The sequence below is a fragment of the Anaerostipes sp. CAG:276 genome (assembly GCF_000432215.1).
GTDB lineage: Bacteria > Bacillota > Clostridia > Lachnospirales > Lachnospiraceae > Anaerostipes > Anaerostipes caccae.
Genome location: NZ_FR889180.1, coordinates 1 through 52,098, shown reverse-complemented (window position 1 = coordinate 52,098; position 52,098 = coordinate 1). Strand labels below are relative to the sequence as shown.

Sequence of the window (52,098 nt, the reverse complement as noted above, 5' to 3'; positions counted from 1 at the left end):
GCGTGAGGGTGCAACGACTTCTGTTCTGGGGATCACCTCTCTTCAGATGGGAGTTTTCGGAGGAATTATTGTGGGTCTTGGCGTAGCGGCGCTGCATAACAAATTTTATAAGATCAGGCTTCCGGAAGCCTTGTCTTTTTTTGGCGGAACAAGATTTGTGCCGGTAATCAGTACGGTTGTATTCGTATTTGTCGGGATCATTATGTATTTTATCTGGCCGCCGATCCAGGATGTCATGTATGCGGCAGGGGGACTTGTGAGTGCATCGGGTTATTTCGGCACCTTTATCTATGGCGTTATGGAGCGTGCGCTCATTCCGTTTGGACTGCACCATGTATTTTATCTGCCCTTCTGGCAGACTTCTCTTGGAGGAACGATGGAAATCGGAGGAAGGATGATCGACGGTGCTCAAAATATCTTCTTCGCACAGCTGGCCGATCCGGGGACAACCCATTTTGCGGTTTCCGCCACAAGATTTATGACAGGTAAGTTTCCTCTGATGATCTTTGGCCTGCCTGGAGCTGCATTTGCTATGTACAGGTGTGCGGAACCGGAAAAGAGGAAAGCCGTGGGCGGCCTTCTGATATCCGCAGCCCTCACATCTATGCTGACAGGGATTACGGAGCCTTTGGAATTTACTTTTTTATTTGTGGCACCTGGACTGTATGTGATTCACTGCGTGTTTGCAGGAGCGGCTTATATGCTGATGCATATCCTGAATGTCTGTGTCGGCCTGACATTTTCGGGCGGCATTATTGATATGTTCTTGTTTGGAGTTCTGCAGGGACAGGCAAAAACAAACTGGCTGATGTTTATTCCGGTAGGCCTCATATATTTCACTGTATACTACTTTATGTTCAGTTTTTTGATCAGGAAGCTGGATTTAAAAACCCCTGGACGTGAAAAGGAAGACAAGGAAATAAAACTATACACTAGAGCCGACATGGCTGCAGAACATCAGAAAGAAGGAGAAGAAACCGACGGTTCTGATCTATCAGCGCTCATTGCCGCGGGGCTGGGAGGGAAGGAAAACATCAAAGACGTGGACTGCTGTGTGACACGGCTAAGATGTACCATTGCCGACCCTTCAAAAGTGAATGACAGGATGCTGCAAAAAAGCGGATCACGGGGCATTGTAAAAAAAGGAGACGGGGTTCAGATTATCTATGGGCCGATGGTCACTGTTATAAAATCAAATCTGGAAGATTATCTGGCCAGCAGCTTGTCGGACAGGGCAGCAGAAGCACCGAGAGCCCCTGTGGCAGAAGAGATGCCGGAGGTGGCAGCGGAAACTGTCTGTATGCCGGTCAATGGAGAAGCAGTAGAACTGGATGAAGTGGAAGATGAGGTCTTTGCAGAAGGGATGCTCGGACAGGGGTTTGCCGTAAGACCTTCTGACGGAAATGTGATTTCACCTGTGGACGGTACAGTCACTACGGTATTTAACACGAAGCACGCTATATGCATCACGTCTGGGGGCGGGGCTGAGGTCCTGGTTCATATGGGAATTGATACAGTCAAACTTGCCGGGAAATATTATCATGTGAAGGTGGAGTCAGGCATGAAAGTGAGAAAAGGGGACCGGATCGCTGAGTTTGATCTTGAAAAGATCAAGCAGGAGGGCTTTTTTGTCACAACACCTGTGGTGGTGAGCAATAGTGAAGAGTATACAAGCATTACCATAGAGAACACCGGGGAATTGGACGCCGGAACAAAAGTGCTTACATTAAAAAAATAGGAATAAGTGAAAAAGATCTTCCAACGGATGGCCGCAAGAAGATCTTTTGTCTGGATCGTTCTTTATCACAAAGTCATCAAGTGCCATAAATATATAATATATTGAGGGAGATATGGATCATGGATCCTGCAAAAGCTGGATCATTATATTCGTTGCTGTATTTACGGTATTGATCTCAGACTCTACTGAACGGGATGCGATGTGGGCAGTTTGGATAAAGTGATCCATCTTGATCAGCTCATCGACCCACGGTTCCCTATGGGGAGGTTCTGTGGTGAAGACGTCGGATGCACAGGCGTAGATCTCCTTGTTTTTTAAAGCTTTGTAAAGAGCGTATTCGTTTACAATTCCGCCCCGGGCTGCATTTATTAAGACAGCCGTGTCCTTCATCATTTTAAACTCTTTGGTTGAGATCATGTCTTTTGTATTTTCAGTAAGCGGCACGTGGATGGATATAAAATCACATTCTTTCAGGATATGATTCACAGATGTTTGCTTTGCGTTGTATTCAGCCAGTACATCTTGGGCAGCATCAAACATATCATAGATCAGAACTTCCATTCCGATCCCGTTTGCTATTCTCGCGACATGTTTTCCGATATTACCAAACCCGATAATACCAATTTTCTTATGAAAGAGTTCCAGTCCTGTTGGTTTGTCCCAGCCGTGACTTTTGACATTCATAGCATTGCTCACAATATGCCTTGCCGCTGCAAACATCATTCCGATGGTGAGTTCGGCGACTGCATTGGAATTCGTTCCAATGCAGCGGCCGACTTTAATCCCTAGTTCTTCACAGACAGAAAGATCAATATTATCGGTCCCAACCCCGAATTTCACAATGGCTTTTAGGTGCCTGCATTTCCGGAGGAGCTCTTCATTCAGTTCGTCAACGCCCGCGATGATCCCGGACGCCCGCTTTGCTTTTTCTGCAAACACGTCTTTTGGAAGTGGTCTGCCTGTATGATTGACGTCCATTTCATAGCCAAGTACTTCTAAACGTTTTCCTGCTTTACTGCCGTATTTTGCGTATCCTCTCGGTGTTACTAGAATCGTTTTCATATGCTCATCCTTTTCTTACGTCTGTTACAATATCACGCAGCTTTTTTGCGTTTGCCGCAATTTCCTCTGTGGAACCTTTGGTAAGTAATCCGCCCAGGCCAACGCAGTCAGCTCCGCTGTCAAACCACTCTGCAAGGTTGTCGAAGTCAACTCCGCCTGATGCCATGACCGGCACCTGGGGGCATGGGACTTTTACCACTTTAGCTAAGCTGGGGCCGTAGTAATTGGAGATTGGAAATGCCTTTATAAAGGATGCGCCTGCCTTTAATGCCGTCAACATTTCCGTATAAGAAGTACATCCCGGTGCATATGGAATCTGGTATAAGTTGCAAATTTGCGCGACACCGTCGTCATAACAAGGGGCAATGATAAATTGTGCCCCGCTCATAATTGCAAGGCGGGCCGTTGTTCCGTCCAGGACGGTGCCTGCGCCGACCAGAAGATCCTCCTTATATTTCTTTTTTAAAGCAGAGATCACTTCTCCGGCGTTGTTGTTGGTATAGCTGATTTCAAGAACATTGACTCCGCCATCCAGGCATCCCTGAGCGATCTCATAACCACGTTCCACAGTATCCACCCGGACGATTGCCATTAAGCCGGTTTTTTTGATTCCTAAAATAATTTCTTCCTTTTTCATTTTTATCTCTTCTTTCTTTTATAAGTTATAAGTCTCTGGATGTAATAAATTTCATTTTGTCTAATTTAGCCTTTTTGAAACTATCTTCAAGATGCGTACCGCCTGTGTAGTTATCAATAAAATAACCCTCGACCAAGACAGGATGAACGTATACCTCTGCCTTCTTTTCTTTCATAAGCTGGGGATTCCTGCTCTTGCGGTTTTTATCAAAGGTGGCCACACTGCTGGAATAGTCTGTATGACGAAGGTGCAGCTGATTCATTTTTTTCTTCCACTGGGTGCCGTAGAAATGCCGCCATTTACTCCCGTTAAAAAAACTGTTTCCAATGTAACGGACAGATTCAAATTTGTATTTTTTTAACAAGGGTATCAATCCGTAAAGAACCGGAATATCATAAAATGCACAGTGGTGGGAGTCTATATTCATTAGAGAAAAACCTCCGCTTAAATACTTTTGGATCTGTGCTTCTATTTCCTCTGCGATGACATCTGCGTACATTGGTGTAACCCGGTGCAGAAAATCGGGGTGATAATCAAACAGATCTGATCTGGCATATTGTTTCAGCTTTTTAATCCCGGAGGTTAACGGTGTCCCGTCGAACAGATTGATATGTAAGCCGACCTTGTGCTTAAAGTTATTTTTTTCTGCCAGGGACACTGCCTCATCAAAATAATTCGTGTTGGTCACGACAGAAGCCTGGGAGCAAAAACCTTCATTGAAGGCTTTTGCGATTCCCAGATTCGCTTCATGGGTCAATCCAAAATCGTCAGCATTTAGTATAATTTTCATGGTTTATCCTCTAAAAGAATCCGATCAGTGTTCCCACTGTGCCAATTAGGATCAGCACCAGCAATATGATGTTTACATTGACTTTTTTTCTCAACATAAATACAGTTAATAGAGTGATTCCCAACGGCAGTATACCTTTTAAGATACTGTCAAATACCGCAGTCTGCACGTCCAGTGTACCTGTGCTTAAATTTAACTTTAATCCGCAGGACACAGTTACATAAGATGCCACCAGTCCTCCCAGTACAGTTGCCCCGACGATGGTTGCTTTTTCGGTTACTTTGTTTAATAAACCGCTTCCGATGATCTTTCCGATTCCTTCGCGTCCCATATAGTAACCTTTGGTATAGGATAAGTAACCAAGACCGAATAACACAACACCAATGATCAATAAGTAGATGATCGGTCCTAAGAAGTTGCCGGCCTTTGCCATACCAAGGATAATACCCAATGCTATGGGGGATAACGTTCCCTGCCAGATTGTGTCGCCGATACCTGCCAGAGGTCCCATCAAACCTGTTTTGATGCTTGAGATCATTTCTTCGTCTACATCTTCACCGTTTGCTTTTTGCTCTTCTAAGGCAAGAGTAATCCCTAAGATACAGCCTCCTACATTCGGTTCTGTATTAAAGAACTCCATGTGTCGTTTGCATGCGTCTTTTAATTCCTGTGTCTCTTTTCCGTATAATTTTTCCAGACTCGGCGCCAGAGTATGCAGCACCCCGGAAGCCTGCATTCGTTCATAGTTGTAGGTTGAATGGCTGAAGAATGTCCAGATCAGATAGGACTTAATGATATCTTTTTTACTTAATCTCTTTTTTTCTATGGTTTCCATGTTGATTCCTCCCTAACTTAAAGCTGAACTTTCGCTGTTCTGTAAAAGTGCTATAATCACTGCTAAAATACCGATGACCACCAGTGGCAGGTTGATATAAATAGATAAAATAAAACCTAACAGCAGATATAAGTATGCTTTTGCCCCAGCGTTAGATAAGATGGCTTTAAAATTCATTGCAATACCAAGGGCAGGAAGAATTGTCCCGATCGTAGTCAATACATCAATCACTGGTGTCCCTTTTAATGCCTGCAGCATACTTGTAATAACACCTGACCCGCTATATACGGCAATTGCTACCGGAATGGTATAAATGATACACTTAAAAATCTGGGAAGGAACGATGTTATAGAAAATAATTTTCTTTATATCTCCTGTCTCCGCAATTTTATCGGTTCTATGGACAATGAAAATATCCCCTGTCATATAAATCATCCATAATAAGTTGCCCAGTAAGGAAATCGGTACTGCAAGTGTCACTGCGACTCCTGTGGATGCATTTGAAATAATCGCCAGTGCTGTTCCGACAGTTCCCGCCAGGCCCTCATCCATGGTCTGGGCGCCGCCTGCCGTAATCTGTGCAAGATAGGTTACATTGATCGCTGCACCGACCATACAACCTTTGACAGGATCACCTAAAATTAGACCAACCAGGATCCCTGATATCAAAGGCCTTCTCAGCGCCCAGCTCATGTTAACAGTAAGCCATGGTGTCCCATTTGCTCCTAAATAGTAGACCAGGCCAATCAAAACTGCCTGTAAAATTGAAATATGCATGTTTCTCCCTCCGCTTAAAGTATTTTATTTATCTCTACAGTTTCCATGTTTGGCACGACCTGAATAAATACATGTACATGCTGTGCTGACAATTGCTTCAACATATCCCGTTCTTTATCACTTGCTGAAATATTTTTATATAACTTTTTTCGTTCTTGTGTAGAACCCATTCCGCCTAAATTAATTTCTTTTATTTGGACACCTTTCTCAATCAAATCCAGAAAAACCTTGGGTCCCTTTGCTAAAATAATGATGTTTTTATCCTCATCTTTTATCTTCTCTAAATACTCTGCGGCGCCGTCAATGGTCATTGCCTGAGCGCTTAGGTGCTTTGGCACTGCGCCTGTAATGACTGCGCTTAAAAATGGATCCTTTGCGACTTTGTCGTCTACGATCACAATTTCATTCCCTCCCACATGCTGGACCCATGCTGTCATGACCTGGCCGTGAATCAAACGGTCGTCGATCCGTGATAATACTATTTTGCTCATAATGTCCCTCCTCTCTCCATATTTAATGATAATTTAGCAATTCCCTGTTTTCCGGTCTCAACAAGATAATCTGCCAGCTCATCCAATTTCATATCGTTTCTTTTCAAGGCTGCTTCCACCAGCATAGATAAATTAATTCCCGATACACAGACAACATGTTTGTCCCTGTTATGATCAATCGCCTGGGCTGCGGCATTGTATGGGCTGGCTCCTAATAAGTCTGTCATGAATAAGATATCGTGATCTGTGTCCGCAGCGAAAGAATCGACCCTTTTGATAAAAGTATCAATGCTGTCCTCATGCCGCAATCCAAGAAACCATATGTTTTCCTGCTTCCCTATTATAAGCTCCAATGCATCGACCATGCCTTCTGCAAGTCCACCGTGTGTTGCCACTATAATGTCTGTCATCTACATCCTCCTTCACTCGTTAAATGGTAATTCGTTCTGTATGCGCTTACATCACTTAGGCATATCCTAACCCACAATTCTTATATACGCAAATTTTTTATATACACACTTAATTTACACTCTGTTTGAGTTTTTTACGGTGTATTTTGCATGAATTTTAAGTTTAGTGTATGATGAGTGTATATTAATTACGTCTGATTCAATTTGTGTGTGTTATAGAAACACCATAATCAGCACCAAATATACGCAGGAGATATGGCCATGTCTACGAACAAAGAGAAAATTTTATCCTATTTAAAAGAAGAAACCTTGCAAAGCATCAATCATCATAATTTTACCTTTGAAAAATGCAATGCGCTTATTCTGTCGATGGAGTTATATATTGACAGGACAAATGTGTCACGTATCCTAAATGATCTGCACAAAGAAGGAAAATTAATCAAGAAGGCAGGACGCCCCACCACTTTTATTTCAAGAGAGATCATCCGGAACTCTTTTCCTTTTGTATCCATCCCTGATACACTGAATAAAAATGAAACTATTTCAGACTTCATCCGATATGACGTACCGGCAAAAGAACAGATCATCGTCCAGTCGTTTTCTATTATCGGAAGTCAGCAAAATGGGTCCTTATATGAAGCTGTAACCAGGATCCTGCCTGTATTTTATCTCCCTAAATATTTCTTTAAGATCTTTTTTATGCAGGGGGAAGCTGGGACGGGGAAGAAGTTTTTCTTAGAAGAAATGTTAAACCGTGCAAAAACGTTGGGATTGGCTTCCCGGGAATCATCGGTTTATTATATTGAATTCAGCGATATTTACGTCAATCTAAGGCAGACCATAGAGATGATAGAAAAGGATCATAATATTTTTATCCTGGCAATTGAGTTTGTTCAAAAAAACGTAGACTCTGAAATCTTAAGCGGTTTTGTACATTCTCTTCAAATCCAATATAAAAATAAAAAAGACGCACCGATGATCGCCTTTATTGCGGCATCAGAATTACAGTCAGACCTGCTTCATTCCATCAGCCCTGTCATCCTGAACTTTCCTTCCGCAAAAGACCGGCCGCAATCAGAGTTGATTTCGATTCTATTGAATATGATCCAAAAAGAGAGCAACCGTTTAGATAAAACAATGTTTGTATCTTCCCAATTCATTCAGCTGATTTTACATAAGTGCAGCAACCTGCATCAATTAGAAAATGAGATTTTATATACAATTTCAAGGATTCTCTATACATCAAGTACTGCAGGCAAAAACAATGAACTTATGTTAGATGCATCGGTCTTGTTTGATAATGAAAGGGAGAATTTTATAAAATCCATTCCTGAACTAAAGGCAGAGATCCCTGACAAGATACAGATCAGACCAAACGGAGAAATTGAGTTTGATCAATTGTTTCTAAACTCCAATGAGCCTTTGGCTGAAACAAAAAATATAGTTTCAGATTTCTTTTCAAAGCAGCTGCTGATCTGTTCCAGGGTGACTGCCGCTGTATCTGAGAACAGTTATTCCGGCGATAGGCTTATTTCAGGGATCACAAAAGCATTCAATAAAAGTGTATTCTGCCAGGACCCATTTTTAAAAGAAAAAGTGGAACATATGATTCTGTCTGTATTCCGGAAAGATAAAAGTCTGGATATTGTGAAGGAAACCCCTTCTATGGACATTCAAACACCACAGATGAAAGCACTGTTAAACAATCTGATTCAATTAGCACAGACAAACCACTGCAAACTGTCAAAAACCCAAGAAAAAATGATCCAATCTATACTGACATATGCCCACTTAATCATGAGTGATATCCATATTCCTGTGATCATTACCTCAAAATATCATTTGTTGGCAAGTAATTACGCAAATATATTCAATTTATTCTTTGACCGGAGAATCATACATACTTTTCCTGCTGTTTTATCCGAAAAAAGAAATGAGAAACGAACGAATCTTGAGAACTTATATGAATTTGCGGTCAGCATCAATCGGGGACAGGGGGTCCTGATCTTATCAGACGCGGATATGAAACAAACCATTACCAATTACTTTTTTCCTAAGACGAAGGTATTGTCTTATAATGTCCAGTTTCATTCCTTTATTCTGGTGAAAGAGATTTTAAAGCTGTCTGTGAAGAAAAATGCCAGTATTATTTCCATCATCCCAAACCTGTTAATAAGCCAGAATGATGAGATGAAGATATTAAAAGACAACCAGTTAAAGAGTTATACTTTAAGATCCGCAGATAAACATCTCTTGTTTGCGTCCAAGCTTACCCCCGGAATCAATACGTTTACAACGAATGAACTATTTTTTCGTGCTCTGAGAGCAATTGCAAAGAAGCTTGATATCAAGTTAAATAACAGCCTGATCTTTGAATTCCTTTTTCATGCAAACTGTATCTTATTTCAGAAGAAACATAATTTTGATTTTTCTAAAAATGTCATGGATCACATGGATATTGATTATGCTGTCTTAGAGGTCATCCAGGAGAAAATACAGGAGCTGTCCTCGCCTGATTTTCATGTATCTGCATTTACCATGAAGGATTATCAGATTCTGTATGAGGCTGTTTTCCACAGTGCGCTGCAGAGCTTATGGGAGAGATAAAGAATCGGTTTTCCGTCTTGACATTCCGCTTTTGTGTGATAAAATAAGGAATGATAAAGACAGAGAAGGTGCACAGTAAGGAAGTCTTTCCCGAATTTCACACCGGAGTCGTATCCCTGAAAGAACAGTAGGGGATAACGTTATCTGCACGTTACGCAGGAGACTAAGAGCCAGGTCGTTTTTTCCTGGAATTAGGGTGGTACCGCGAGATGATTCCCGTCCCTTATATATTTTATATAAGGGATGGGATTTTTTTCATTCTATTAGATCAGATTATAAAACAAGGAGAAGTGATTATGAAGGAGAAACTTGAGGCGATTAAAAAAGAAGCCTTGGAGAAGATCAACACAGCAGATGCCATGGACACTCTGAATGATATCAGGATAGCGGTTCTGGGCAAAAAGGGAGAACTTACCCAGGTATTAAAAGGCATGAAGAATGTTGCCAAAGAAGAACGTCCGATGGTCGGACAGATGGTCAATGACACGAGGGCAGCCGTAGAACAGGCATTGGAAAAGGAGATGGCTCTTCTTAAGAAAAAGATTATGGAAGAAAAGCTCAAAACAGAAGTTATTGATGTGACGCTTCCGGGGAAAGTCCATGAGAAAGGACACCGCCATCCGAACCAGATTGCTCTTGAAGACTTGGAACGGGTATTCATCGGAATGGGTTATGAAGTCGTGGAAGGCCCGGAGGTAGAATACGATAAGTATAATTTCGAGATGCTCAATATCCCGGAAAACCATCCGGCAAAAGATGAGCAGGATACCTTCTTTATTTCAAAGGATATTCTTCTGCGCACCCAGACTTCACCGGTACAGGCACGGGTCATGGAGACCGGACAGATGCCGATCCGTATGATTGCTCCGGGACGGGTGTTCCGCTCTGACGAGGTGGATGCCACCCATTCACCGTCATTCCATCAGGTCGAAGGTCTGGTCGTGGACAAGGGAATCACCTTTGCGGACTTAAAGGGAACCCTTCAGCAGTTTGCCACAGAGTTTTTCGGACCGGAGACAAAGGTGAAATTCCGTCCGCATCACTTCCCATTCACAGAGCCGAGTGCGGAAGTGGACATCACTTGCTTTAAGTGCGGAGGGAAAGGATGCCGTATGTGCAAGGGCAGCGGATGGATCGAGATTCTCGGATGCGGTATGGTGCACCCGAATGTTCTGCGGGCTTGCGGGATCGACCCGGAAGTTTATTCAGGATTTGCATTCGGAATCGGTCTGGAACGTGTGGCGCTCCTGAAGTATGAGATTGACGATATGCGCCTGCTGTATGAAAACGATAAGAGATTTTTGAGCCAGTTTTAATTTTCGGGCGGCAAAGGCAAGTGAATATATTTAGATTTTGAAGGAGAATAGAGAATGAATACACCAATTTCTTGGATCAGGGCATATGTGCCGGATCTTGACTGTACGATACAGGAATATGTAGATAAGATGACACTTTCCGGGTCCAATGTGGAATGCTATGAAGAATTAGATAAAAATCTGGAAAAGATCGTAGTGGGAAAAATTCTTTCCATAGAGAAGCATCCGGATGCCGACAAACTGATCGTTTGTCAGGTGGATGTGGGGACGGAAAATGTCCAGATCGTCACCGGAGCAAAGAATGTTTCTGAGGGTGATTTGGTACCGGTCGTTTTAGCAGGGGGGAAAGTGGCCGGCGGCCATGACGGAAGCCCAAACCCGGAAGAGGGAATTAAAATCAAAAAAGGAAAGCTTCGGGGAGTGCCGTCCTTTGGCATGATGTGTTCCGTGGAAGAACTGGGAACAAGCAGAGATATGTATCCCGAAGCACCGGAAGAGGGAATTTATATCTTCCAGAAAGATGTAAAACCGGGAGACGATGCGGTGGAAGCCATGGGACTCCGCGACCAGGTGGTGGAATTTGAGATTACCTCAAACCGTGTGGACTGTTTCAGTATGATCGGTATGGCCAGAGAAGCTGCGGCGACCTTTCGGAAGGAATTTCATCCGCCGGTCGTTACAAAGACAGGCAATGGCGAAGACGTCAATGATTTTATCAAAGTAACCGTAGAGGACACCGATCTTTGTCCGCGTTATACGGCAAGGGTTGTGAAAAATATCAAACTGGCACCGTCGCCGGAATGGATGCAGAGAAGACTTGCAGCTATGGGAATCCGTCCGATTAACAATCTGGTGGATATCACCAACTATGTGATGGAAGAATACGGACAGCCAATGCACGCCTATGATTTGGATACCATAGCTGGAAATGAGATCATCGTGCGGAGGGCAAAGGACGGAGACAAATTTACAACTCTTGACGGTGAAGAACGGAATTTAGACAGAGATGTCCTCATGATCTGTGATGGTGAAAAAGAGGTTGGACTCGCCGGTATCATGGGCGGAGAAAATTCCATGGTCACAGATGATATTAAAACACTTTTATTTGAAGCTGCATGTTTTAACGGAACAAACATCCGTCTGTCCTCAAAGAGGATCGGACTTCGGACTGACGCTTCCAGCAAGTTTGAAAAAGGGCTGGACCCGGAAAATGCCATGGCGGCTATGGACCGTGCATGCCAGCTGATCGAGGAACTGGGAGCAGGAGAAGTGATCGGAGGGGCAGTGGATGTCTATCCGGAACCAAAACAGCCGGTTTGTCTTCCTTTGGAAGTGGATAAGATCAATGCTTTGCTCGGAACGAATATTTCTATGGAAGAGATGATCGAATATTTCAGGCGTATTGATGTGGAATATGATATGAATTCCAACCAATTACGGATTCCTTCTTTCCGGCAGGATTTGAACTGTATGGCGGATCTGGCAGAGGAAGTGGCAAGATTCTACGGATACGACAACATTCCGGTCACTCTGCCGAGAGGAGAAGCGACTGCGGGGAAAAAGCCGTTTAAGATCCGTGTGGAGGATATTGCGAGAGAGTCTGCTGAGCAGAATGGATTCAGCGGAGGAATGTGCTACTCTTTTGAGAGCCCGAAAGTGTTTGATATGCTGCTGATTCCGGAAGGCGCAAAAGAGCGGGAAGCAATTAAAATTTCCAATCCGCTGGGTGAAGATTTCAGTATCATGAGAACTATTTCACTGAACGGCATGATGACGTCTCTGGCCAATAATTACAGCCACAGAAATCAGAATGTTCGTCTTTACGAGTTCGGAAATATTTATATTCCAAAGGCTCTTCCCCTCACGGAACTTCCGGAGGAGCGGATGCAGCTGACTCTGGGAATGTACGGAGACGGCGATTTCTTTACGCTTAAGGGAGTGCTGGAAGATATTTTGAAAGATCTCGGACTCGGCGGAGCGTCCGAATATATTCCGACCAGGGAGCATCCTTTCATGCATCCGGGCCGTCAGGCAGATGTGCTGATCAGAGGACAAAAGGCCGCATATATCGGACAGATGCATCCACAGGCCGCAGAAAACTACGGAATGAAAGGGGAAGTCTATGTGGCCGTCATAGATATGCCGGTTCTTACGGAACAGGCGACCTTTGACCGCAAATATACCGGGGTGGCAAAATTCCCTGCGATGAAGAGGGATCTCAGTATGGTGGTGAAAAAGGAGATCTTCGTTGGACAGATCGAAAAAATCTTCAGAGACAAGGGAGGAAAACTGCTGGAAGGCTTTGAACTGTTTGATGTGTATGAGGGCGACCAGATCGAAAAAGGATATAAGTCTGTGGCATATTCCCTGACCTTCCGTGCTCAGGACAGGACACTGGAGGAAGCAGAGGTTAATAAGATCGTTGATAAGATTTTAGAAGAATTAAAGACATTAGGCATTGAACTGAGGGCATAAGCGGGAAATAAGAGGAAATAATAAGAAGGGTAGAGAGAGTGCGGATTCTGCATATATTTCTACTCTTCTTTTCTTTTGTGTTAAATTTATTACAAAATAGTTACATATATTATGGAAATGTGTTATAATACCGTTGAAAATGTCACAGGAGGATATGAGAAATGAGCTATTTGAAAGGAATGATCGAAGAAATGCAGGAGACCGAGGGCAAGAAACACAGGAAGAAAAAAGTCATCGTTTGCATTCTGGCGGTTCTGGTTCTTTTGACAGCTGGTTTCTTGGGATACCGTGTTTATGCGAATTACAAAGAAGAACAGTTCTTTAAAAGCGTAAAACTAAGAGAGATCAAAGTAAAGCCTATGACACTTGAACACAAGGAAAAAGATGTGTTCACAGAAGCTTATCAGAAAGAATCCCAAAATCAGATTGACAAGCAAAAGAAAAAAGACTATACCATCCAGAAACCTATGGTGATCCAAAATGCATATGGGACAAATACGACGGCTTTGTACTATTACGGAAAAACAGACCGGGCTTCTTATGCAGTATGTACGGTAGAAGCACCTGATGCGGGGGCAGCAGTATACAAACATACGCTGAAGGGGAAAAAGAAGTACAGCACGACCCATGAATATCAGATCATTGGGCTGTCAGCCGGTACGAGAAATAAGGTGACCATGGAATTTTTTAACGAAGATGGAAGAGCTGTTGAAAAGCAGTACTTCTATGTGGATATACCGGAAGACGATGTTATTCCAAGGGTGCTGAAAAAGACAAAGGGAAGTTCCTCACAGAAGATGGAGGACGGGCTGTTTGCACTGTTGGGGCATGACAAGGCACAGAATGCAAATATTTATCTCTATGACAATAATGGAGTGAACCGGGGAAGGATGCCTTTAAATGACTATCGCACAGACCGTCTGCTCTTTGTCGGCGATGATATGGCTTACTCTTACGATTTTAACAAGATCGCCATGGTCAACAGGCTGGGGAAAGTCACAAAGACTTATGATCTTGGAGAAAATTATGAATTTCATCATGACTTTCTTTATGCAGAAAAACAAAATAAAATTATCTGCCTCGTCAATGACAAAAAACAGGATACCATTGAGGACATTGTAATTTCTGTTGATGTAAAGACGGGAGAAGTAAAGGAACTGATTGATTTTGAAGACTATTTTAAGACCATGCGGCTTCTGGCATACCGTCCGAAGAAAAACACTTATGGAGGAACGGGACTTGACTGGCTTCATTTAAACTCCATGAATATGATCGATGATGACAGTATGATTTTCAGCAGCAGGGAGCAGAGCACGCTTATTAAGATGAAAAATGTGTTTGAAAAACCGGAAGTGGATTATCTGATCCATGGAGGCACGATCTATAATGGAACGGATTATAAGAAATATCTGCTGAAAAAAGAAGGAAATTTTGTTGGCCAGGCGGGACAGCATACAATTTCGGTGGAACATGATAAGTCACTTCCGAAAGGCCAGTATTATCTCTACATGTTCAATAATAATTACGGATATTCTGCCACGATCAAGAATTTTGACTGGAGTATGTTCCCGGGAACCGGAACAATGAAAGAAGGGGAGAAGTCTATGTATTATAAGTATCTCGTGGATGAAAACAAGAGGACTTATAAACTGGTGCAGTCCTTTTCGATCCCTTACTCTCCGATCGTCAGCAGTGTTGAACACCTGAAGAATAATATTTCTTTTGGAAGCGGTACCAGCAAAACATTCGGAGAATATGACAAGGACGGAAAACTCATTTATTCCTTTTACTACGATGCGGACAAGTACTCTTACCGTGTTATGAAGTATGATTTTGAAGGATATTTATTCAGAGAATAGTTTTTGAATGACACAAAAACCCGGATATGCAGAGGTTATGCTGCATATCCGGGTTTTATTGGAGTTATGTATTTTTGGTTGTTCTCCTAGAGCTGGTCTTTCTTTTCCAGGATAGCGGCTGCAGCTGCGCAGGCAGGGCAGTCGCAGTATTCGGCGCCTTCCGCCTTGATCTCTCTGGCATGTGCCGCAACATCTTTTGCTTTGTCTGCCCCGAAAACCTGAGCTCCGGCTTCGGACTCTGCAAAACCGATCAAAGTGTCAATGGGCATAATATCTTCTTCCAATTCGGCAATGTATTTTTTTGTTTCCTCTGTCTCCGCTTCGGTGCCCACAGAATCCAGCCAGGTGTTAGCCGCATCTCTGGTTTCACTGCTGCATGTAGGAGAATCGATTAGTTCGCGGGTTTTTTCTACAACAAAATCTAATACATCTTTTTTCATAATGGGAACCTCCTCTGTCGTCCGGTTTTGATTTTATTTTACTCTTATTTAAGAAGAATTGCAATAATACCAGGTCAATAGGAAATCAAAGAAAACAGGGCTCTGCATTGCGGCGCTTTGTTTTTAATGCTATACTATCCTATTGAAAAGAAATTAGAGAAAACAGGAGCAATTATGAAAACATCAGATTTTACATTTGACCTGCCGGAAGAGCTGATCGCACAGGATCCGCTGACCGACCGTTCAAGTTCAAGATTATTAGTGTTAGACAAAGAAACAGGGGAGATAAGACACGAGGGTTTCCGGAATATTGCCGGTTATCTGAAAAGAGGAGACTGCCTTGTGTTAAACGATACGAAGGTTATCCCTGCCCGGCTGATTGGTGAAAAAGAGGGAACAGGTGCGAAAATCGAGGTCCTGCTCTTAAAAAGAAAACAGGACAATACGTGGGAAACACTTGTAAAACCGGGAAGGAAGGCGAAGCCGGGGACGAGAATTTCGTTTGGACAGGGGAAACTTGTCGGTGAGGTTACGGACATTGTGGACGAAGGAAACCGTCTCGTGAAGTTCGAGTTTGACGGGATTTTTGAGGAAGTGCTGGACGAGCTGGGACAGATGCCTCTGCCTCCGTACATCACTCATCAGCTGAAGGATAAGAACCGGTATCAGACCGTATACGCCAAACACGAAGGGTCTGCGGCGGCGCCGACAGCAGGGCTGCATTTTACAAAGGAACTGCTGAAAGAGATCGAAGAAAAAGGGATACGGCTTGCCTATGTCACTCTGCATGTGGGGCTTGGAACGTTCCGTCCTGTGAAGGTGGAAGATGTCACAGAACATCATATGCACTCTGAATTTTATGTTGTAGATGAAGAGGCAGCAGAAAAAATCAATAAAACCAGAAAAGAAGGCGGAAGGATCATTTCCGTTGGTACGACCAGCACAAGAACTTTGGAATCCGCGGCAGATGAAAACGGATTTATTGAACCTAAGAGCGGATGGACGGAGATCTTTATTTATCCGGGTTATAAGTTTAAGGTCATTGACGGTCTTATCACTAATTTTCATCTGCCGGAATCTACACTTTTGATGCTGGTGTCTGCACTGGCGGGAAAAGAGCATATTTTAAAGGCGTATGACGAGGCTGTGAAGGAGCGGTACCGTTTCTTCAGCTTTGGTGATGCGATGTTTATAATGTGAGTAAAAAATTCTGAAGCGAAACAGGCAGAATGACAAAGACATTGTATTCCGTATCGTAAGAATCAATGCCCAGATTTGGCAGACACATCCCTTTCGGGAGGGCAACACCCGCAGCGTTATTGTCTTTGCGGTATTGCTTGCCTGGGAAATATGAGAAAATTGGCGATTATATGGTGCGGGACTATAAAGAGCGGCCGCATGAATATCAGGAACATGAGAAATTCAAAAAATAGGAGCGGAAAATGATGAACGGACAAAACAGGTCTGATGTGAAGATTGGAGCGGCGGTCAAGATTGTCCTGAAAGCGGACCAACGGACCGGAAAGCTGACAGAAGGAATTGTAGCTCGGCTATTGACAAAGAGCAGCTACCATCCCCATGGCATAAAAGTGATGCTTGAGGATGGGCAGGTAGGCCGGGTACAGGATATTGTCAGATAGATATGGATATGAAAGAAACCATGGTATTTGTGGAGACTTAATCTATGAGTAAAAAAATATTTTAGACACTGCAGTAAATTTTATAGAATCAAACCTCCATAATGATATAGGACTGCGTGATGTTGCAAATCACGCAGGTTATTCATATTTTCATATGACACGTGTGTTTACTGCGGTTTTAGGTGAATCTGTGGGCAGCTACATAAATAAACGCAGGTTGTATGAAGCTTCAAGAAGTCTGATTTATTCGAAACAAAAAATTATAGATATTGCAATAGACAGCGGATTTGAATCATCAGAAGCATTTAGCCGCGCTTTTAAAAATATATTTCATGTGTCACCTACCGTTTATAGAAAAAATGGTCTTAATTTAGTTGTAAAAACAAAACGAAAACTAGAACAAGAACATATTTCTCACATTACTTAAAATATTTCTGTAACCCCTCAAATAATTGAAACTGAAGACATAGTGATAGCAGGTATAAGAGGAACTACTACTTTTTATAATAATTCATTACCTAAACTATGGTCTCAATATATGAAAATGTGTAGAATTCATAATATGAATACAATTGGTTATAGTATATATGAAAGTCATAATGCTTCATATTTAGAAAATGATGATCTTCGTTTTTCAGTGATGATAGGCTCACCAATTGAAGCATTTTTAACTGTACCAAAATCTTTTGAAAAAAAGACGTTGTCCAAAGGAAAATATGCGGTGTTTACACATACCGGTTCTCTCCAGAACCTGGTATTATCCTATGACTATATTTATGGAGTTTGGGCAATGTCTTCAAAATTTCAACTAGATAATCGTGAATCATATGAAATATACGATGGGCAAGTACGTGAGTATACAGACGCAGATAATTATGTCCTTATCTACATTCCTATAAAATAAGCTTTTTATATTTTGACGAATGCACCATCCTCAAATTGTGAATTGGAAGTTTTGATGTCAACTGTGAAATTTTCTGCTTTTATATCATTTACTAAAGAATATGTCTGCCAACCATTTTTTTCTAATCCACCCCAACAAATTTCCACAGTACCCAATGTCACATCAAAAACCATACTTTTAATTGTGCCAAAGAAATTATCATACCAGTTACAGCATAATCCCTCAGGATATTTAGATAAAAGTAATGTCTTTAAATCCCTGGTATTTATCCCATGGGATTGATTCACGAAATTTTCAATATAATTATATCGACAAACTGAATGTTTCATTGCCATCGGCTCAAGATTAATTATTTCCTGCAAATGTGCGTGATTGGTTGAATGTAAATACTGCTGTTCAGTAGTATCATCAATTTTTCTAAAAGCTTTAACCCCATCTAATGTTTCAAATAAAGCAGCGTTCCCCTCTTTATCAGCAAGAATCAGATTGATATTGTAGGCAATCGGCATATCTTCTAGAGTCTGCAGAGCTTCTTCTACATTCTTGCAGTTTTCTAATAAAGATCGTATGACCGCCCAAAATTGTAAACCTGTAACAGCGGGTCTGCGCATGACTTCCATATTGCCAACCGGCATACCGCAAGATGTTTGAGCAGCCATCAGGCCACATTCATTTATTCCCTCGCCACGCCCAAACTGCATCATGCTTCCACCCATGTGAGCATACTTACCTGTAACTTTGGTCTTGCAGAAGGAAAAGTCCTCCATCTTGTGAGAAAACTCATAATTACGAGCTGCCATTACATGTCCGTTTGCTGTTAATTTAGGCAGTACAGCAAGCAAAGAACAACCGGGCGTTAAATAAGTCATTGCATAGTAAAGCATTTGCAATCTTGTTGTTTTAATAGCTTCTGCAAAACCTTGCAATTCTTCGTTCAGTCCGGGGCAATAACAATCAAACATTTCGGTCATTTGTGCCGCTTGTTTTTCCGTATAAGCACCGGGTGGGCATTTTTGCATTTCTGCAAATTGAGGGCAGTTCATTGCGATTTTCCCAAGCTGATACCCAATTTCATAATTCGAGCCGCATAATTCAAAAATACTTACATTTGCTTTTTCCATAAAGCACCTCTTTTCTTAATATAATTCATATTATAAATTAGCAGGCAACTTAATTCATGATATATTTTGCGCATTTAATTCGTCTTGTTTTTTCTCTTACAACGTGAAGTGTCTGCCGACAGTAAAAATGCCCGCAAAGCCTGCAGAATAAGGCTTTGCGGACATATAAGAATTTGTGAAAAGATAATCAGAAATTTATTTTAAGTTTAAATATAAGATTAAAAACACAAAATTTCTTGTCTTTTATATTAACTTTACAGTTGAAATAGGCTATTATAAATATACAGAAAAGCGATGTAGGAAAAGTGTCCCTGCACCGCTCGTTTTCTGCGGACGCGATGCTGATTATATAATCTCCGGGGACCGGCTGTTTCTGAAAGGAATGACGATTTCGGGAATACCGGATGCATAGGGGGCAATGTCATATTGCTGGTAATAAATCACTAAGCCGGCTGGGGTTATATAAAAATTTTCAGCATGAAAGTTATTACGGAGAAGCTGGCTGTAATCCTCAAAAAAAGTGGCTGGGGATTCTTTTAAACGATCCTCTATCTGTTTTTCTATGCGTCGGAAAAGGCATTCGGGAAATCCCTGTACTCCGGGAAAAAATTCCGTCAGGTTTATCTGCCTTCCCATACAGAAATCCCAGGTGTCAGAGCTGCGCACAGTTGCTCCGTGAGCCCCGCCTGAATAAGAATACTGATCTGTATAAAGACTTACGATACAGCCCTTATTGTAAACTATATGGTAATCAGAAAGAAATTCATAGCTGTTGAATGGCGGTATATTCTCTGGAATATACTGAGCCGCCTGCACTGCCTGCGAATAGAGATCTGTGCGGCAGTTCTTCTCTGTTTTTTCAGCCTTTAATGCATAATAACCGTTTATATGGCAGGCTGCCGGCGGACTGCATGTAGTTTCAAAAAAAGGATAGTTTATCTTATAGGTGAGTACTGGGATATCATGATAGAACATAGTATCTTTCAGAACTTTATTATGGATTTTCTGCATGAGGGCCTCAGAAGTTTTTATTATTGACAGTATACTTGTGGAAATTTTTAAATATGAATATAAATGTTTTTTCTTCTGACAGAATTACCAAAAGATATGGGGGTACAGATGCAAGTCGACCTGACCGACGGCCGGATTGGCCGTTCTATTATATTATTCAGCCTGCCAATGATTGTGGGCAACCTTTTACAACAGTTATATAATATCGCTGATACCCTGATTGTAGGCAGAACGATCGGTGCTGCCGCACTGTCTGCAGTCGGTTCGGCCTATGCTCTGATGGTTCTTCTGACTTCTGTTTTACTGGGACTTTGTATGGGAAGCGGCGTTGTCTTTGCCCAACTCTATGGGCGTAAAGAGCATGACCGAATGAAGACATCTATTGTCAATGCGTTCGTCTTTATTATGTTGGTTTCCGCCGTGATTACGGCAGCAGCATTTCTTCTGCTGGATCATTTGATTGTGTGGCTTCACATTCCAAAAGAAGCGGCCCCGTTTACAAAAGAATACTTATTTATTATTTTTTTTGGAATCTTTTTTGTCTGCATCTATAATTTTTTCAGCTCTGTACTCCGCAGCATCGGCAATACGGTGACACCGTTGGTGTTTTTGGCTGTCTCTGCGGTGCTGAACATCATACTGGACGTGGTTTTTATTTTAAAATTTGGGATGGGGATTGCCGGGGCGGCGTGGGCCACAGTAACCGCCCAGGGGGTATCTGCCGTACTGATTACAGTATACTTTTTTTCTAAAGCAGGAGACTTGTGTCCAAAACGCTGTCATATGTATTACAGCCGGGAACTTCTTGGTATGATCATTAATAATTCTACTCTGACAGCTATACAGCAGTCGATCATGAATCTTGGAATTTTGATGGTGCAGGGATTAGTCAACAGTTTTGGATTTCTTACTTCCGCAGCTTTTGCCGCAGTGGTAAAGATTGATGCCTTCGCCTATATGCCGGCACAGGATTTTGGAAATGCTTTTACCACTTATATCGCACAAAATTATGGAGCGGGAAAACCAGACAGGATAAAAAAAGGTCTTCGGTCAGCGGTATTCATTTCTATTGGGTTTTGCGCGGCTGCGTCTGTGACAGTGGTCGTCTTTGCAAGACAGTTTATGATGATTTTTATCAAACCTCAGGAAACGGAGATTATTGCAATCGGAGTAAAGTATCTGCATATTGTGGGCTGTTTTTATGCAGGGATCGGTATATTGTTCTTGCTTTATGGACTCTATCGGGGACTGGGCCGTTCTGCAGTCTCTATTTGGCTGACTGTCATTTCCCTGGGAAGCAGGGTACTACTGGCCTATATGCTGTCATCTGTGCCGGTCATCGGACTCGCCGGAGTCTGGTGGGCAGTCCCGATCGGATGGGCTTTGGCGGATGCAGCCGGATTGTTATATTTCGTATTCCGGAAAAAGAATCTGTTGCTGGAAAAATAAAGAATCAATGTGATTGACAAAGGAGTTTTATGAGTGATGTAATCGTAGTCGGAGGAGGTGCGGCGGGAATGATCGCTGCCATCTGTTCTGCAGGAGAGGGGAATCGAGTCACCCTATTAGAAAAAAACGAAAAATTGGGGAAAAAGCTTTTTATTACAGGGAAAGGCAGGTGTAATCTGACCAATGCCGGTGACATCGAAGATCTGATGGGCCATGTAGTTACCAACAGGGAATTTTTATACAGTGCATTTTATTCTTTCACCAATGAACAGATGATGGAATGGATGGAGCAATGGGGATGTCCGGTGAAAGTAGAGCGGGGGAACCGTGTGTTTCCTGTGTCTGACAAATCGTCAGACGTGATCAGAGCCATGGAGAGAGAACTTGGCAAAAGAAAGGTGTCTGTTAAGCTGAATACGGAGGTGAGACAGATTCTGACGGAGAATGGCAGCATCAGGGGTGTTGAAGTAAATGGCGGGCGAAAGATGAAGGCGGACAAGGTAGTCATTGCAACGGGAGGCGTTTCTTATCCTTCCACAGGTTCCACCGGAGACGGGCACTCATTTGCAAAAAAAACGGGACATAAGGTGACTCATTTGGACCCGGCGCTTGTTCCTTTTAATATCGACGGGACAGTCTGTTCAAGGCTTCAGGGGCTTTCCCTTAAAAATGTGGAAGCATCCCTTTATGCAGACGGAAAACGTATTTATAAAGAATTCGGGGAGATGCTGTTTACTCATTTTGGCATCAGCGGACCGATTATCATAAGCGCCAGCAGCTATGCGGTGAGGCACAAAGGAAAACAGTTAAAATTTTGCATCGATCTGAAGCCGGCATTGTCGGAAGAACAGCTGGATCAGAGAATTCTGAAAGATTTTCAGAAAAATATCAATAAAGAATTCAAAAATTCTCTTGGAAAGCTGTTGCCAAAAAAAATGATCCCGGTTATCCTAGAACTATCCGGAATTCCGGAGGACAAAAAGGTTCATGAGATCACGAAGGATGAGCGGAGGAGTCTCACAGCACTATTAAAAGCTATGCCTCTTATGGTCACGAGTACGAGAGGGTTTAAAGAGGCTATCATCACTCACGGCGGAGTGGATGTAAAAGAGATCAACCCGAGTACCATGGAATCCAAGAAGGTGCAGGGATTATATTTTGCAGGGGAAGTGTTGGATCTGGATGCGCTGACCGGGGGTTATAATCTTCAGATCGCATGGTCCACAGGATACTTGGCAGGAATGAATTAGGAGGAATCATATATGTACAGTATTGCCATTGACGGCCCGGCGGGAGCCGGAAAGAGCACGATCGCAAAAACAATCGCAAAAAAATTGGAATTTATCTATGTGGATACGGGAGCCATGTACCGGGCCATGGCTTTGTATTTTATCCGCAGCCAGATCGATTATACAGATGAAGCGGCCATTGACGCTGCCTGTAAGGATATAAGAGTCAGCATAACTTATGAGAACGGGATGCAGCAGGTGATTTTAAACGGAGAAAATGTGACCGGACAGATCCGGACGGAGAAAGTGGGGAATATGGCATCCAAGACATCCGCATATCCTTCTGTGAGGGCTGCTCTTTTAGATCTGCAGAGAGATCTCGCAAAAACTGCGGACATTTTAATGGACGGAAGGGATATCGGGACCAATGTGCTTCCCGATGCGGATTTAAAAATATATTTGACGGCTTCCGTGGAGGTCAGGGCAAAGCGCCGCTATGATGAACTCATTGAGAAAGGGCAGGAGGCAGATCTTGCTGTCATTGAAGAAGATATAAAGAAAAGGGACCACCAGGATATGACCAGAGACATCGCGCCGCTTAGACAGGCGGAGGATGCGGTTCTCGTGGATTCTTCCGGGATGACGATCGAAGAAGTAGCCGATACGGTGATCCGCGAATTTGAAAAGGTGAAATAAGAGATGGAAGTAAACTTAGCGAAAACAGCAGGATTTTGTTTCGGTGTCAGACGCGCGGTGGATAAGGTATATGAGGAGGCAGGAAAAGAACAGGTCTATACATACGGACCAATCATCCATAACTCGGAGGTGGTCTCCGATCTGGAACAAAGAGGCGTAAAAGTCCTCCGTTCCAGAGAAGAATTGGAGCAGATTTCAGAGGGAACCGTGATCATCCGGTCCCACGGCGTGGCAAAGGATATTTATGAGCTGATCCGGCAGAAGGGGCTGCATCTGGTAGATGCCACCTGTCCTTTTGTCTTAAAGATCCACAGGATCGTGGAGAAGGCCAGTGCCGAAGGAAAACAGATCCTGATCATCGGCAGCTCGGAGCATCCCGAGGTAGAAGGAATCAGGGGCTGGTGCAGCGGAGAAGTCCATGTGATCTCCGATGCAGAGGGGCTTTCGGGAGTCGAACTCGGAGACAAACCGGCCTGCGTTGTTTCACAGACGACATTTAATTACAATAAATTTCAAGATATAGTTGAAATTATCAAGGAAAAGAGTTATCATATAGAAGTATGTAATACAATTTGTAATGCCACAGAAGAGCGTCAACTGGAAGCAAAATCTATAGCACACGATGTAGATGCAATGATTGTCATTGGCGACAGACAAAGTTCTAACAGCCAGAAATTATATGAGATCAGCAAAAAAGAGTGTGGGAACACCTTTTTTGTGCAGACACTTAAAGACCTGGATTTGAAACTTTTTGAATCGACTGGTAAGGTAGGTATTACAGCGGGGGCATCCACCCCAGAGAAAATTATCAAGGAGGTTCATGCTAGCATGACGGAAAAGAGTTTTGAACAATTATTAGAGGAAAGTTTAGTTACGATTCGTAACGGAGAGGTAGTGGAAGGAACAGTCATTGACGTAAAACCAGATGAGATCATCTTAAACATCGGTTACAAAGCTGACGGTATCCTGACACGCAGTGAGTACTCTAATGATGCGGCTAACTTAGATTTAACAACGATCGCCAAAGTAGGGGATACGATGGAGACAAAAGTCCTTAAAGTGAACGACGGAGAAGGACAAGTGTTGTTGACATATAAGAGACTGGCAGCAGAAAAAGGCAACAAGCGCCTGGAAGAAGCTTACGAAAACAAGGAAGTGCTCAAAGCGCCTGTGGCTCAGGTTTTAGATGGTGGTTTAAGTGTGATTATTGATGAGGCGAGAGTCTTCATCCCGGCAAGCCTTGTATCTGATTCTTACGAGAGAGACTTAAAGAAATACGACGGACAGGAAATCGAGTTTGTCATCAGTGAGTTTAACCCGAGAAAGAGAAGAGTCATCGGAGACCGCAAGCAGTTGTTAGTGGCTGCAAAGAAAGAAAAACAGAAAGAATTATTCGCAAAGATCGAGCCTGGAATGAAGATCGACGGAGTTGTCAAGAACGTGACAGACTTCGGTGCATTCATCGACTTAGGCGGCGCAGACGGACTGCTTCATATTTCAGAGATGTCCTGGGGACGTGTGGAAAATCCGAAAAAGGTATTTTCTATCGGTGATAAGGTAACTGTACTGATCAAGGATATCCAGGGTGAAAAGATCGCGCTGAGCCTGAAATTCCCAGAGGAAAATCCATGGTTAAAGGCAGAAGAGAAATACAAAGTTGGCAATGTTGTGGACGGAAAAGTCGCACGTATGACAGATTTCGGAGCATTTGTTGAGCTGGAATCAGGCATTGACGCACTGCTTCACGTTTCTCAGATTGCCAAGGAACATATTGACAAGCCATCTGATGTTTTATCCGTTGGACAGGAAATCACAGCCAAAGTCGTTGACTTCAAAAAGGATGAAAAGAAGATCAGCTTGAGCATGAAAGCATTGCTCAATGACAATGCAGAGGATGCAGAATAAGAGATTGACGGGGCGGTTTCCGATGCAGGAAACCGTCTTTTTTTGACCTGTCGGGGGTTCCCTTTGAATCGGCTATTGTAATATGGCTGATTTTAAGCTATAATGTTTTCTAATACGTCTTGCTGTGGCGGATCATTGTCCTGTCAGGAAAGACAAATTTTATATAAGGAGTAGTTTACCAATGCAAATAAAGAAATTTAAAAAAGTATTAGTAGCCAACCGCGGTGAGATTGCGATCCGTGTATTCCGTGCTCTCAATGAGCTGGGGATTACCACTGTTGGTGTATTTTCAAAAGAAGACCGCTATGCATTGTTCCGCTCCAAGGCGGATGAGTCATATCAGCTGAATCCGGATAAAGGACCGATCGATGCGTATCTGGATATCAAGACCATCATCCGGATTGCCAAAGAGAAAAATGTGGATGCGATCCATCCGGGGTATGGATTCCTGTCTGAAAATCCGGAATTTGTAGATGCCTGTGAGAGACACGGGATTACCTTTATCGGACCGACATCTGACATCATGAGGGCGATGGGAGATAAAATCTCTTCCAAGCAGATGGCAATCAAAGCGGATGTGCCGATCATACCGGGTGTGGACCATGCGGTACATAGTGAAAAAGAAGTCATTGAGATTGCAGAGAAGGTCGGATATCCTGTGATGCTGAAAGCATCCAACGGAGGCGGCGGACGCGGCATGCGCATCGTTCACACGGCAGAAGATATGCCGAAGGAATATGCGGAAGCAAGAGATGAATCCAAAAAGGCATTCGGAGACGATCAGATTTTTATTGAAAAGTACCTGAAAAGTCCGAAACATATTGAAGTACAGATCATCGGAGATAACTACGGCAATGTCGTTCATCTGTATGACCGTGACTGTTCCGTTCAGCGGCGTCACCAGAAGGTGGTAGAGTATGCACCGGCCTTCAGCATTCCGGAAGAGACAAGGAAGGTGATATTTGACAGTTCGTTAAGGCTGGCAAAGACGGTCGGATACCGCAACGCCGGAACCTTAGAGTTTCTTGTGGATGCCGATAACAATCCTTACTTCATCGAGATGAATCCGAGGGTTCAGGTAGAACACACGGTGACAGAGATGGTAACAGGGATCGATATCGTACAGACGCAGATCCTCGTTGCTCAGGGGTATGCCCTTGACTCTGATGAGATTCAGATTCCTTCTCAGGAAAGTGTGGAAACTACGGGCTATGCTATTCAGACACGTATCACCACCGAAGATCCTTCAAACAACTTCCTGCCGGATACAGGAAAGATCACAGTATACCGTTCCGGAGCCGGAAACGGAATCCGCCTGGACGGAGGAAATGCATATGCAGGGGCAGAGATCACTCCATATTATGACAGTCTCCTCGTAAAGGCATGCTCTCATGACCGTACGTTCTTAGGGGCTGTGATGAAGTCTACCCGTGTGCTGAAAGAGACAAGAATCCGGGGTATCAAGACCAACATCCCGTTCCTGATCAATGTCCTTAACCATGAGACTTTTAAATCAGGACAGTGCTATACGACATTTATAGAAGATACTCCTGAGCTGTTCCTTTTCGCCGCATCCCAGGACCGTGCCACAAAGATTCTGGAGTTCCTCGGAAATAAAATGGTCAACGAACAGAAGGCAGAAGAAAAACCGTTTTTCGAAGACCGTGTGCTTCCGAAGTATGACAAAAAGAAAGAGATTTACGGCGCCAGGGATGAATTTTTAAAACTCGGAGCCGAAGGTTATACTCAGAAGATCTTAAATGATAAAAAACTTTATGTAACTGACACAACAATGAGAGATGCCCAGCAGTCTTTGATGGCCACCCGTATGAGAACGAAGGATCTTGCAGGGGCTGCCAAGGCATCCAACCAGTACATGGCAAATGCATTTTCCATGGAAGCGTGGGGAGGAGCCACATACGATACTTCTTACCGCTTCTTAAAGGAATCTCCGTGGGTAAGACTGGCACTCTTAAGAGAAAGAATGCCGAATACCCTGATTCAGATGCTTCTTCGGGCGTCCAATGCGGTCGGATACAAGAATTATCCGGACAATGTAGTGACAACCTTTATCGAAGAGGCGGCATCCCGCGGAGTCGATGTATTCCGTATTTTTGACAGCTTAAACTGGGTTGAGAATATGAAGCTTCCGATTGAAACGGCTTTAAAGACCGGTAAGATCGTGGAAGGAGCTATCTGTTATACCGGGGATATTCTGAATCCGGATGAGACAAAATATACACTGGATTACTATGTAAAAAAGGCAAAAGAATTGGAAAGCCTGGGATGCCACATCTTTACCATCAAAGATATGGCAGGGCTTGTAAAGCCTTATGCAGCCGAAAAGCTCATCAAAACGTTAAAAGAAGAACTGAATATACCGGTTAATCTGCATACCCATGATTCCACCGGAAACGGAGTCAGCACTCTGCTGAAAGCAGCGGAAGCGGGAGTGGATATTGTTGACTGTGCCATCGGATCTATGAGTTCCATGACAAGCAACCCGTCCATGAACTCTCTTACAGAGGCACTCAGGGGAACCGAGAGGGATACGGGATTAGTTCCGGATGAACTCACAGAATTAAGCCAGTACTATGAGAGACTGAGACCGGTTTATAAACAGTTTGAAAGCGGCATGGACGCTCCGAACACAGAGATCTACAAGTATGAGATCCCGGGAGGACAGTACTCCAACCTGCTGGCTCAGGTAAAAGAGATGGGAGCAGCAGAGGATTTTGAGGAGATCAAGAGTCTGTACAAAGATGCCAATGATCTGCTTGGAAATATTGTAAAAGTTACGCCTTCCTCTAAAGTCGTCGGAGACTTTGCCATCTTTATGTTTAAAAACGGTCTGACCAAAGAAAATATTCTGACAGAGGGCAGAGGATTATCTTATCCTGATTCCGTAGTCGAATATTTTGAAGGAATGATCGGACAGCCGGAAGGCGGATTCCCGAAAGAACTTCAGGCTATCGTGCTGAAAGGCAAAGAGCCGATCACCGTCCGTCCGGGAAGCCTGATTCCTCCGGAAGATTTCGATCAGATCAAGAAAGGGCTCAAAGAGTTCTTTTATATTGATACAATGGAAGACGAAAAGACGCTTCACCGCAAAGCCATCAGCTATGCGATGTATCCGAAAGTATATGAGGATTACTGCAGACATTTTGAGGCTTACAATGACGTCACAAGGCTGGAAAGCCATGTGTATTTCTACGGGCTGAGAAAGGGTGAGGAGACGACACTGACCATCGGAGAAGGAAAAGATTTGATCATCAAGTTTGTGGATATGTCAGAACCCGATGAGAACGGATACCGTCTGCTGGAATTCGAGGTCAACGGTTCCATGCGTGAAGTGAAGATCTTAGACCGCAACCTGGAAGTCAAGGCCGACCACAGGATCAAAGCGGATAAGAGCAATCCGGGACATTTAGGCTCAACAATTCCTGGAACCGTCGGAAAAGTCCTCGTAAAAGAGGGAGATCCGGTAACTGTGAATATGCCGCTTCTTACCGTGGAAGCAATGAAGATGGAAACCACCGTCGTATCCAAAGTTAACGGAAAGGTGGATAAGATCTACGTTAATGAAGGCGAACAGGTCAATCAGGAAGATCTGCTTGTATCTTTTGAAATCGAAGAAGAATAATCTTACTCATAATGACAGACAATAAAAGGGAGAAGCACTGCGCTTCTTCCTTTTTATTAAATCAAAGTGAGGATTTCGATATGAATGAAGATCAAAGAAATGAGATAAGAGATACCGGAGAACTGGACCTGGGCGGGATTCATGTCATGACGGTCATAGGAGAGATCGAGGGGCATCAGCTGTCCCCGCAGAACTCCAAGACAACCAAATATGAGCATATGATCCCTGCGCTTGCCAAAGCAGAGTACTCTGACGATATCAAGGGGATACTGATTCTGCTCAATACGGTTGGAGGGGATGTGGAATGTGGGCTTGCCCTTGCGGAAATGATTGCTTCCCTGAGTAAACCAACGGTAACGCTTGTATTGGGAGGGAGCCATTCCATCGGAGTGCCTCTTGCAGTCTCTTCTGACTATTCATTTATTGTTAAAAGTGCAACAATGATGATCCATCCGGTGCGCTCCAGCGGAACCTTCATCGGTGTGCTTCAAAGCTACCGTAATATTGAGAAGATTCAGGACCGTATTACCAGATTCATCAGCGATCACTCTGACATTGCGGAGGATAAGGTGGAAGAACTGATGCTGCACATCGGAGAACAGGTGAAAGACGCAGGAACCGTACTTGAGGGAGAACAGGCGGTGGAACTGGGCCTGATCAATGAAATCGGGGGCATGAGCGAGGCCTTTGCAAAGCTTAAGGAACTCATACAAAATACCTCGGAAAACTGAGAAAAAACCGGGGGTTCCGGTGTACAGAATAAAGTACAAAAAAAGCAAAAAAATCCTTTAATTTCGGGTAAAAGTAGTGTAGAATGATAATAGATTGTTTTTATTTTAACGAACATTAAAGGAGGAGCTATGAGAGGAATTGAGACCCCGGTCCGAGAGATCAGAAAAAAGGTATTTACAGAGATTGCTAAATTTGCCTATGAACAAAGAGACCTTGAAGAAATCGAGGATCTGCCGTACGAATTAGTGAAAGGTGAGCTGCCGACATACCGCGACAGTATTTATCGTGAAAGGGCAGTGGTAGGAGAGAGAATCCGTCTTGCCATGGGGATGTCTTTAAGACCTGCTGATAAGCCTGCAAGAATAACAAAAGGAATCAAACAGAGCAACATTGCTGAAAAATACTACGAGCCGCCGCTTCTGCAGGTGATCCCGGCAGCATGCAACGCCTGCAAGGACAGAGCATTCATTGTAGGAGGAGAGTGTCAGGGATGTATGGCACATCCATGTATGGAAGTATGTCCGAAAAATGCAATCAGTTTTGTGGACGGATATTCCTACATTGATCAGGAAAAGTGCATTAAGTGCGGACAGTGCCAGAAAGTATGCCCATACAGTGCGATCCATGAGAGAAAAAGGCCGTGTGAAGTAGCCTGTGGCGTGGGAGCGATCGAGACTGATTATGCAGGACGTGCTACCATTAATCCTGACAAATGTGTATCCTGCGGCATGTGCATGGTCAACTGTCCGTTTGGAGCCATTGCAGACAAGTCACAGATCTACCAGCTGATCAAAGCCATGAATGAAGGCAACGAAGTCATCGCCATCCTGGCCCCTGCTTTTGTTGGACAGTTTGGGCCGAAGGCAACCCCTGCCAAGGTGAAGGCCGCACTGCTGGAGATCGGATTTGCCGACGTATGGGAAGTGGCAGTGGGAGCGGATGCAGGTGCCCTGGAAGAAGCGGATCACTATGCACATGGAGTTGCTACAGGAGAGGTGCCGTTCCTTTTGACCTCCTGCTGTCCGTCCTGGTCTATGCTCGGGAAAAAGTACTTCCCTGAACTGATCGACCAGATTTCAAATTCACTGACCCCGATGGTGGCGACAGCCAGAGCCGCAAGACAGACCAACAAGAACGCAAAAATCGTATTCGTCGGTCCTTGTGTGGCTAAAAAACTGGAAGCTTCCAGAAAGTCTGTCAGAAGTGAAGTGGATTTTGTCATTACATTTGAAGAATTGGACGGCATGTTTACCGCCAAGGATATTGATTTCAGTACTTACGACAAGGAAGTCGAGATGAACGATGCGTTCGGTGCAGGACGCGGATATGCAGTCGCAAGCGGTGTTGCCGCGGCTATTGAAGCATGCGTAAAAGAATACCATCCGGGAGTGGATGTGAAGATTGACCATGTGGAAGGACTCGCAGAATGCAAGAAGATGCTTCTTCAGGCAAAAGCCGGCAAGAAGAACGGGTACCTGATCGAAGGAATGGGATGTCCGGGAGGATGCGTTGCCGGAGCCGGAACCAATATCCCGGTAGTCAAAGCGGGTGTACAGGTTAAGAAGTTCGTGAATGAAGCAGAGCAGTTCATTCCGCCTGAGACAGCAAAATACTGATATTCATTATATTTCAAAGATACAAAAGAGTCTGAACGGAACCAAAGAGTTCTGTCCAGGCTCTTTACATTTATTTAGGTTAATTGTAAAATAGTCATATAACTCTTTTGATGAAGGGTTGTTGAGTATTAAATATAAGAAGAAAAGAGATTCCAGAAGAATGGCAGCAAAAAAAAGAAAGAGAAGAAACACAGCACGAAAGAAGAAAAAGCAAAAAGACTTTGCAGGGTTCTATCAGGAAATTGCGGTTCTGTTAAGTTTTGCAGTTTGTCTTTTTTTATTTTTGAGTAATTTCAGACTCTGCGGAAAAGTGGGAAACACGGTAAGTTCCGCGCTGTTCGGAGTGCTGGGCGGTGTTCACTATGCTGCTCCTATTGTTATATTGATCATGATCCTTCTGCTGATCTCCAATCAGTATAGCAGCATCTCGGTAAAGAAGTCTTTTTTTATTGTTCTGCTCCTGTGTATGACTGCGGCGATATGGCAGATGGCGACAGACATCCGTATGTCTGATGCAGCAGTGTTGTACCGGTACGGATCGGAACATCATGCGGGAGGCGGAGTGGTCGGAGGTGTCATCGCTTCTTTTCTGTATAAGGAGCTGGGACTGGCAGGAAGTTATGTTGTCGTATTTTTTTTGACAGCAATTTCTATGATACTGATTACTGAGAGATCACTGCTCTCCTTTGTAAAGCGTGTGGCAGCATTTTTTGCACCCGAACGGACTTCAGGAAAGAAGACCAAAACAGCTGATAAGAGAAAGCCAAAAGAAAAAGAGGACAGGCAGGCATCAGGAATCAAGACTCCAAAGCTTCCAGACTTAAAGCTGAAAAGGAGAGAGAAACAGTCAAAGGTACTGGATGACCTTACTCTGATGCCGGAAGAGCCGGCAAAAGAACCGGACAAGCCGTTTGATCTGGACGAGATGATCGGACAGCCCGATGAGGAAGTACTGCCGGAGGAGCCGGAGCTGAAGCCGGGCAAAAGATCTTTTGTGAACAGAGAGAAATCAGAGCCTGAACCTATACCGGAGATTTCCATACATCCTTCTGCGCTGGAGGAGGGAGATTATGTGTTTCCGCCGGTGACTCTGCTGAAAAAGGGAAAGAAGGCCGGAGGAAACAGTCAGGCAGAACTTAAAAAGACAGCCCTGAAGCTGGAGCAGACGCTGAGAAACTTCGGCGTCAATGTGACGATTACGGACATCAGCTGCGGGCCGTCTGTTACCAGGTTTGAACTTCAGCCGGAGCAGGGAGTAAAGGTCAGCAAGATCGTCGGGCTTTCCGATGATATTAAACTGAATCTGGCGGCCCCGGACATACGGATCGAAGCTCCGATTCCGGGAAAGGCAGCAGTGGGCATCGAAGTGCCGAATAAGACCAATCAGGTGGTCATGTTCCGGGATCTGATTGAAAATAATGACTTTAAACGCTTCTCTTCCAATATCGCGTTTGCGGTAGGAAAGAATCTGGCTGGCAAGGTGATTATCTCAGACATTGCAAAGATGCCGCACCTTTTGATTGCAGGTGCCACAGGTTCCGGGAAATCAGTGTGTATCAATACGCTGATCATGAGTATTTTATATAAAGCAAGTCCCAACGATGTGAAGCTGATCATGATCGATCCCAAAGTCGTGGAACTGAGTACATATCAGGGAATCCCGCATCTTCTCATCCCGGTGGTCACAGATCCCAAGCAGGCATCCAGCGCGCTTAACTGGGCAGTTATGGAGATGGGAGACCGCTATAAGAAGTTTGCGGACGTCAATGTAAGAAATCTGACCGGATATAATGAAAAAGTAAAAGAGATGATGGAAAAGGGAATGGAAGGTGAAGACTTCCAGCCGCTGCCTCAGATCGTCATTATTGTGGATGAGCTTGCGGACCTTATGATGGTTGCGCCGGGTGAGGTAGAGGATGCGATCGTAAGGCTTTCTCAGCTTGCCAGAGCGGCAGGCATCCATCTGATCATTGCCACCCAGAGACCATCTGTCAATGTCATCACAGGACTGATCAAGGCTAATGTCCCTTCAAGAATCGCATTTTCTGTGTCCTCCGGGGTGGATTCCCGCACGATCATTGACATGAACGGAGCAGAGAAGCTCTTAGGAAAAGGAGATATGCTCTTTTATCCGGCAGGATACCAGAAGCCGGTCCGGGTCCAGGGAGCATTTATCAGCGATGAGGAAGTGGGACGTGTCGTAGACTTCTTAAAGAGCCAGAACATAGAAGATGACTACGGCAGTGAGATCAAAGAAAAAATCGAGACGGCCAGTGTGAAGGCATCGGTTTCGGCAGACAGAGACGAATATTTTGAAGATGCGGCCAAATTTATCATAGATAAGGACAAAGCATCCATTGCAAGCCTTCAGAGGATTTTTAAGATCGGATTCAACAGGGCGGCAAGGTTGATGGACCAGCTCTGTGAAGCCGGGATCGTCGGAGAAGAGGAAGGCACAAAGCCCCGTAAGGTTCTTATGAGCCAGGAAGAATTTGAACAATACAAAGAGGAATATTTATAGAAGAAAGGAATCCAACCAATGAAAACAGACATTCAGATTGCACAGGAAGCAAAGTTACAGCCAATCAGGGAAGTAGCGGCGTCTCTTGGGATCAGTGAAGACGATCTTGAGCTGTACGGCAAATATAAAGCGAAGCTGTCTTCCGGATTCATGAACGAAATCAAGGATCGTGAGGACGGGAAGCTTGTACTTGTGACGGCGATCAATCCGACTCCGGCGGGAGAAGGAAAAACTACGACCAGCATTGGTCTCGCACAGGGACTCACAAAGCTCGGGAAGAAAACGGTGGCTGCGTTAAGAGAACCTTCTCTCGGACCGTGCTTCGGGATCAAAGGAGGTGCTGCCGGAGGCGGATATGCCCAGGTGGTGCCGATGGAAGACTTAAATCTTCACTTTACCGGTGACTTTCATGCCATCACTTCCGCAAATAATCTTTTGGCAGCCATGATTGACAATCATATTCAGCAGGGAAATGCACTGAGGATCGATACGAGAGACATCGTCTGGAAACGATGCCTGGATATGAATGACAGGGCACTGAGAAATATTGTCGTGGGATTGGGAAGAAAAGTGGACGGAGTTGTCCGTGAAGATCACTTTGTGATCACGGTGGCCTCCGAGATTATGGCAATTCTCTGCCTTGCAAATGACATGGAAGATCTGAAGAAACGTTTAGGCAAGATCATTGTTGCCTATAATATGGATAAAGAACCTGTGACAGCAGCGGAATTAAATGCTGTGGGAGCCATGGCGGCCCTCTTAAAGGATGCCTTAAAGCCGAACCTGATCCAGACGCTGGAACATACGCCGGCCTTTGTACACGGCGGTCCTTTTGCAAACATCGCTCATGGCTGCAACAGTGTCCAGGCTACGAAGATGGCTTTAAAGCTTTCCGACATCACTGTCACGGAAGCAGGATTCGGAGCGGACCTTGGAGCCGAGAAGTTTTTGGATATCAAATGTCCGATGGCAGGACTCTCTCCGGATGCGGTTGTCCTGGTAGCAACGGTCAGGGCTCTTAAATATAACGGCGGCGTTTCCAAAGAAGATCTGGGGAGGGAAGATATCGACGCCCTGAGCAGAGGTATTGTAAATCTGGAAAAGCATATTTCCAACCTGAAGCAGTATGGGGTGCCTGTGGTTGTCACACTGAACCGGTTTGTCACAGACACGGAGGCTGAGCTGGACTTTATCAAACATTTCTGCGAGGAGAGAGACTGTGATTTTGCCCTGTCAGAGGTATGGGAAAAAGGCGGAGACGGCGGCATTGAGCTTGGAAAGGCAGTTCTCAGGACGTTAGAGACGAAAAAAAGCGAGTACCGCCCGCTGTATTCTTACGAGGATACTTCCATTGAAGAGAAGATTGAGACGATCGCCACAAAGATTTATGGTGCGGACAATGTAATCTATGCACCGGCGGCAGCCAGACAGAAAAAGCAGCTTACGGAACTTGGCTACGGAAATCTTCCGGTCTGCATGGCGAAAAACCAGTATTCTTTATCTGATGACCCGAAAAAGCTTGGCCGTCCGGAAAATTTTGATATTACGATCCGCGAAATCTATGTAAATGCAGGAGCCGGATTTGTTGTAGCGCTGACCGGAGATATCATGACCATGCCGGGGCTTCCGAAAAAGCCGGCGGCAGAAGGCATTGACGTAAACGAAGACGGTGAGATCACCGGTTTATTCTAGGAGTGACGAGAGGAAACAGACATGACACAGATAATAGATGGAAAAAAGATCTCAGCGGAGATCAAAGACGAGTTAAAGCAGGAAGTAGCAGCCATGAAAGCAGAGGGAAAAGAGATTGCTCTGGCAGTGATCCAGGTAGGTGAAGATCCTGCATCCTCTGTCTATGTGAGGAATAAGAAAAAAGCATGCGAATATATTGGGATTACTTCTGTATCTTATGAGATACCGGAAGATTCCACCCAGCAGGAACTGCTTGATCTGGTGGAAAAGTGCAACAAAGATCCAAAGATCAACGGGATTTTAGTCCAGCTCCCTCTGCCGCCGCATATGGATGAGGACGCAGTGATCCATGCCATTGATCCGAAAAAGGACGTAGATGGGTTTCATCCGGTCAGCGTGGGAAATATGGTAATTGGAAATGACGGATTTCTTCCGTGCACTCCGGCCGGCATTATAGAACTCCTGAAGCGGTCCGGTGTGGAGATCGGCGGAAAAGAATGTGTCGTCGTGGGAAGAAGCAATATTGTAGGCAAACCTATGTCCATGCTGCTGCTCAGAGAAAACGGTACCGTGACCGTCTGCCATTCCAGGACAAGGAATCTGCGGGAAGTATGCAGCCGCGCGGATATCCTGGTAGTAGCTGTCGGAAGGCCTAAATTCATTGATGCATCTTATGTCAAAGAAGGGGCTGTCATTATCGATGTGGGTATTCACAGAAATGAAAATAACAAGCTTTGCGGAGACGTGGATTTTGACGCAGTGAAGGAAAAGACATCTGCGATCACTCCGGTGCCGGGCGGCGTTGGACCGATGACTATCGCTATGCTGATGAAAAACTGTGTACAGTCAAAAAAATTGTTTGGAGAATAACAGATGAAAATACTTTTTATTTCTCTTGGATGTGATAAAAATCTTGTAGACAGTGAGGTGATGCTGGGACTGCTCACAGAGAGAGGACACACTTTGACGAACGACGAGGAAGAGGCGGATGTGATCGTCATCAACACATGCTGTTTCATTCATGACGCCAAGGAAGAGAGCATTAATACGATCCTTGAGATGGCAGCTTATAAAGAGCAGAATCTGAAAGCTCTCGTGGTCGCAGGATGTCTGTCTGAGCGCTATAAAGACGAGATACTGGAGGAGATTCCGGAAATTGATGCGGTACTCGGGACTACCAGTTACGATTCCATTGTCGAGGCAGTGGATGAGGCTCTTGCGGGCAATGGTTATGAACATTATGAGAGTATCGATTATCTTCCGGACAATTCCGGACACCGGCGTCTGGTCACAACTGGAAGCCACATGGCATACTTAAAGATCGCCGAAGGATGCGACAAAAGGTGCAGCTATTGTATCATACCAAAGATCCGGGGGAGATTTCGGAGTGTTCCGATGAAGGAACTGTTAAAGAGTGCCCGGGAGCTGGCTGCATCTGGTGTGACGGAACTTGTTCTGGTGGCTCAGGAGACGACTCTGTACGGGAAGGACCTGACAGGGAAAAAAGAGCTTCCAACGCTTCTGAAAGAGTTGTGCGGGGTGGAAGGAATTGAGTGGATCCGCCTGCTGTACTGCTACCCTGAGGAGATCACCGATGAGCTGATCCGGACCATAAAGGAAGAAGAAAAGGTTGTAAACTATATCGATATGCCGATTCAGCACTGCAGTGACGGGATTTTGAAGAGGATGGGCCGCAGGACATCCAAACATGATATTGAAACGATCATCGCAAAGCTTAGAAAAGAGATTCCGGATATGGCGATTCGTACAACGCTTATCACCGGTTTCCCTGGCGAGACAGAAGAACAGCACGAAGAACTGAAGGAGTTTGTGAGGCAGCAGCGCTTTGAGCGCCTGGGAGTCTTCACTTATTCTCCCGAGGAGGATACTAAGGCAGCAGAATTTGAGGGACAGATTGAAGAAGATGTGAAGGAAGCCAGAAGGGATGAACTGATGGCTCTGCAGCAGAAGATTTCTTATGAACATACTCATGAAATGGTTGGAAAAACCATCCGGGTCCTGATTGAGGGATACCTGTTTGAAGATGATGTGTATGTAGGCCGCAGCTATATGGATGCACCGAAAGTGGACGGATGTGTCTTTGTGACTTCACCGGAAGAACTGCTGACCGGAGACTATGTTTATGTGAAAATTACCAAAGGAAATGAGTACGATTTGATAGGAGAGATGGACTATGAATTTACCGAATAAACTAACGATATTGAGAGTATTAATGATACCGATTTTTATTTTTGTACTGCTGGCGGAACCGTTTGGCGAGATCAGCAAGTGGATTGCCGTGGCCATTTTTATCATCGCAAGCCTTACGGACTTTCTAGACGGACACATCGCGAGGAAGTACAATCTTGTGACCAATTTTGGGAAATTTATGGACCCTTTGGCAGATAAGCTTTTGGTCTGCTCTGCCATGATTGCTCTCGTGGGAATGAACCGCCTGGCATCATGGATCGCAATCATTATTATCGCCAGAGAATTTATTATCAGCGGTTTCCGTCTGATTGCATCAGACAACGGTGTGGTAATTGCAGCCAGCTATTGGGGCAAATTCAAAACCAATTTTCAGATGTTTATGATCATCATGCTGATCATCGACCTGGGAACCGGCACAGCGGTGCTTATTGAAAATATTTTAGTATACATTTCGCTTGTGTTGACCATCATATCATTGTTGGATTATTTATTAAAAAACAAGAATGTCTTGAAATAGAAGGAGACAATTATGACAGCAGAAATTATTTGTGTGGGAACAGAAATATTATTAGGCAACATTGTCAACACCAATGCTGCCTACCTGTCAGAACGCTTAGCCGCCCTTGGGATAAGCGTTTTTTTTGAGACCACTGTGGGTGACAATCCGGAGCGTGTGGAAGAAGTGATTCGGACAGGAATGAAACGGTCGGATATCCTGATCTTGTCAGGGGGTCTCGGGCCTACGAAGGATGACCTGACAAAAGAGATTGCGGCAAAAGCATGCGGACAGGAACTTGTGGAAGATGCAGAGGCGAAGGAGCGGCTCACTTCCTACTTTACGAGCATCAAACGCCCGATGACGGAAAACAATTTAAAACAGGCCATGGTGCCGGAAGACTGTACTGTTTTATACAACAAAAACGGCACAGCGCCCGGTATGGTGGTCAACGCACCGGAAGACAAGAAGATTATCCTGCTGCCGGGACCTCCAGGTGAGCTGATCCCGATGTTTCATGAGCAGGCAGAACCGATTCTTTCCCGACTTCAGCCTGGTATCTTATATTCCAAGGTTGTCAAGATCGACTGCCTGGGAGAAAGCTATGTGGAAACCCAGATCATGGACCTGATCGATGAACAGAGCAATCCGACGGTGGCACCGTATGCAAAATTAGGAGAAGTGCATTTGAGGGTGACGGCCAAGGCTGACTCTGAAGATGAGGCAAAGGAACTTGTCATGCCTATGGTGGAAGAACTGAAATCAAGATTTGGGGATAAGATTTATACCATTGAGGAAGACGAAACACTGGAGGAAGTGGTCGTAAAGATGCTTGAGAGCAGGGGCGATAAGATCGCCTGTGCCGAGTCCTGTACCGGCGGCCTGCTGGCCGGAAGGCTGATCAATGTTCCCGGGGCGTCAAATGTGCTGGAAGAAAGTTTTATTACTTACTCCAATGAAGCTAAAAAGAAGTATCTTGGTGTAAAAGAGGACACTCTGAAAGCCCACGGGGCGGTATCGGAAGAAACTGCCCGGGAAATGGCGGAAGGCGTCTTAAGAGCTTCAGGAGCCGACATCGGTGTGGGGATTACCGGACTTGCCGGTCCGGGAGGAGAGACCGGAACAAAGAAACCGGGGCTGGTCTATATCGGAGTCAGCAGAAAGGGAAATACTGTTGTGAAGAAGTATGATCTGAGAGGAAACCGCGCCAAGATCAGAGAAGTTTCTGTGTGCAGGGCACTGACGATGATACGGAAAGCGCTGTCAGAGTGATTGTAAAACATGTAAAAATATGTTAAAATAAAAGAGAAAAACAAGTACGAACAAATATTCGCCGAACACTTGTTTTTCTCTTTGTGCTATGATATAATCAAAAACAGTTCATAATAAGATAAAAGGAGAATACAGATGCAACAGACAGAGAAGTTAAAGGCATTGGATGCAGCTCTTACGAAGATAGAGAAAGATTACGGCAAAGGAGCCGTGATGAAACTTGGAGAATACCAGGCAGACATGAGCATTGAGACTACACCGACAGGATCTCTGAGCCTGGATATCGCTCTCGGAGTCGGAGGTATACCGAGGGGAAGGGTGATCGAGATTTACGGTCCGGAGTCAAGCGGTAAGACAACGGTCGCATTACATATGGTGGCAGAAGTGCAGAAGCGGGGCGGCATTGCAGGGTTTATAGATGCAGAGCATGCTCTCGACCCGGTCTATGCGCAGAATATCGGAGTGGATGTGGACAACCTCTATATTTCTCAGCCGGATACCGGAGAGCAGGGACTTGAGATCGCCGAGACTATGGTGCGTTCCGGCGCTGTGGATATCATTATCGTCGATTCTGTCGCAGCATTGGTGCCAAAGGCAGAGATCGACGGAGACATGGGAGATTCCCATGTGGGCCTCCAGGCAAGGCTCATGTCACAGGCTCTGAGAAAACTGACGGCTATCATCAGTAAGTCCAACTGTACCGTGATCTTTATCAACCAGCTGAGAGAAAAAGTCGGAGTCATGTTCGGAAATCCCGAGACAACGACCGGAGGCCGTGCTCTGAAGTTCTATTCTTCCATCCGTCTGGACGTACGGCGTATCGAGACACTGAAGCAGGCCGGGGACATGGTAGGAAACCGTACCCGTATCAAAGTAGTAAAGAATAAGGTTGCTCCGCCGTTTAAACAGGCAGAGTTCGATATCATGTTCGGTGAAGGCATCTCCAAAGAAGGCGATATTCTGGATCTGGCAGCCGGCGTGGATGTGATCAAAAAGAGCGGTGCATGGTATGCATATCAGGGCGAAAAGATCGGACAGGGAAGAGAGAATGCCAAGACATACTTAAAAGAACATCCGGAAGTAGCTCAGGAAGTGGAGTCCGCAGTCCGCAGGGAATACGGACTGGAAGCAGGAACAGAGGACGCCGCACCGGCAGAAGAAAAGCCGGATACAAATCAGCAGTAAGCGTCGGATATGAGAGTGACGATGCTGGAGCCGGTGGGAAAGAAGCAGATCAGACTTTATCTGGAAGATGAGCGGTATTGTCTTTTATATGCGGGGGAGGCCAGGCGGCTTGGCCTGAAAGAAGACATGGACTTATCCGAAGTACAGAAGAACGAACTGGACAGCATGCTCCTCAGCCGGGCCAAATTAAAGGCGATGAATCTTTTAAAAGTCTCTGACCGGACAAAGGAAGAGATCAGGATGAGGCTCAGGCGTCTGGAACTGCCTGAATCCTGTATAGAAGGAGCGGTATCCTATGTGGAAGGATACCACTATATAGACGATGAAGCCTATGTGAGGAATTATATCGGGTACCGGGGTTTTTCAAAGAGCCGCCTGAAACTCAGACAGGAATTGTTGAAGAAGGGGATAAGCCCGGAGCTGTTTGAACAAATTTGGGAAGAGTCTGCTGTCTCAGAGTCAGATATTCTGAGAACACAGATAAAAAAAAGAATTCGGCAGAAAGGACCGGTAACAGAGGAAAATTTCCAGAAGAATCTGGCTTTCTTTGCCAGAAAGGGATTTTCAATTCATGACATTTTAGAAATTCTTAAGGAATATAAAGAGTAATTCAGTTGATTTTTCTAGAAAACGGGATATAATAAGATTAGAACCAGAGTTACATGTCAAGTTCTTTAAGGAGATCGAATGAGAAAAAAATCACACATTTCATTGGCTGGACAAATTATGGACTCACTGAGACTGGAAGAAGTTTTTGACTATAAGTTACCGTTTTATGTCGGGAGTATCTGGCCGGACTGCAGACCATCCTTTTTGACAACACCGCATACTTTTGACATAACATATGATAAAATAGAGAATCAACTTGATGACTTTGTAGCAGACTACGATACCCTGAAGGGGATGAACATGCGCCGCTGTGCAAAGTTGGGAGTGATTATTCATTATATTGCTGATTACTTTACGTTTCCCCACAACAGCACTTACGAGGGCAATGTAAAAGACCATTGTATTTATGAGAGGGATTTAAAACACGGACTCAAAGAGTATCTCTCCACAGAAGAAGCCATGGAGCGCAAAGACAAGATTGTTCCGCTGAATTCTACAAAAGGTTTGTCTGAATTCATTCAGAACATCCATGCAGAATATATGCGCCGTGAACACAGCGTGGCAGATGATATTAAGTACATTGTGGATGTGTGCACCACAGTAGTGATGAGCATATTAAATATTATTAAGATCAGCTATGAGAATGTTGCTCTGAAAGTACAGTACGCATAAGCAGAAGAATCTATACCGCAGGATAGCTTTTATAAAAAGTCATCCTGCGGCATTTTTTTGTGGAAGAAGGAAATAATTTATAAATAAGAAAGGAGAACAGAGGTATGAGATTAAAAGATAAAGTAATCTTGATTACAGCTTCAACGAGGGGGATTGGTCTGGCGATAACGAAAGCGTGTGCAGAAGAAGGTGCTATTGTATATATGGGGGCCAGAAACCTGGAACGCGCGGGACAGAGAGCGGATGAGCTGAATCAGAAGGGTTTCCGGGTGAAGTATGTGTACAATGATGCCTATGAACCGGAAACTTACGACAGTATGGTGGAGGAAGTGGTGAAAAACGAGGGGCGTATCGATGTGCTTGTCAACAATTTCGGCACTTCAGATCCAAAGAAAGATATGGATATCAGTCATACGGACTGCAAAGATTTCCTGCATATCGTCAATACCAATCTGACCAGCGTGTTTGCGGCTTCCCAGGCAGCCATAAAATACATGGAAACACAGGGAGGCGGCAGCATCATTAATATCTCTTCCGTAGGCGGATTGGTGCCGGATATCTCTCAGGTTGCTTATGGAACCAGCAAAGCGGCGATCAATTATCTCACTAAATTGATTGCAGTCCAGGAGGCAAGGCACAATATACGGTGCAACGCTGTTCTGCCGGGCATGACGGCGACGGATGCAGTGCAGGATCATTTGAGCGAGGAGTTCAGAGAATTTTTCTTAAAACACACGCCGATCCGGAGAATGGGAAAACCGGAGGAGATCGCGGCGGCAGTCGTTTATTTTGCCGGTGATGAATCTGCTTATACTACCGGGCAGATCATGGATATATCCGGGGGATTCGGGAAAGCGACCCCTATTTTCGGAGACATGGCGGAAATGAAGCAGAAGCGCTGAAAAAGAGCAGGCACCAATACAGGATGCCTGCTCTTTCTGAATTTATTCCATAGAAAAGTCGCCTATGGAATAAAAACGCTCCACGGGTTGTACACAGATGCATAAGGGAATCATTTGACTGCGTCAAATCGCATCTGGCACGTAAAGTTGTCAATCCCCTCAGAGAATGAGAGGTTGGGGAGATAAGGTACTTGCCCACTTTGTTCCAATTTAGTTTTCTTCGTCATAGTTTGCGACCTGGCGTTTTCTTGCGGACGCATCGTTTTCCAGATATTCATCATAAGTCCCGAGGAAGTCGACCATGCCGCTGTCCGTAAATTCGATGATACGGTTGGCAGTAGTTTGTACAAATTGGTGATCCTGTGAACTGAACAGCAGGCCTCCGGTAAACTTGTGGAGCCCTTCATTCAGGGCGGTGATGGATTCCATATCCAGGTGGTTGGTCGGTTCATCCAAGATAAGGATGTTGGCTCCGCTGATCATCAGCTTAGACAGCATACAGCGGACCTTTTCTCCTCCGGATAAAACAGAAACTTTCTTTAAGGCTTCTTCACCGGAGAAAAGCATACGCCCGAGGAAACCGCGGACAAAGGTGACGTCCTTGTCTTCAGAGTACTGGCTGAGCCACTCTGCGATAGACATATCTTCACTGAAGTCCTTTGTGTTGTCCTTAGGGAAATAGGATTGGGAAGTCGTGACACCCCATTTGTATGTGCCCTCATCCGGTTCCAGTTCCCCGGCAACGATACGGAAAAAGGTTGTAGTAGCCAGTGTATTCGGGCCTACGAAAGCAATCTTATCTTCAGGATTCATGGTGAAAGAAACGTTATCCAACACCTTTACACCGTCAATAGTCTTGGAGAGTCCCTCCACTGAGAGGGCGTCGTTTCCAATGTCACGGGTTGGTTTAAAATTAATATAAGGATATTTTCTGCTGGATGGTTTGATCTCGTCCAGCTGGATCTTATCCAATGCTTTTTTTCTGGATGTGGCCTGCTTGGATTTGGAAGCGTTGGCGCTGAACCTTGCGATGAAGTCCTGCAGCTCCTTGATCTTTTCTTCTTTTTTCTTATTGGCATCCTTCATCTGCTTGGAGATCAGCTGGCTGGACTCATACCAGAAATCATAGTTTCCGGTGTAGAGCTGGATCTTCGCATAGTCAATGTCAGCGATGTGGGTGCATACCTTATTTAAGAAATAGCGGTCATGGGATACAACGATAACGGTGTTGTCAAAGTCTATAAGGAAGTCTTCCAGCCAGCGGATGGCTTCCAGATCCAAATGGTTGGTCGGCTCATCCAGCAGAAGGATATCCGGATTTCCGAATAATGCCTGGGCCAAAAGGACTTTGACCTTCTGGGAACCATTCAGCTCTGACATCTTAGAATAGTGAAGATCATTGTCAATACCAAGTCCATTCAGCAAAGTTGCGGCATCGGATTCGGCTTCCCAGCCGTTCATATCGGCAAACTCGGCTTCCAGTTCGCTGGCCTTAATGCCGTCTTCCTCTGTAAAATCCTCCTTGGCATAGATCGCGTCTTTTTCTTTCATAATTTCATAGAGCCGGGTGTTCCCCAGCATGACAGCATCCAGCACCGTGTATTCATCATACTGGTAGTGATCCTGTTTTAATACGGACAGCCTTTGGCCGTCTGTGATGGCTACCTCACCCTGAGACGGCTCCAGTTCACCGGACAGGATTTTTAAAAAAGTTGATTTGCCCGCTCCGTTGGCACCGATCAGGCCATAACAGTTGCCCTCTGTAAATTTGATGTTTACATCTTCAAATAATGCGCGTTTTCCAAGGCGCAGTGTCACATTGATTGCTTGTATCATGGAAATAAACCTTTCTTATTTAAATTTCGTTTGGGATCGTCTTTTTTCTATTTTACAGGAAAGTGAAACTTTTTCAAGTGATATTTCCGCAGAACAGTAAAATGTGCAAGGAAAAATACTTGACAAACAGAAAGATATCCGATAGACTAAATTTCGGTAAAGGAAAAACACTTTACAGGAGAGGCAACATGGAATGGATTGTAGAACAGACGCTTTTATACGATTTTTACGGAGAGCTTCTGACAGAACACCAGAAAGAAATATACGAAGACCATGTACTGAATGATTTGTCTCCCAGCGAGATTGCAGGAGAACACGGGATAACGAGACAGGCTGCCTACGATATGATCAGGCGCTGCAATAAAATTCTCGCCGGATATGAGAGAAAGCTACACCTTGTGGAAAAGTTTTTGAGGACGAAAGAAAAAGTAAGCGAGATTCATCTTCTGGCCAAGAGCATTTTAGATGCGGAAGATCAGGAACAGATGAAAACAGAGATCAGAAAGATTGAGCAGGTATCCAACGGGATTCTGGAAGATTTGTAACAGATCGCCGGTGTCTGCGGCGGATTCAGGAGGATGTTATGGCATTTGAAAGTTTATCTGAGAAACTTCAAAACGTATTTAAAAATTTGAGAAGCAAGGGACGCTTGACAGAGAGCGATGTAAAAGCAGCGATGAAAGAAGTGAAGCGGGCGCTTTTAGAAGCCGATGTCAACTTTAAAGTTGTTAAAACGTTTATTAAAGCTGTTCAGGACCGTGCTGTGGGGCAGGATGTATTAAACGGACTGAACCCGGGACAGATGGTCATTAAGATAGTAAAAGAAGAGATGGAAGCCCTGATGGGTTCCACAACCACCGAGATTCAGTTAAAACCCGGCAATGAGATCACGGTTATCCTGATGGCAGGTCTCCAGGGTGCGGGTAAAACAACGACTACGGCTAAGATCGCCGGAAAGTATAAACAGAAGGGAAAACGCCCGTTATTAGTGGCCTGTGATGTCTATCGTCCGGCAGCGATCAAACAGCTTCAGGTCAATGGAGAAAAACAGGGTGTCCCGGTATTTTCCATGGGAGATAAGATGAACCCTGTGGATATCGCAAAGGCATCCATCGAGCATGCGGCGAAGAACGGCAACAACATTGTCATTCTGGATACAGCGGGCCGTTTACATATCGACGAGGATATGATGACAGAGCTGATTGCCATCAAGCAGGCCGTCGATGTGCATCAGACCATTCTTGTAGTAGATGCCATGACCGGACAGGATGCGGTCAATGTGGCAAAAGATTTTAACGAAAAAGTCGGAGTCGACGGTGTCATCATTACAAAGATGGATGGCGATACCAGGGGCGGGGCGGCATTATCGATCCGTTCTGTCACAGGGAAACCAATTTTATATATTGGTATGGGAGAGAAGCTGGATGATCTTCAGCAGTTCTATCCTGACCGCATGACGAGCCGGATTCTCGGAATGGGAGATGTGCTGACTCTGATCGAGAAGGCAGAAGCTACCGTGGATGAGGAAAAAGCTCTGGAGATGCAGCAAAAACTCCGAAAAGCTTCTTTTACCTTTGACGACTTTTTAGAACAGATGGAGCAGGTAAAGAAGATGGGAGGGCTTGCCGACATGCTGTCCATGATCCCGGGACTTGGGAATCAGTTAAAGGGTGCAGACCTGGATGACAGTATGATGGACCGGACCGCATCAATCATCTATTCGATGACGAAGGAAGAGCGGGCTACGCCGGAAATCATCAATCCTTCCAGAAGAAAAAGGATTGCTGACGGTGCAGGGGTGCCGATCTCAGAAGTCAACAAGCTTTGCAAACAGTTCCAGAACCAAAAGAAGATGATGAAGCAGATGTCAGGTATGTTTGGTGGCAAGGGCGGAAAAAAAGGCAGATTTAAATTACCTTTTTAACGCTTTGTTATAGATATTATTAACTATTAAAAATTATGGAGGTGAAACAGATGGCAGTAAAGATGAGATTAAAAAGAATGGGACAGAAAAAGTCTCCTTTTTATAGAGTGGTTGTAGCAGATTCCAGATCTCCGAGAGATGGAAAATTCATCGAAGAAATCGGTACTTACGATCCGAATCAGGATCCAAGTGTGATCAAATTCGACGAAGACGCTGCAAAAAAATGGTTATCTCAGGGAGCACAGCCGACAGATACTGTTGCAAAATTACTTAAAGTTGCTGGAATTGAAAAATAGTTAGGAGGCAAAACGCATGAAACATTTGTTAGAAGTGATTGCAAAAGCCCTCGTAGATCAACCGGACGAAGTAACAGTAATCGAGCGTGAGACTGAAGATGCTTTAATCTTGGAATTACATGTTGCCCCAGGTGATATGGGAAAAGTCATTGGCAAACAGGGAAGGATTGCAAAGGCGATCCGGACTGTGGTCAAGGCTTCCGTTGATAAAGGCGACAAAAAGATTGTTGTAGATATACAATAAAGGTTAAAATCCTGTAATCAAGGTGTTATACTGAGGTTACAGGATTTTTTGTGTCATAAATCCCAGTATATTATAACAGAAGGAGAAAGACTATGATCCAGTTGGTATCTTGGAATGTAAACGGGCTGAGAGCCTGTGTGAAAAAAGGATTTTTAGATGTGATGGAGCAGCTGGATGCAGATATATTCTGTATTCAGGAAACAAAGCTTCAGGAGGGCCAGATCGATCTGGAACTTCCGGATTATTATCAATATTGGAATTACGCAGAGAAAAAAGGATATTCAGGGACGGCGGTATTTACAAAGATTAAGCCTTTGTCTGTAAAAAATGGAATCGGTGTCGATGAGTTTGACCACGAGGGACGAGTGATCACTCTGGAGTTTGACGACTATTTTCTTGTGACCTGCTATACTCCGAATTCCCAGAGTGAGCTTGCCAGATTATCCTACCGGATGGACTGGGAAGAAAATTTCAGAGAGTATCTGCTCAAACTTGAAGAGGACAAGCCCGTGATCCTCTGCGGCGACCTGAATGTGGCGCACACGGAGATCGATTTGAAGAATCCAAAGACAAACAGGAAAAATGCGGGATTTACGGATGAGGAGAGAGAAAAATTCACGAAACTTTTAGAGGCAGGATTTATTGATACATTCCGCCATTTTTACCCGGATGTGACCGAGGCATACAGCTGGTGGTCCTATCGGTTCAGGGCAAGGGAGAAGAATGCGGGATGGCGCATTGACTATTTCTGTGTTTCCGAGGGCCTTGAAGAACGCCTGGCAGAGGCAGTTATCCACACAGATATTTATGGTTCTGACCACTGCCCGGTTGGATTGTATCTGGAATAACAGAAAGGACTGAGGCTTATGAAGACGCTGAAAAAAGCAGCTAAAATCATGGCAGCGGTGATCACTGCAGTCGTGTTTGTGTTTACAGGATTGCTGATCTTTGTTACGGTGATGGAATACCGGCCCCAAAAGACAGAAAGTATAAAAAAATCAGAGGGAACCAGAGAGGTTTCCAGAGAAGATCCATTTACCGTGGTCAGTCTGAATACCGGATACGCCGGTCTTGGAGAGGACGAAGACTTTTTTATGGACGGAGGCACGAAAGTGAGACCGGACAGCAAGGCTCAGGTGGAGGAAAATCTTGCAGGAATTGCGGGGATACTGAAGGAACACAGAGCGGACACTTATTTTCTGCAGGAAGTGGATCTGGATTCCAAGCGCTCTTATTCCACTGATCAGAAGAAGTATTATGAGACGATGCTCGGACTGGGCGGGATGTTCGCCTATAACTTCAAAGTGGCATATGCTCCGTATCCCTGGCCAACCATCGGACATGTGGAGAGCGGTCTTTTGACGCTGACGGACGCCAGGATAAACCAAGCCGAAAGGATAGCACTGCCGGAATCTTTTTCATGGCCTCTTAAAACGTGCAATCTGAAACGGTGCCTTTTAAAGACGAGGGTGCCGGTCAAAGGATCCAGGGCGGAGCTTGTACTGATCAATCTGCATTTGGAAGCCTATGATTCCGGAGAAGGAAAAGAAGCTCAGAGCAAAATGCTTCTGAAAGTGCTGGAAGAAGAATATAAGAAAGGGAACTACGTGATCGCAGGAGGAGATTTTAACCAGACTTTTGAGGGCATCACCAAGTATCCGATCCGCAGTAAAGAAGACTGGACACCTGGGGCAATCGGTAATGAGATACTTCCGGCGGGTTTTCAATTTGCCATTGATGATTCATATCCCACATGCCGTCTCCTGAACAAAGCCTATGAGAAGGATTCACAGGTTTATGTGATCGATGGCTTTATTGTCTCGCCGAATGTACAGGTGGAACAGGTGAAAGTCATGAATCATGATTTCCGTTATACAGACCATCAGCCGGTCAGGCTGAAAGTAAAACTTAAATAGAAAAGAGGCTCCCTGTATTTTGACAATACAGGGAGCCTTCTTTTTAATCGTCTTCTTTCAGGTCAATCTTTTCCGAAGCCTGATACAGGTTAATAATATCTGTTAAAGACTCTTCCATCTTTTCCTGTATCCCTTCAAGTTTATTGGGGTCTACATTGTAATTCAGGAATAATTTCTCTATGTTTTCTGTGACATGATGTCCCAAATGTGAAATGAGCAGGAAGGTATCAAAGTTCTTGCTGTTCTTTGCGTTTACAAAGCGCTTTAAGTCACTTTGGATAAATTCGAGGATCTCGCGGTCGCTGGCAAACTTGCCATGGATCATGGCATAAGGCTGCACCCGCTGCAGAAAGTATTTGTTGTGGCGGGTGATATTAAATACATAGGATACGATCAGACCGTCTCCCAGATCAAATTCTGCTATGTGCATAATGCTGTTATATTCTTTGATCGACGTGGCGCCCAGCTGACGCAGATTAATGTTAATAAAATCGCCGGTTACTGTGTTTTCATTCATAAAAAATTCTCCTTAAAATAATAATTTCATGTTTATGCAAAGCGGATCAGCAGAAAAATAGAACAGATAAATACGGAAAGGATCATCATAGGAAAGCCAATTTTAAAGTATTTTCCGAAAGAGATAGGGTAACCTGCATTTTTACTGATACCGGAAAGGACTACGTTGGCTGAAGCACCGACCAGAGTACCATTTCCACCGAGACAAGCACCGAGAGAGAGTGCCCACCATAAAGGGGTCACATCTACACCATGTGACTGGATTGTCATAATCATTGGAATCAGAGTGGCCACAAAGGGAATATTGTCAAGGAAGGATGAAACAACCGCAGAGATCCAAAGAATCAGAAGCATGGTCATGGTTATATTTCCTCCGGTGACAGAGAGCAGAGCATTTGCAAGAACTGTGATGACTCCGACTTTTTCCAGACCACCAACGACAATAAATAATCCCACAAAAAAGAGGATTGTCGGCCATTCGACACTCAGAATAATGTCTTCCGGATCTTGCCCGCCGATAATTAACATCAGACAGGCAGCAGCTAAAGCAATGGTAGCAGACTGCATTTTTAACTGGTCATGAAAAACAAAACATAATGCCACGACCAAGAGAATGATCACACTCTGAATCAGCAGCTTTTTACTTTTGATTGCTTTTGATTCGTCAAGCTTCATAACTTCTTTGATATTTTTGTCTTCTACGGTCAGACTGTTTCCATAGATAAAGCGAAAGCAGATGAGGGATGCGATGATAACAAAAACTACTGCAAATCCAGTATTTAGAATGAAATCAACAAAGCTGAGTTTTGCTGCACTTCCAATCATAATATTGGGTGGATCACCGATTAGAGTGGCAGTACCTCCAATGTTGGAAGCCATAATCTGGGTGATGATGTACGGAACCGGATTGACTCTCAGAATATTGGTAATTGCCAATGTCATTGGACCGACCAGAAGTACAGTTGTAACATTGTCTAACAGTCCTGATAAAACGGCAGTGATGATAACAAACGTGACCATAATGGGCCATGGACGTCCTTTTGCCAGTTTTGCAGCTTTAATTGCAATATATTCAAAGATACCGGAATTCTTAACAACTGCAACTAAGAGCATCATACCCACGAGAATGCCGATCGTTTCAATGTCTACGGCGTCGACACATTCGTCGATGGTGAGAATATGGGTCAAAATTAAAAGGACCGCACCTGAGATTGCGGCAACGGTATTGTGAATTTTGTCTGAAATGATTGCGGCCATGGTGATTAAAAAAATGGCAACTGCAATAATCTGTTGTAGTGACATGATAGTTCCTCCTAATCATTAAATTTAATTCTTATTGTATCACCAACAGACAGGATTTTCACAATTTATGTAGATGTTTTTTATTCAGAACAAGGAAGTTTGCTGTAATTACAAGAATGGATGGAAAGAGGATTTCAAATTTCAGAGAAGATAAAGGCTGCTTCTCTGAAAGGGGATACATTAACAGCAAAACAGCTGTCCCGATAAGACAGCTGTTTCATCCATTGATTATATTTTGTCTACAATTTTGTCGTACAAGTCCAGACAGCAATGACATTCTTCTTCAGAGAAATGAGAACAGTTCAGGCAGCTCTCGCATTTAGCATCGTCTCCGTTACTGACATTTTTGACAGAGTGGTCACGGCCGCAAGGGCAGTACTGACTGCAGTTGATCGCTACTTCTTCATATATTTTATTCTGATCTGACATCTGATAAAGCCTCCTTTTTAAATTTGAAGTTACTTTATCAGTATTGACGGATCTATTCCGGATAATTCAGATTTTTCTCATTTGCAGTATATAAAGAAAACGTCAAATATTTGTAAGCAAGGAGTTTTGCCATAGGAAGATTCATATCGAGGTAATTTCCGCAGTCTCTGGGAGATGCCCCGGGAACATCTCCCTCAAAGTCTCGTATATACTCAAATGTTTCTTTTACCAGTTCAAGTATCTCACTGGATGTCTGATCTCCGGCCAGGATCAGATAGAAACCGGTACGGCAGCCCATAGGTCCAAAATAGATGACTCGGTCTTTATATTGAGCATGGTTTCTTAAAAAGGTTGCGCCCAGATGTTCGATGGTATGAATCTCGGCGGTGTTCATAACTGGTTCTTTATTTGGTGCGGTCATCCTCAGGTCATAGGTTGTCAATGTCTCTGTCCCAATAGAATCCCTGCGGGATACATATACTCCGGGCAGAAGGTCTAAGTGGTTGACCGTAAAACTTTCAATTTTCTGCATTGAAAAAACCTCCATATATTATGTTTGTCTGAATATTAATGTAAATAGTATATCAATATTATACCAGAGATAAAAGAAAAAGCACGAAAATTACATATTAACTGATGATCTCAGGGAATTTTAAAAAAAATGAAAAAACCTGTTGACATTTGCCGGCAGC

General features: G+C 44.3%; 48 protein-coding genes and 1 other annotated feature. Of the genes, 33 read left to right on the top strand and 15 right to left on the bottom strand.

The annotated features are described in order from the left end of the window. On the top strand, positions 1–1,738 hold a 1,738-nt coding region (locus tag QVP35_RS04905), incomplete at its 5' end, for a PTS transporter subunit IIABC (RefSeq protein ID WP_288187754.1). A 117-nt stretch (positions 1,739–1,855) separates the two neighbouring features. Here the strand turns inward: QVP35_RS04905 and QVP35_RS04900 are convergent. From QVP35_RS04900 to QVP35_RS04870, 7 genes are read right to left on the bottom strand one after another with little or no spacing between them, the layout of a single operon-like run. Next, positions 1,856–2,800, bottom strand: a complete 945-nt coding sequence (locus QVP35_RS04900; protein WP_006568885.1) for a phosphoglycerate dehydrogenase — start codon at positions 2,798–2,800, stop codon at positions 1,856–1,858. A 4-nt stretch (positions 2,801–2,804) separates the two neighbouring features. Continuing rightward, on the bottom strand, positions 2,805–3,437 hold the full coding sequence (locus tag QVP35_RS04895; RefSeq protein WP_006568886.1) for a ketohydroxyglutarate aldolase: 633 nt from the start codon (positions 3,435–3,437) through the stop codon (positions 2,805–2,807). 25 nt (positions 3,438–3,462) lie between these two features. Next, complete coding sequence (locus QVP35_RS04890; protein ID WP_006568887.1) at positions 3,463–4,227, bottom strand: ChbG/HpnK family deacetylase; 765 nt, start codon at positions 4,225–4,227, stop codon at positions 3,463–3,465. A gap of 10 nt (positions 4,228–4,237) precedes the next feature. After that, entirely contained in the window at positions 4,238–5,062 is an 825-nt protein-coding gene (locus QVP35_RS04885) for a PTS system mannose/fructose/sorbose family transporter subunit IID (protein ID WP_006568888.1), read from the bottom strand. Positions 5,063–5,074: 12 nt separating this feature from the next. Next, positions 5,075–5,839, bottom strand: a complete 765-nt coding sequence (locus QVP35_RS04880) for a PTS mannose/fructose/sorbose/N-acetylgalactosamine transporter subunit IIC (protein WP_009288737.1) — start codon at positions 5,837–5,839, stop codon at positions 5,075–5,077. A 14-nt stretch (positions 5,840–5,853) separates the two neighbouring features. Beyond that, on the bottom strand, positions 5,854–6,330 hold the full coding sequence (locus QVP35_RS04875; protein ID WP_009288736.1) for a PTS sugar transporter subunit IIB: 477 nt from the start codon (positions 6,328–6,330) through the stop codon (positions 5,854–5,856). Continuing rightward, entirely contained in the window at positions 6,327–6,740 is a 414-nt protein-coding gene (locus QVP35_RS04870; RefSeq protein ID WP_009288735.1) for a PTS sugar transporter subunit IIA, read from the bottom strand. The genes QVP35_RS04875 and QVP35_RS04870 overlap by 4 nt, the downstream gene beginning before the upstream one ends. Before the next feature lie 261 nt (positions 6,741–7,001). On the opposite strand from QVP35_RS04870, the gene QVP35_RS04865 reads away from it, so the two are divergent. From QVP35_RS04865 to QVP35_RS04850, 4 genes are all read left to right on the top strand, one after another. Beyond that, positions 7,002–9,347 (top strand): hypothetical protein, encoded by a 2,346-nt coding sequence (locus QVP35_RS04865; protein WP_022260850.1) that lies wholly within the window; start codon positions 7,002–7,004, stop codon positions 9,345–9,347. Positions 9,348–9,400: 53 nt separating this feature from the next. After that, positions 9,401–9,574 (top strand) — a binding site (T-box leader). Positions 9,575–9,643: 69 nt separating this feature from the next. Then, positions 9,644–10,663 carry a phenylalanine--tRNA ligase subunit alpha gene (gene pheS / locus QVP35_RS04860; protein ID WP_009288732.1) on the top strand — a complete coding sequence of 340 codons (1,020 nt, stop codon included), beginning with the start codon at positions 9,644–9,646 and terminating at the stop codon, positions 10,661–10,663. 54 nt (positions 10,664–10,717) lie between these two features. Continuing rightward, complete coding sequence (gene pheT / locus QVP35_RS04855) at positions 10,718–13,138, top strand: phenylalanine--tRNA ligase subunit beta (protein ID WP_009288731.1); 2,421 nt, start codon at positions 10,718–10,720, stop codon at positions 13,136–13,138. A gap of 161 nt (positions 13,139–13,299) precedes the next feature. After that, a complete protein-coding gene (locus QVP35_RS04850; protein ID WP_009288730.1) occupies positions 13,300–14,997 on the top strand; it encodes an aryl-sulfate sulfotransferase in 1,698 nt (565 codons plus the stop codon). A gap of 86 nt (positions 14,998–15,083) precedes the next feature. On the opposite strand, the gene QVP35_RS04845 is transcribed toward QVP35_RS04850, so the two are convergent. After that, positions 15,084–15,437 carry a hypothetical protein gene (locus tag QVP35_RS04845; RefSeq protein WP_006568897.1) on the bottom strand — a complete coding sequence of 118 codons (354 nt, stop codon included), beginning with the start codon at positions 15,435–15,437 and terminating at the stop codon, positions 15,084–15,086. A 174-nt stretch (positions 15,438–15,611) separates the two neighbouring features. On the opposite strand from QVP35_RS04845, the gene queA reads away from it, so the two are divergent. From queA to QVP35_RS04830, 5 genes are all read left to right on the top strand, one after another. Beyond that, positions 15,612–16,637, top strand: a complete 1,026-nt coding sequence (gene queA, locus QVP35_RS04840) for a tRNA preQ1(34) S-adenosylmethionine ribosyltransferase-isomerase QueA (RefSeq protein WP_009288729.1) — start codon at positions 15,612–15,614, stop codon at positions 16,635–16,637. 7 nt (positions 16,638–16,644) lie between these two features. Next, positions 16,645–16,791, top strand: a complete 147-nt coding sequence (locus tag QVP35_RS16700) for a Fic family protein (protein ID WP_083809522.1) — start codon at positions 16,645–16,647, stop codon at positions 16,789–16,791. 88 nt (positions 16,792–16,879) lie between these two features. After that, positions 16,880–17,077 (top strand): YwbE family protein, encoded by a 198-nt coding sequence (locus QVP35_RS04835; protein WP_009288728.1) that lies wholly within the window; start codon positions 16,880–16,882, stop codon positions 17,075–17,077. 58 nt (positions 17,078–17,135) lie between these two features. Beyond that, on the top strand, positions 17,136–17,504 hold the full coding sequence (locus tag QVP35_RS16695; protein WP_108912274.1) for a helix-turn-helix transcriptional regulator: 369 nt from the start codon (positions 17,136–17,138) through the stop codon (positions 17,502–17,504). A 3-nt stretch (positions 17,505–17,507) separates the two neighbouring features. Further along, positions 17,508–17,981 carry a GyrI-like domain-containing protein gene (locus QVP35_RS04830; protein WP_227060239.1) on the top strand — a complete coding sequence of 158 codons (474 nt, stop codon included), beginning with the start codon at positions 17,508–17,510 and terminating at the stop codon, positions 17,979–17,981. Between the two features lie 5 nt (positions 17,982–17,986). Here the strand turns inward: QVP35_RS04830 and QVP35_RS04825 are convergent, their stop codons facing one another. After that, positions 17,987–19,102: an acyl-CoA--6-aminopenicillanic acid acyltransferase gene (locus QVP35_RS04825; protein WP_009288725.1), complete on the bottom strand. Its 1,116-nt coding sequence runs from the start codon at positions 19,100–19,102 to the stop codon at positions 17,987–17,989. A 345-nt stretch (positions 19,103–19,447) separates the two neighbouring features. Continuing rightward, complete coding sequence (locus tag QVP35_RS16545) at positions 19,448–20,113, bottom strand: DUF3298 and DUF4163 domain-containing protein (RefSeq protein ID WP_022260849.1); 666 nt, start codon at positions 20,111–20,113, stop codon at positions 19,448–19,450. Positions 20,114–20,221: 108 nt separating this feature from the next. Between QVP35_RS16545 and QVP35_RS04815 the strand changes: the two genes are divergently transcribed. The 17 genes from QVP35_RS04815 (at position 20,222) to hdhA (ending at position 42,943) form a co-directional block, all read left to right on the top strand. Then, positions 20,222–21,562 carry an MATE family efflux transporter gene (locus QVP35_RS04815; RefSeq protein ID WP_225103667.1) on the top strand — a complete coding sequence of 447 codons (1,341 nt, stop codon included), beginning with the start codon at positions 20,222–20,224 and terminating at the stop codon, positions 21,560–21,562. A gap of 29 nt (positions 21,563–21,591) precedes the next feature. After that, positions 21,592–22,812: an NAD(P)/FAD-dependent oxidoreductase gene (locus QVP35_RS04810; protein ID WP_009288721.1), complete on the top strand. Its 1,221-nt coding sequence runs from the start codon at positions 21,592–21,594 to the stop codon at positions 22,810–22,812. A gap of 12 nt (positions 22,813–22,824) precedes the next feature. Next, positions 22,825–23,487 carry a (d)CMP kinase gene (cmk, locus tag QVP35_RS04805; RefSeq protein ID WP_009288720.1) on the top strand — a complete coding sequence of 221 codons (663 nt, stop codon included), beginning with the start codon at positions 22,825–22,827 and terminating at the stop codon, positions 23,485–23,487. A gap of 3 nt (positions 23,488–23,490) precedes the next feature. Further along, positions 23,491–25,392, top strand: a complete 1,902-nt coding sequence (locus QVP35_RS04800; RefSeq protein WP_009288719.1) for a bifunctional 4-hydroxy-3-methylbut-2-enyl diphosphate reductase/30S ribosomal protein S1 — start codon at positions 23,491–23,493, stop codon at positions 25,390–25,392. Positions 25,393–25,573: 181 nt separating this feature from the next. Further along, positions 25,574–29,035 (top strand): pyruvate carboxylase, encoded by a 3,462-nt coding sequence (locus QVP35_RS04795; RefSeq protein ID WP_022260847.1) that lies wholly within the window; start codon positions 25,574–25,576, stop codon positions 29,033–29,035. An 80-nt stretch (positions 29,036–29,115) separates the two neighbouring features. Continuing rightward, positions 29,116–29,766, top strand: coding sequence for a ClpP family protease (locus QVP35_RS04790; RefSeq protein ID WP_022260846.1), 651 nt, complete (start codon positions 29,116–29,118; stop codon positions 29,764–29,766). A gap of 129 nt (positions 29,767–29,895) precedes the next feature. After that, the gene (locus tag QVP35_RS04785; protein ID WP_006568913.1) at positions 29,896–31,383 is read left to right on the top strand and encodes a 4Fe-4S dicluster domain-containing protein; all 1,488 of its coding nucleotides are present in this window, start codon (positions 29,896–29,898) and stop codon (positions 31,381–31,383) included. A gap of 160 nt (positions 31,384–31,543) precedes the next feature. Next, positions 31,544–33,904 carry a DNA translocase FtsK gene (locus QVP35_RS04780; protein WP_022260845.1) on the top strand — a complete coding sequence of 787 codons (2,361 nt, stop codon included), beginning with the start codon at positions 31,544–31,546 and terminating at the stop codon, positions 33,902–33,904. 18 nt (positions 33,905–33,922) lie between these two features. Next, a complete protein-coding gene (locus QVP35_RS04775) occupies positions 33,923–35,596 on the top strand; it encodes a formate--tetrahydrofolate ligase (RefSeq protein WP_006568915.1) in 1,674 nt (557 codons plus the stop codon). Positions 35,597–35,617: 21 nt separating this feature from the next. Then, positions 35,618–36,466 (top strand): bifunctional methylenetetrahydrofolate dehydrogenase/methenyltetrahydrofolate cyclohydrolase FolD, encoded by an 849-nt coding sequence (folD, locus tag QVP35_RS04770; protein ID WP_006568916.1) that lies wholly within the window; start codon positions 35,618–35,620, stop codon positions 36,464–36,466. A 3-nt stretch (positions 36,467–36,469) separates the two neighbouring features. Then, positions 36,470–37,807 (top strand): 30S ribosomal protein S12 methylthiotransferase RimO, encoded by a 1,338-nt coding sequence (gene rimO, locus QVP35_RS04765; protein ID WP_006568917.1) that lies wholly within the window; start codon positions 36,470–36,472, stop codon positions 37,805–37,807. Then, a complete protein-coding gene (pgsA, locus tag QVP35_RS04760; protein WP_009288713.1) occupies positions 37,791–38,324 on the top strand; it encodes a CDP-diacylglycerol--glycerol-3-phosphate 3-phosphatidyltransferase in 534 nt (177 codons plus the stop codon). Before rimO ends, pgsA begins: the two co-directional genes overlap by 17 nt. Before the next feature lie 12 nt (positions 38,325–38,336). Further along, a complete protein-coding gene (locus QVP35_RS04755; RefSeq protein ID WP_006568919.1) occupies positions 38,337–39,575 on the top strand; it encodes a competence/damage-inducible protein A in 1,239 nt (412 codons plus the stop codon). A 135-nt stretch (positions 39,576–39,710) separates the two neighbouring features. Further along, positions 39,711–40,760, top strand: a complete 1,050-nt coding sequence (gene recA, locus QVP35_RS04750; protein WP_006568920.1) for a recombinase RecA — start codon at positions 39,711–39,713, stop codon at positions 40,758–40,760. Between the two features lie 9 nt (positions 40,761–40,769). After that, positions 40,770–41,369, top strand: a complete 600-nt coding sequence (locus QVP35_RS04745) for a regulatory protein RecX (RefSeq protein ID WP_024727967.1) — start codon at positions 40,770–40,772, stop codon at positions 41,367–41,369. 78 nt (positions 41,370–41,447) lie between these two features. After that, positions 41,448–42,041, top strand: a complete 594-nt coding sequence (locus QVP35_RS04740; RefSeq protein WP_006568922.1) for a zinc dependent phospholipase C family protein — start codon at positions 41,448–41,450, stop codon at positions 42,039–42,041. A 104-nt stretch (positions 42,042–42,145) separates the two neighbouring features. Next, positions 42,146–42,943, top strand: coding sequence for a 7alpha-hydroxysteroid dehydrogenase (gene hdhA / locus QVP35_RS04735; RefSeq protein WP_006568923.1), 798 nt, complete (start codon positions 42,146–42,148; stop codon positions 42,941–42,943). Between the two features lie 210 nt (positions 42,944–43,153). Here the strand turns inward: hdhA and QVP35_RS04730 are convergent, their stop codons facing one another. Next, the gene (locus QVP35_RS04730) at positions 43,154–44,779 is read right to left on the bottom strand and encodes an ABC-F family ATP-binding cassette domain-containing protein (protein WP_006568924.1); all 1,626 of its coding nucleotides are present in this window, start codon (positions 44,777–44,779) and stop codon (positions 43,154–43,156) included. A 188-nt stretch (positions 44,780–44,967) separates the two neighbouring features. On the opposite strand from QVP35_RS04730, the gene ylxM reads away from it, so the two are divergent. The 6 genes from ylxM (at position 44,968) to QVP35_RS04700 (ending at position 49,159) form a co-directional block, all read left to right on the top strand. After that, positions 44,968–45,324, top strand: coding sequence for a YlxM family DNA-binding protein (ylxM, locus tag QVP35_RS04725; protein WP_022260843.1), 357 nt, complete (start codon positions 44,968–44,970; stop codon positions 45,322–45,324). 38 nt (positions 45,325–45,362) lie between these two features. After that, positions 45,363–46,703, top strand: a complete 1,341-nt coding sequence (gene ffh, locus QVP35_RS04720) for a signal recognition particle protein (protein WP_006568926.1) — start codon at positions 45,363–45,365, stop codon at positions 46,701–46,703. A 50-nt stretch (positions 46,704–46,753) separates the two neighbouring features. Next, complete coding sequence (gene rpsP / locus QVP35_RS04715; RefSeq protein ID WP_009288711.1) at positions 46,754–46,999, top strand: 30S ribosomal protein S16; 246 nt, start codon at positions 46,754–46,756, stop codon at positions 46,997–46,999. Between the two features lie 16 nt (positions 47,000–47,015). Beyond that, positions 47,016–47,243 carry a KH domain-containing protein gene (locus QVP35_RS04710; protein ID WP_006568928.1) on the top strand — a complete coding sequence of 76 codons (228 nt, stop codon included), beginning with the start codon at positions 47,016–47,018 and terminating at the stop codon, positions 47,241–47,243. Between the two features lie 92 nt (positions 47,244–47,335). Beyond that, positions 47,336–48,091 (top strand): exodeoxyribonuclease III, encoded by a 756-nt coding sequence (locus QVP35_RS04705; RefSeq protein WP_006568929.1) that lies wholly within the window; start codon positions 47,336–47,338, stop codon positions 48,089–48,091. Between the two features lie 18 nt (positions 48,092–48,109). Continuing rightward, complete coding sequence (locus QVP35_RS04700; RefSeq protein WP_006568930.1) at positions 48,110–49,159, top strand: endonuclease/exonuclease/phosphatase family protein; 1,050 nt, start codon at positions 48,110–48,112, stop codon at positions 49,157–49,159. A gap of 43 nt (positions 49,160–49,202) precedes the next feature. Here QVP35_RS04700 and QVP35_RS04695 read toward each other — a convergent pair whose 3' ends face one another. From QVP35_RS04695 to QVP35_RS04680, 4 genes are all read right to left on the bottom strand, one after another. Further along, positions 49,203–49,676 carry a hypothetical protein gene (locus QVP35_RS04695; protein ID WP_006568931.1) on the bottom strand — a complete coding sequence of 158 codons (474 nt, stop codon included), beginning with the start codon at positions 49,674–49,676 and terminating at the stop codon, positions 49,203–49,205. 32 nt (positions 49,677–49,708) lie between these two features. Beyond that, positions 49,709–50,977, bottom strand: coding sequence for an ArsB/NhaD family transporter (locus QVP35_RS04690; RefSeq protein ID WP_006568932.1), 1,269 nt, complete (start codon positions 50,975–50,977; stop codon positions 49,709–49,711). Between the two features lie 228 nt (positions 50,978–51,205). Beyond that, the gene (locus tag QVP35_RS04685; protein WP_006568933.1) at positions 51,206–51,406 is read right to left on the bottom strand and encodes a hypothetical protein; all 201 of its coding nucleotides are present in this window, start codon (positions 51,404–51,406) and stop codon (positions 51,206–51,208) included. 52 nt (positions 51,407–51,458) lie between these two features. After that, on the bottom strand, positions 51,459–51,938 hold the full coding sequence (locus QVP35_RS04680) for an S-ribosylhomocysteine lyase (RefSeq protein WP_009288710.1): 480 nt from the start codon (positions 51,936–51,938) through the stop codon (positions 51,459–51,461). Between the last annotated feature and the right edge of the window lie 160 nt (positions 51,939–52,098).

Coding starts and splice junctions, on each gene's coding strand:
- QVP35_RS04900 (WP_006568885.1), bottom strand. CDS start 2,800: ATGAAAACGATTCTAGTAACACCGAGAGGATACGCAAAATACGGCAGT.
- QVP35_RS04895 (WP_006568886.1), bottom strand. CDS start 3,437: ATGAAAAAGGAAGAAATTATTTTAGGAATCAAAAAAACCGGCTTAATG.
- QVP35_RS04890 (WP_006568887.1), bottom strand. CDS start 4,227: ATGAAAATTATACTAAATGCTGACGATTTTGGATTGACCCATGAAGCG.
- QVP35_RS04885 (WP_006568888.1), bottom strand. CDS start 5,062: ATGGAAACCATAGAAAAAAAGAGATTAAGTAAAAAAGATATCATTAAG.
- QVP35_RS04880 (WP_009288737.1), bottom strand. CDS start 5,839: ATGCATATTTCAATTTTACAGGCAGTTTTGATTGGCCTGGTCTACTAT.
- QVP35_RS04875 (WP_009288736.1), bottom strand. CDS start 6,330: ATGAGCAAAATAGTATTATCACGGATCGACGACCGTTTGATTCACGGC.
- QVP35_RS04870 (WP_009288735.1), bottom strand. CDS start 6,740: ATGACAGACATTATAGTGGCAACACACGGTGGACTTGCAGAAGGCATG.
- QVP35_RS04865 (WP_022260850.1), top strand. CDS start 7,002: ATGTCTACGAACAAAGAGAAAATTTTATCCTATTTAAAAGAAGAAACC.
- pheS (WP_009288732.1), top strand. CDS start 9,644: ATGAAGGAGAAACTTGAGGCGATTAAAAAAGAAGCCTTGGAGAAGATC.
- pheT (WP_009288731.1), top strand. CDS start 10,718: ATGAATACACCAATTTCTTGGATCAGGGCATATGTGCCGGATCTTGAC.
- QVP35_RS04850 (WP_009288730.1), top strand. CDS start 13,300: ATGAGCTATTTGAAAGGAATGATCGAAGAAATGCAGGAGACCGAGGGC.
- QVP35_RS04845 (WP_006568897.1), bottom strand. CDS start 15,437: ATGAAAAAAGATGTATTAGATTTTGTTGTAGAAAAAACCCGCGAACTA.
- queA (WP_009288729.1), top strand. CDS start 15,612: ATGAAAACATCAGATTTTACATTTGACCTGCCGGAAGAGCTGATCGCA.
- QVP35_RS04835 (WP_009288728.1), top strand. CDS start 16,880: ATGATGAACGGACAAAACAGGTCTGATGTGAAGATTGGAGCGGCGGTC.
- QVP35_RS04825 (WP_009288725.1), bottom strand. CDS start 19,102: ATGGAAAAAGCAAATGTAAGTATTTTTGAATTATGCGGCTCGAATTAT.
- QVP35_RS16545 (WP_022260849.1), bottom strand. CDS start 20,113: ATGCAGAAAATCCATAATAAAGTTCTGAAAGATACTATGTTCTATCAT.
- QVP35_RS04815 (WP_225103667.1), top strand. CDS start 20,222: ATGCAAGTCGACCTGACCGACGGCCGGATTGGCCGTTCTATTATATTA.
- QVP35_RS04810 (WP_009288721.1), top strand. CDS start 21,592: ATGAGTGATGTAATCGTAGTCGGAGGAGGTGCGGCGGGAATGATCGCT.
- cmk (WP_009288720.1), top strand. CDS start 22,825: ATGTACAGTATTGCCATTGACGGCCCGGCGGGAGCCGGAAAGAGCACG.
- QVP35_RS04800 (WP_009288719.1), top strand. CDS start 23,491: ATGGAAGTAAACTTAGCGAAAACAGCAGGATTTTGTTTCGGTGTCAGA.
- QVP35_RS04795 (WP_022260847.1), top strand. CDS start 25,574: ATGCAAATAAAGAAATTTAAAAAAGTATTAGTAGCCAACCGCGGTGAG.
- QVP35_RS04790 (WP_022260846.1), top strand. CDS start 29,116: ATGAATGAAGATCAAAGAAATGAGATAAGAGATACCGGAGAACTGGAC.
- QVP35_RS04785 (WP_006568913.1), top strand. CDS start 29,896: ATGAGAGGAATTGAGACCCCGGTCCGAGAGATCAGAAAAAAGGTATTT.
- QVP35_RS04780 (WP_022260845.1), top strand. CDS start 31,544: ATGGCAGCAAAAAAAAGAAAGAGAAGAAACACAGCACGAAAGAAGAAA.
- QVP35_RS04775 (WP_006568915.1), top strand. CDS start 33,923: ATGAAAACAGACATTCAGATTGCACAGGAAGCAAAGTTACAGCCAATC.
- folD (WP_006568916.1), top strand. CDS start 35,618: ATGACACAGATAATAGATGGAAAAAAGATCTCAGCGGAGATCAAAGAC.
- rimO (WP_006568917.1), top strand. CDS start 36,470: ATGAAAATACTTTTTATTTCTCTTGGATGTGATAAAAATCTTGTAGAC.
- pgsA (WP_009288713.1), top strand. CDS start 37,791: ATGAATTTACCGAATAAACTAACGATATTGAGAGTATTAATGATACCG.
- QVP35_RS04755 (WP_006568919.1), top strand. CDS start 38,337: ATGACAGCAGAAATTATTTGTGTGGGAACAGAAATATTATTAGGCAAC.
- recA (WP_006568920.1), top strand. CDS start 39,711: ATGCAACAGACAGAGAAGTTAAAGGCATTGGATGCAGCTCTTACGAAG.
- QVP35_RS04745 (WP_024727967.1), top strand. CDS start 40,770: ATGAGAGTGACGATGCTGGAGCCGGTGGGAAAGAAGCAGATCAGACTT.
- QVP35_RS04740 (WP_006568922.1), top strand. CDS start 41,448: ATGAGAAAAAAATCACACATTTCATTGGCTGGACAAATTATGGACTCA.
- hdhA (WP_006568923.1), top strand. CDS start 42,146: ATGAGATTAAAAGATAAAGTAATCTTGATTACAGCTTCAACGAGGGGG.
- QVP35_RS04730 (WP_006568924.1), bottom strand. CDS start 44,779: ATGATACAAGCAATCAATGTGACACTGCGCCTTGGAAAACGCGCATTA.
- ylxM (WP_022260843.1), top strand. CDS start 44,968: ATGGAATGGATTGTAGAACAGACGCTTTTATACGATTTTTACGGAGAG.
- ffh (WP_006568926.1), top strand. CDS start 45,363: ATGGCATTTGAAAGTTTATCTGAGAAACTTCAAAACGTATTTAAAAAT.
- rpsP (WP_009288711.1), top strand. CDS start 46,754: ATGGCAGTAAAGATGAGATTAAAAAGAATGGGACAGAAAAAGTCTCCT.
- QVP35_RS04710 (WP_006568928.1), top strand. CDS start 47,016: ATGAAACATTTGTTAGAAGTGATTGCAAAAGCCCTCGTAGATCAACCG.
- QVP35_RS04705 (WP_006568929.1), top strand. CDS start 47,336: ATGATCCAGTTGGTATCTTGGAATGTAAACGGGCTGAGAGCCTGTGTG.
- QVP35_RS04700 (WP_006568930.1), top strand. CDS start 48,110: ATGAAGACGCTGAAAAAAGCAGCTAAAATCATGGCAGCGGTGATCACT.
- QVP35_RS04695 (WP_006568931.1), bottom strand. CDS start 49,676: ATGAATGAAAACACAGTAACCGGCGATTTTATTAACATTAATCTGCGT.
- QVP35_RS04690 (WP_006568932.1), bottom strand. CDS start 50,977: ATGTCACTACAACAGATTATTGCAGTTGCCATTTTTTTAATCACCATG.
- QVP35_RS04685 (WP_006568933.1), bottom strand. CDS start 51,406: ATGTCAGATCAGAATAAAATATATGAAGAAGTAGCGATCAACTGCAGT.
- QVP35_RS04680 (WP_009288710.1), bottom strand. CDS start 51,938: ATGCAGAAAATTGAAAGTTTTACGGTCAACCACTTAGACCTTCTGCCC.